Consider the following 57,671-nt stretch of genomic DNA (forward strand, 5'->3'; position numbering starts at 1 on the left):
GATCCTGTGCCAGCGATCCAGGGCGGGCAGGGCATTGAGGGAGTTGACGGTCGGGATGCCATTGGCGATAAGGGCCTGGCCTATCACGGTATCATCCGCCAGGACGGCCACTCCCTCACCGTCCGCGGAACCCTGATGCATGGTCTTACTCTGCACCATCGATATGACCGGACTGCTGACCAGGGTCTGGGCACCTTGCTGGACAGGGTTCACACACCCTCCTGCCAGAACAACGACCACAAGGGAGGAGATCAGCACCTGCCTGGCATAGGCGCGGCCGAACACCACCCCCCAGAGACCGGCCAGCATGAAGAAGACGACCAGGACGAGCATGACCAGATAGAGCATCCTGAGAGGGAAAGTGGACGAGAATCTGGCGCCGACCCCGATCAGGAGGGCCGCGACCAGGCAGACGACCATGGCAGCAGCCGGACGGCTGAGTAGCGGCCTTCTCTTCGGCGACCCTTGTCCAGCAACGGCGACCTCCCCCGCTTCTGAGGCGGCGGTTTCGTTTTGGCGTCGGACTCTGGCCAATCTCAAATCCGTGACCGACCGGAAGATGAGAATCAGTTCAATCATGCCGACGGCCAGCTTCATCCTGCCCGTGATCGCCCTGCTCATCAGGGTCAGTCGGCAGAGCCAGTCAGGCAGACCCCATATTCCATAGATGTAGATGAAGACATCCGCCGCCAGAAGAGCGGTCAGCAAGCCGTCCTTGGTCTTCCAGACCGCATATATGCCCAGGAGCAACCCAACCGGGAAAAGACTGAAGAAGAGGGCCTGCTCCGGGGCGTTCGGCTGCACATTCTGAGCCTCCAGTGGGGAGAATATGCTGGCGCCGTATCCCATGAGCGCGGAAAGGATGCCTCCCCCTGTGCTCAGCCGGTTACCCGGATAGACCGTGGAGCTCTCTGTACGGATGGCATCGCGTGCCTGGTAAAGGGCCCCAAGCACACAGGCAACAACCACGATGAAGGCGGTGACCAGGGGTGCCGCCTGAGTGATGAAGGACCTGCTGTCGGCATTCCCGGCGACCTTGGCAGCGCGCTGTCCAAGACAGTAATGGATGAGCACCCACAGACAGATGGCTGCGAATGCATAGATAAGCGGAATCTGCGAAGCCGGGTAGAGAACCATGATGAATCCCCCCAGGCAGTATGCGACCATGAATGCCACCAACCACCGCATTCGGGTGGAGGCCGTCACGAGGTACCTGGCGAAGAGGAGAACGGCACCCTGTCCGAAGATGAAGAGTTCGGCCATGCCATTGACGGCAAACCACCACTGAACGATGGGGGCAAAGCCCATGAGCAGTCCGTAAGCGGCCGAGAGCCAGCGGTCATCATGGGTGAACCACCGGCCGAATTCATAGGAGACCAGGAGAAGCAGCACCAGACGGGCGCTCCAGAAGAAGGCCAGCCCCATTTCGCTGCCCAGCAGCATGAACCCCCAGAGGAAAGGGCGGAAAATGGTGGCCAAGGCCCATGCCGGCTGGGCGTACACCATGGTCACATCCGTAGGCATCGCCCTTGGGAGGGGGGAGATGGCGGCATAACCGCTGTGGGCCTGAGAAAAGGCGAAGGGGGTGAACACATTCCACTCATCACTCCGGATGGATCGGGGGATGCCGAGGAGAGTACCACGGAAAGTCTCGCCACCCACATAGTTGGCAATATACGCCACTGAGGAACCGCTTATTTCACATACCGTGAGGACGGCAATCAGCACAAGGGCCAAGGGCCACCTGTACTTATGGGCCAGCCTCAGCAGACGCCTGCCGGGGAAGAGGAGCAGGGAGAGCACCAGCAGGCACAGCAGGAAGAGGATACACAGCCGGATCAAAAAGTGGGGGGTGAATTGGTTATAGAAAAGACCTGTCCCCACCGAAGTGCGTTCCGTCCTGACCACCTCATGAAACATCTCCAGATACAGGGCGGCCACCAGGGACGAAACAACCAGCCCCGCCACGAGGAAAAACCTGTCAAACCACTTCCCCGTTCGGTTTTCGGTCATCAAATGCTCCTACTACAACTCACGGCGGGCCGTTTCCGACCGCCTTTCGAATTGAATTCCTCTTCCAACAAGCACAATGGGTTTCCAATCTACCAAAGACCTTAAACCGGAACGGGCTTCGATGGGGGTCTTGTGCAAGGGTTCTCGTACCGTCCACAGGACCTGCACCGCTGATACACTGGTCTCTTTGTGGAGCAAATAAAAGAACGACTGGTGAGCAGGTACCGGTATTCCTGGATCCTGCTCAAAGAACTGGTAAAGACGGACTTCAAGCTGCGATACGAGGGGTCCTGGCTGGGCGTCGCATGGTCGGTCCTGAAGCCGCTCATGCTTTTTGCCGTCATGTACGTGGTTTTTGTACGCTTCCTGAAGTTCAGTGACGGAACCTCCACCTACCCCATCGTCCTGCTGTGCGGCATCAGCCTCTGGAACTTCTTCTCGGAGGCGACCACCATGGGTATGCAGTCGGTTGTCACCAAGGGAGACATCCTCCGCAAGATCAACTTCCCCAAGTACATCACCGTCGTGGCGGCAACCGTGGGTTCCCTGATCAGCCTGGCCATCAACATGGTCGTCGTCATCATCTTCGGTCTCTTTTCCCACGCACACTTCACCTGGCGCATCGTCTTCGTATTCCTGAACATCGGGGAACTCTATGTGCTGGCGCTTGGCGTATCCATGATCCTGGCCACCCTATACGTATGGTTCCGGGATATGCAACATATCTGGGAGGTGGTCCTGCAGGCCCTCTTCTATGCGGTGCCCATCATCTACCCCATCACCATGATCGAGCAGATGAGCCCGGAACACGGCAAGACCATCGCCAAGCTGATGCTGATGAACCCCGCCGCCCAGTCCATCATGGACGTGCGTCATAACCTGATCTCCCCGGAGAACGTGCCCACCGTCTGGACCATGGTCAACAGCTGGTATATCCAGATCATCCCGATTCTGATCACCGTGGTCATCTTCGGCATCGGCTTCTCGCTCTTCCGTCGGTACAACTACAAGTTTGCAGAGATTCTCTAACCATGACTCATCAAGATTCCGATATCGCCCTTCGTGTAGATCATGTCAGCAAGTCCTTCAGACTTCCGACCGAGCAGGCCAGCGGTCTGAAGCAGGCCGTTATCAACTGGACCCGTGGCATCAAGGGCTACCGCGACCAGGAAGTCCTCAAGGACATCAGCTTCACGGTGCACAAGGGCGACTTCCTGGGCATCGTCGGCAGAAACGGGAGCGGGAAGTCCACCCTGCTCAAGCTCATCTCCGGCATCTACACACCCAATTCGGGCAGCATCCAGGTACACGGCAAGCTGGTTCCCTTCATCGAGTTGGGCGTCGGGTTCAATCCCGAACTCACCGGACGGGAGAACGTCTTCCTCAATGGTGCCCTCCTGGGCTTCTCCGAAAAGGAAGTCGAGGCCATGTATGACGACATCGTCGAATTCGCCGAGCTTGAAGACTTCATGGACCAAAAGTTGAAGAACTACTCCAGCGGCATGCAGGTCCGGCTGGCCTTTTCGGTCGCCATCAAGGCCCAGGGCGACATCCTGGTCCTGGACGAGGTTCTGGCGGTCGGCGATGAAGCCTTCCAGACCAAGTGCAACAACTTCTTCAATGAAATCAAGAAGGACCGCAGCAAGACCGTCATCCTGGTTACCCATTCGATGGAGTCGGTCAAGAAATACTGCAACAAGGCGATTCTGATCCGTGACGGTCACATCATCGTCAACGGGGACAAGGACGAGGCCGCCAACCTCTACACCCAGGAGAATCTGGAAAGCCTGAACAGCAAGTCCGGCAAGCAGGGGAAGATCGGCACCAACGGACACCCCAAGGGTCTCAACGACACGGTCCCCCTGCTCAGGTGCGTACCACAATCCAAGGTCGTCTTGACCAGCCAGGAAACATTCGAGTTCGACGTGGAGTACGAATTCACCAAGCAGGAGCCCTTCTTCATGGCCCTGTCCATGCTCGACGCGAGGCGGGGCGGGATCCCCTACGATTCAGGTACCATGAAGATGGGCGTGGGAGGCCAGGGGCGACAGAAAATGCACTTCAGCCTCCCCCTGCATATGTTCAACAACGGGAACTACCAGATAACGGCCTCACTCCGCGTCAAGGACCCGGCCGATGAGGACCACACCAACATGGTGGCCTTCACCAACGAGGAGAATTCCTGCTCCTTCTCCATCCGCGAGGATGCCAAGGGCACCGATTACGCCCTGCTGAAATATGCGGCAGTCGACATGAAGCACGATGGACCCCATGGAATCTGACATTGAAGAGATCAAGCGCATACAAGACCTTGCTCTGAACGTATACAAGGAGTTCGTCAAGGCCTGCGACAGCCTGGGTCTGCGATACTACTCCTCGGGCGGCACCACAGTCGGTGCGTTGCTTTACCAGGGATTCATCCCCTGGGACGACGATCTGGACATCAACATGCCCCGGCCGGATTACGAACGATTCAAGCGTGAGGCGCCCGCCATCCTGCCCTCCTGGTTGGGAATCATGGATGGACTGGAGAGCGACCACGCCGATTACCATTTCATCAAGCTCCACGACAAGCGCACAACCTATGTTTCGAACATCCTCCTGCGCTTCCCCGAGTGCTATACCGGGGTCTTCATCGACATAGAACCGATCGACGGCGCCCCGGATGCCCTGGAGCAGCGCCGATCCTGGTACAAGACGGTCGAAAAGCTCTACTGCTACGACCTCGTACGGAAGTTCGGCAAGACCTATCTCTACCCCGACACCATAGCCTGGCTGTACCCCAATCGCATCCGTCGTGCCCTGGCCTATGCCTGGATCCAGATGCACCCGCTGAAGTATTACGCCAAGCAGTACGCATCCCGGCTGGCGACCATGCGTCAATCGCACGATTTCGATGATTCGACCTATGTCACCTTCCCCCGGTACGGCATGTACCGCAGCAGGAACTTCTGGAAGACGCTGAAATCAAGCTGGGATTCCTATACCACCGTGCCCTTCGAGGACACCACCATCCGGCTCCCCATCGGGTATGAGAACATCCTGACCAGCCAGTATGGCTTTGTTCCCAATGCGCAGACCCAGGTCAGGTATGAGGCCGAGGCCGATTCACACCATATCGCCAACGCCCTGGTGGATTTGGACAAGCCGTATTCCTACTATCAGCAACACCCCTGACCGGACCCACCTCAGTCAGCCCCGGAGCCTCCTGCGAAGACCGTCACGTAGCCGCCGGTAGGTTATCAGGGGGAACCATGCCGTCCGGTAGATGACCGACTGGACCGGCTCAGGTAGGGGCCTGACGGTGTACTTGGCCACGATCTGGAGCCCCCGATGCACCTTCCGCCTCAACACCCGCGAGTATCGACGCGACGACTTGATGCTCCGCCTGAGTGAATCACAGTTGGCCAGCAGGGTCTCACCGCTGCGGGCCGCCCCCATCGCCCGAATCAGGGAGTTGGTCGTGTACAGGAGGGAATCGACCTCCAACCTGGCGTATCGGTCATTGAGCACCCAGGCAGGGTAATACCCCTGGGATTGAGCCACGTAACCGTTGGCGCGTTCGATGGCGTGCGATATGGACCCGTCCACACCCATCTCGCCCTCGGCAAGGAAGTCCTCATACTGCCAGTTGGCCGCGAACAGCGGCTTCAGGGCAGCCACCCGGAACCAGTAGCAGGACCCGATGGCCGACATGGTGGCCTTGGACTCATCCATGGGAACGCTCAGGTGCAGTCGCCGTTCGAGCAGGTTCTTGGTGTTCTGGAAGTTGGGCCCCCAATCGGCGGGCAGGGTATGAGCGAAATAGAGGGCATGATACGGCGGCAGGGGTGAGAGCATGCCCAATCGCGGGTTCTGGTCAAAGAGGTTCAGGACGCGGCGGATGAAGGGGGTGCTGCCTAGGGTGTTCTCCATGAGTTTGTAGGCGAACCCCTGGGTTTCAGTGCCGTGATGTCCGGTTTCCTGGTTCTGGCTGGACTTCTTGTCGTGAGCGAAGCCCACGACCTCATACCGTCCGTCCAGGATGACCGACTTGGCTCCCACAAGGAGGGCGGATACATCACGACCGCGGTTCTGGACAGGAATGAAGTGCACCGATCGCCTGAAACCGCGGGACTTGAGATACTGATCGACCTTGTCGATCTTGTCGGTGGTGGTGGTGACGTAGATGTCGGTCTCCTCGGGAATCCTGCTGAGGTACCGGTAGGTCTCATCAAGCAGATCCAGGAAGTAGATATGGTAGATGAAGGCCGATTTCATCGTCGATCCGGTTACGGCGCCATTCGACTCATTGGCCAGGATGTAAGTCAGATGAAGCGCCTTGCGAATGTCCTCAATGTTGTAATTGGGGAGGATGGCATCCCAGATCTGATCAGTTGGGTAGGTGGTATGGTCGCGCAGGTAGTCATACAGATCCATGGCGGGCTGCCCTGCGGTCTGGTCGAAAATCGTGTCGTAGTCCACGAAGAAGGAACGCTTCTTGAAGATCGGGCACCGGTCGTCCCTGACCAGATTCACGGGAGAATACAGGAGGGGGTATGAGGAAACATCCTTATACTTCTCTTGGTCCACGTAGGCCGACCAGGAATACCCCAGCTCGGCGAAGTGGGCGGTGAAGGGAATCTCGTGCTTATGGGTCACATCGGCGTATGAACGCCACACCGGCAGGTTCTCCCAGTACTCCTGGAAGTCCCGGGTTTGGATGAAGGACTTCCGGTAGGCGTGCCAGTAAGCCTGAAGGTGGGTGGGGATGAACTCATTGTTGACGGTTTCGCTGCGGTAGGCGGTAATCCCCCAAAAGTCCACATCACGGGCATCCATCTCAGCGAACATTTCGGCGAAGGGATAGACGGGCCCCAGAACCGTGTCGTTCATGCAGATGACCTCGTCATATCGAGTCAGGGCATCCCAGCCCAAGCCCAGCATGACCTCCTTGTATGCGGCGGCGTCCAGACCAATGTTCTCCCGAACGATGATCCGGTCGGTGAACCTTTGAAAGAGCTCGCGTGAGGACTGGTCCATGCTCCCGTTGGCGACGACGATCAGATCCGTGACGTTACGCATCAGATCGGTCAGCAGGGTTTCAATGTAGGAGGACGCGTGGCCCTTGGGGTCGTAGAAGCAGAAGATGGCCAACCGCTTGGTGGCGGACTTGGTCAGCGCATGGGAAACCCCGACTGTGCCGCGCACCTGATCCACCAGATCGGATGCCTCTTGAATCGTCTCAGCATAGTACTCCCCGTAGAGGGCATCATTGAGGTTGGGCCAGGTACGACCATCCTCAATCTCCTGATAGAAGCCGAGCAATCTCCACAGCTCATCCTTGACGCCGATGGCCTTGCCGTCCTTCAGCACCTGCCTGGCCCTGTCTCTGATCAGACGTGCCAACTCACCACCGGCGATCTGGCTACCCCAGGTCTTGGCGAAGGCAATCGCGGCATCATGCTCGTCCTCGACGCTGACCCTCAGGACCATATCGGTGGAGATGTGCCTGGGGAAGTTGCGGCAAAGCCAGGTCCAGCATTCTTGCACGTCCCGGGAATCGGAACGCCGACAGTACTGTTCCATCTCACGGAGTGTGGTCGCAATCCCCTTGAGGCCGCGCTCGAAGTGGTCAAGTGTGATTTTCTCGGTACCGGTGACGCCCCTGCCCCAGTGGTACATATAGAGGGGTTCTGAATCAAAGTAGGCGTAGGTTTCGGCGGTATCGGCCAGGATGAAGAATTCGTAGGCATCTTCGATCCTGCCCAGATTCTCGTTCGTCGTCGCGTCGAAGGCCTCTTGGAGAACACCCGTTTTGACGGCCATGGAGATGATCGACCAGGAACCCCGCTGGCGGCTGCCATCATCCGAGAATACGGACTTGAGTATCTCCCCACCCCTGAGCATGCCATCCGTGCGCACGTTGAAGGTCGCTTCAACGGTCTTGGCCTCCTCGGCCAGCTTGGGGTTTTCGGGTAGGACGGACCGGGCGAAGCGAAGCATGTCAGGCTGTTGATCGTCAGGCAAAGAAGAAAGATGGTCCTCAAGGACGGCCAGGGTGTCTTCCTTCAGCTCGTCATCGCCATCAAGGAAGAGCGTCCAGGCCCCCTTGGCCAAGCCCGTTCCGGTTTTCCGGGCCAAGTGCGACCCTTCCCGTTCCGTCTTGTCGACGAGAACGAACCGCGAGTCGTCGGATATGATTCCCTCAATGACGTCCCTGGTGCCATCCGTGCTGGCATCATTGATTACTATGGCCTGGAAATCCGCGAAGGTCTGGGCCTGCAGGCTTCTCAGGCACTGACCAATATAGGGTTCGACATTGCAGGCGGCAATCACCACTGAAAACTTGGGCATGGTCTCCATCTCAGTCATCCGGCCGTGAAATCACCCTGTTTTCCGCAACCTGTATGAGATGCTGGCCGTAGGGTGACTTGGCATAACGTTTGGCGGACTCCAAAAGCTGGTCTCGGGAAATCCAACGGTTCTCAAAGGCAATCTCCTCCAAGGAGGAAATCGGCAGACCCTGGGCCCTTTCTACGGTCCGGACAAACTCACCTGCCTCATAGAGCGAGTCCATGGTACCCGTATCCAGCCAGGCGTATCCACGCCCCAGGGTCATCACATTCAGGAGGCCCATCTCCAGATACATCCTGTTCAGGTCGGTGATCTCCAACTCGCCGCGTGCCGACGGCCTGACCTGCTTGGCCAGCTCAGTGACCCGGCTGTCATAGAAGTACAGACCGGTCACGGCATAGTTGGAGGCAGGGTTCTCCGGCTTCTCCACGATGGAGACGGCCTTCTTCTGCTCATCGAATTCGACGACACCATACCGCTGGGGGTCATCGACATAGTAGCCGAAGACCACAGCACCATCGATGGTTCTGGATGCCTGTCTGAGGATATTCCCCAGACCGTTGCCGTAGAAGATGTTATCGCCCAGAACCAGGGCGCAGGGTTCACCATCGATGAAGTCCTCACCGAGGATGAAGGCCTGGGCCAGCCCGTCAGGACTGGGCTGCACAGTGTAGGAGAGGTTGATGCCGAACTGTTTCCCGGAGCCGAGCAGGCGCTTGAAGTTGGGCAGGTCCTGTGGTGTGGAGATAAGCAGGATGTCCTTGATGCCCGCCATCATCAAGACGCTGAGCGGGTAGTAGATCATCGGCTTGTCGTATACAGGTAGCAACTGTTTGGATGTGACGGTGGTGAGCGGATAAAGCCTGGTACCCGAACCACCTGCAAGAATGATGCCTTTCATCGACTGCTGCCTTCCTTTGCGAACTTCATACAGACACTAGGCACAATAGGGAACAGCCTAGTACCCGACCCTTGGCACCGGAAAGGGTCGGGATGTATCTCTGCCGTTCCCCCGCATTCAGTTATGCTCAGGACTTGACCTGGCCGATGTACCTCTGCATGGAGTCTTCCCAGTCGGGAACACGGAACCCGGTTTGCTTGATCTTGTCCAGTTTCAGGGCGCTGTGAACGGGCCGGGGGGCGATCGGGGCATCGGCACCGGCGTAGTACTCCTCGGTGGTCACCGGCCGCACCTTGTCATCATTTCCATTGGTCTGTCTGAAGACCTCCTTGGCGATATCGGCCCAGGAGCGGATCCTGCCGGACCCTGTCAGATTGTAGGCGCCATAGGGCGCCTGTCCATCCAGGAGGTGGAAGATGGCCTCGGCCATGTCATCGGTGAAAGTCAATCGACCATACTGGTCATTGACGACGGTGACCTGGTCCAGGGTGTCATCCGGGTCAGCCACCTTGTCGGACAACCGCATCATGGTCCTGACAAAGTTGTTCCCCTGACCGATCACCCAGCTTGAACGGATGATGTAGTGGCGCGGTACGGCGGCCACGGCTATGTCTCCGGCGGCCTTGGTCTGCCCGTAGACATTCAGTGGGGAGAAGTCCTCGTCCTCCCCGTGCTCCTCCCGGGTTCCGTCAAAGACGTAGTCACTGGACACATGGACCAGGGTGATCTGATGACGCTGGGCCACCTGGGCCAGCAGGGAGGGACCGAGGGCATTCGCCTTCCAGGCCACCTTCCTGCCCTCTGCGGTCTCAGCCTTGTCGACGGCAGTGTAGGCGCCGGCGTTGATGATGGTGCCGTACAGGTCCCAGTCGAAACGGTCGTAGGCCCATGAATCGGAGAAATCGAACCCGTCGATGTCGGTAAACTCGAATTCAGTCAGATTATGCTCAGTGACGTACCGCTGTATGGCTGAACCGAGCTGACCCCTGGATCCGGTGACCAGGGTGCGCTTGGGCTTCATCGGGCTGACATCCCTGAGCATGGGGTGGTTCATGTCGGCCTCGCTGCGTTCACTCTGCTCCAGCGGAATGGGCCAGTCGATGCCCAGGTCGGGGTCGGCGAGATTGACGAAGGTATAGGTCTTCTTCTGCTCCAGGGACCAGTGTGCGTTGACCAGGTATGTGTACACGGTGCCGTCCACAAGGGATTGGAAGCTGTTGCCCACACCCCTGGGCACATAGATGGCCTTGGAAGGATCCAAGCGGGTGGTGAACACCTGCCCAAAGGTCCGTCCGGGTCGCAGATCCACCCAGGCTCCGAAGATTTCACCGGCACCGATGGAAATGAACTTGTCCCAGGGCTCGGCATGAATCCCTCTGGTAACGCCCTTCTTGGCGTTGAAACTGATGTTGTTCTGCACAGGGCCGAAATCAGGCAGACCCAGGGAGGTCATCTTGGCTCGCTGCCAGTTTTCCTTGAACCACCCTCGGTTGTCGCCGTGCACCGGCAGGTCGAAAACCAGAAGACCGGGAATATTGGTGGTTTGCGCCTTCAGTTCCTTTTCGAATTCCATAGGCATATGTACGTCATTACCTTTCCTCGTGAATCAGAAAGCCAGGTAGGAGCATAGACCCCTCCCAGCATCCTGTTCTACCGCCCCGGGGGTTCAGTCTCACTGCCCCTGCTGGCTGTACCGGGCCTCAGTGGCGGCCTTGACAGGCTCCCACCACTGCCGATTACTGCGATACCAATCGATTGTTTCCCTCAGACCTGACTCGAAGTCCGTGTGGGCCGGAGTCCAACCCAGCTCCCTGCGGAGCTTGGAGGAGTCGATGGCATAGCGGCGATCATGGCCCGGCCGGTCCTTGACGTGGTCGAAATCGTTCTCGTCCTTGCCCATCACCCGCAGGATGTCGCGCAAGACCGTGATGTTGTCGCGCTCACCATCGGCACCGATCAGGTAGGTCTCACCCAACCTGCCCTGGGTGAGGATGGTCCATACGGCCGACGAGTGATCCTCGGTGTTGATCCAGTCCCTGACATTGAGTCCGTCACCGTACAGCTTGGGTCGGATACCCTCCAGGATATTGGTGATCTGACGGGGAATGAACTTCTCAACATGCTGATATGGACCATAATTGTTGGAGCAGTTCGAAATGGTCATCTTGAGACCAAAGGTCCTGAACCAGGCCCTGACCAGCATATCGGAGGAGGCCTTGGTCGAGGAGTAAGGGGAGGAGGGGTGGTAGGGGGTCTCCTCCGTGAACCTTGCAGGATCATCCAGGGCCAGGTCGCCGTATACCTCGTCGGTACTGACGTGATGGTAACGGATGTCGAACTTCCTGGCAGCCTGAATCAGGCGGAAGGTCCCGACCACATTGGTCTGGATAAAGGGTTCCGGATTCGCTATCGAGTTGTCGTTATGGGATTCCGCTGCATAGTGCACGATGGCGTCATGACCGGGAACCACCCGGTTCAACAGGTCCTCATCACAGATATTCCCGTGTATGAATTCCACCCGATCCCCTGGAAGCCCTGCGATGTTCTCGATGTTGCCGGCATAGGTCAAGGCGTCGATAACCGTGATGTGAACCTCGGGATGGTTCCTGACCACGTACCGCACGAAATTGGAGCCGATGAAACCACAGCCACCAGTGACGATAATGTTCTTCAAGGCAAGTTTCTCTGTCATATCACCCTATGCTACTGCAAGTCGGCGTCTTCACACCTGTAGGAGCGCAGAGCAAAATACCACCTGTCATGCACGACCTTGAACAGATTCAGCAGCGTGATGGTGATCGTCATGACCATCACACAGGAGAGAATCCGAACGATGATCTGGTGCCTGCTCTCGACCGTCCTAAATAGCTTCTCACCAGGCTCATGGTCGATTCTCGAGGAAAGAAAAACACCTGACCAGGAGAAGGACACCCAGCAGAAGCAGAGGATTGACCGGCATGAAGTAACGGCTCTGCGCACCGGCGATGTAAGAGGAACCGACCACGGTGAGCTGAAGGTGGAGCGCCGTCGAAATGAGTGCGAACATGATCGGATATTCGAGAATGAAAGTGGAGATCGCCCACCAGGACCCATCCTGCCCCTCACTCATACGCCGTTCCCAAAAAACAGCACAATCGACATTAAACCAAAATGATATTGTATTTTTGTATTCAAGCACAGATAAACTGCTTATATGAGCAATCAGAGTCTAAATGAAGTTTCAATAGCGGTACTTATACCTTGTTACAACGAAGAGGTAACTATAGGCAAAGTTGTCGCTGACTTTAAAACAGCACTTCCAATGGCCGACATCTACGTATATGACAATAACTCAAGCGATCAGACCGCGCGCATTGCTGCAGACGCTGGGGCTATCGTGAGGAGAGAACCTCGGCAAGGCAAAGGTAACGTCATTCGAGCAATGTTTCAGGATATCGATGCTGACGTATATGTCATGGCGGACGGAGATGATACCTACCCTGCCGATGTTGCCCCGGAAATGGTACGAAAAGTACTCGAAGGTAATGACATGGTTATCGGCGATCGTCTGAGCTCAACATACTTCGCGGAGAACAAACGTCCTTTCCACAATATTGGAAACCGAGTCGTCCGCGGGTCTATTAATTGTCTTTTTCATGCTCATGTAACGGACATAATGACCGGATACAGAGCCTTCTCTTTCTCATATATCAAGACTTATCCAATTCAGGCAGTAGGTTTCGAAGTAGAGACCGAGATGACCATTCACAGTCTGGATAAGAACCTTCGTCTATATGAGATGCCTGTTCAGTACCGTGACAGGCCAGAAGGATCTGTGAGCAAGCTTGATACGGTCGGAGACGGAATCAAAGTGCTTGCTACAATCTTCCGCATGATTCGTGAGTATAAGCCACTTCCCTTTTTTGGCGGCTTAGGGACTGTCACAGGATTGGTCGGATTAGGTTTCCTAATATCAGTCATGATTGACTTCTGGCATTCAGGACTAGTAGAGCGATTCCCCACACTGATTTGTTCAGTACTGCTGATACTTGCAGGTCTCCTATGCATAGCCACGGGCATCGTCCTTGATGTCATAGCCAAGAACGATCGTAAGTCCTACATAGAATCAAGCAACTTGTTTACATATCTGCACCGAATGGAAGATAGATGAGACCTTTTCGGGGAAGAATGTTATCGGACAGATTATCGATTATCTAGTTGAGCACCACCCCTTTTATTAGTACTCTTTTATCTGAAATTCCAACTTTGAGCTTCTGTGCCATTGCCTGTATAAAGCTGTATTTGATTTCCATTACTTACTTGACCGGAAGAGAGATCCAGCACCAAGTTCATATCCAAAGCCGATACCAGCTTGAAAGATCCACTACTTGATTTGATTGGAATCCACTTCTGGGCATATGTTCCATTTGATCGGTATTGCTGAATGCGAGCTGCTTTAGACCGGTCACCACCTTCTACATCCAGAACCTTGTCAGAACGCACATTTTTTATTGTCTTATAACCTTGCTTATCGCCGGCGACAACCCACTGCTGCGCAGAGGTACCATTACTCACATACAACTGAATTTTCACACCATTGTCTGTTGAACCACCAGGCACATCTAAACAATATGCCCCGTTAAGGCCCGTCCGTATGATATACCCACCGTCAGCGAGATCATTAGCATGCTGAGCAGCCAAGTAATCAATTTTCTGGCGATATGTCAGTTCTTCTCTAAGCTTCCATTGTTGAGCATGGGTACCATTCTGGTCATATACCTGTATCGGTTTCCCTGACCCCGTGTCCGCAGACGGTATATCCAGGGCTTTGTTGGAAATGCTATTAACGAAAGTGAATCGGCCCTGATCCGCATCTCTAATCAGCCAACGCTGTGCCTGAGTTCCATTAGCACGATATTGCTGAACACTCGTTCCTGCTTCAGTCCGACCTTCAGCGACTTCCAAGCGCTTACCGGAATTAACGTTAATGATCTCATACAGACCATTGCCTACGCTTTGAAAATAGAAAAGCTGGGCATCACTTCCATTCCAGTTATAGGTTTGAACACGAATACCATTGTTGACCGACCCCCCGGGAATATCCAGTACAAGACCGCTACGAATCTCTGACTCAATCCTATATCGCAGACTGGCATCTATATCCTTAGTCGAAGCTAACTGGAAACGTTGAAGCCCATTGCCTGTTGGACTATGCAGATTGATTCTGGTCCCATCAACTAAAGAACTATTGGTTATATTGAGAACCCAATTCCCGAGTGCAGATTGAAGATAATAAGCATCACCGGCATCACGAATAAACCAACGCTGTGCTGCGGAACCATTATAGTCATACTGCCAAACAGTAGCTTCTTGGCAGGCCTGACCGCTGGAAACATCCAAGACCTTGTTAGAATTCACATTCCTTATGACATAGCTACCGTCGCGTTGACTGACAAAATTGTATCGCTGAGCCTCGGAAGTGTTGTAAGTAAACAGCTGTAAAGGGACTTCTCGATTGGTGCTACCACCTGCGATGTCAAATCCGGACGAATCTTTCATCCACGAATTGATATAGTATTCCCCGTTGGGAATATTAACCTTAGGCAATTGTCTTACATCCAACAAGTCACTTTGATTGAGATTCCCACAGGCGTTAAAATCAACCTTACCTGTAATTCCGGGAATTATCCCATCATCCGCGTACTGCCAGCAGCGCTGGTTGGCGGGGAAGTCGAAGCCCGTACGTGAACCGTAACTGGCCACCCAGTGGGTCTTTGAACGGATGTTGCCGCTGTTCAGGGCCGAGTTCAGATAGAAGGTGTAGGAGTAGACCGAGAGCTTGTTGTAGCCTGCGGACTGGAGACGGTTGTACCAGGCGTTGACGATGCCGTCATACACGGTCGGGGAGGTCGGCGGCGCATGACCGGCCCAGACCCAGTTCTCCAGGTCGTAATAGACCGGGTAGGCCAGATCGCCGGGACTCACGCCTGCACGGCGTAGGAGGTCGACCGTGCCGTCGCCCTCGGCCCGGCCGGTATTGCCGTCGTAGGCGTAAGAGTAGAGGTAGATGCCGAAGGGGATGCCCAAACGCTTGCACTCTTTGATGTTGTACAGGGCCGTGTTGTCGTAGCCGTTCCCCCATCCGTATCCGATGCGGATGATGGCCCCCTCGACACCTGAATTGCGGGCGGCCGTCCAGTCGATTCGACCCTGCCACTGCGACACGTCGACGACACCCTTGGCCTGCTGGGCGAAGAGGGTGCCGTTGCCTTCAAAGAAGGCCCGGGTGCCCTGGTAGGTACCCCAGTGCGCCCCATATCCGTTGTTGCCCAAGGCCGTGGGCCTCGCCACGGCCCCGGACCTGCCCTGCGGGTAATAAACACCGTCGTGCACCGCCGTGGATTGAACCCTGTCGGCCTGCCCTTGGGCGGCGGCCGGTTTGGTTGACCTGGTCCGGGTGGACTGATCCAGCTGCTCCTTGACCTCCTTGACGGGAACCGGAATGAAGCTCCTTCCCCCGGTCTTGGCCAAGGGGTCGGCCGGTCGGTCCGGGGTGCCGACCACCGTCTCATCGGTCACGGGCTCACCGGTGGTGATGTCCTTGACTTCACCCTGGTCGGTGACGGCCACATTCTTGGCAACCACTGTAGCGTTTGCGGGGATGGAGTCATCAATGGACTCGGGGAGCATGTCCTGGGGGACGGCATCCCCTGTCTCGGATGTGGCGGCATAGGTCTGATTACCCGACTGGCCTTCCAGCCCAGCCGCCTGGGCCTGATGCACACCTGTGAACGGCACGAAGACCAAGAGGGCCACGGCGGTCCCGGCCGCGCAGACCCTGCCCAGGTGCCTTTTCCATTGCATCCCCGACTCTGACACCAGTCACACTCCTTGTTCCGGCGACCAATCGGTCCCCCTGAGGCGAGGCAACCCCACCATCGAGAACCTTCATAAGTCGCGTCTCATCAGGTTCTCAGACTACACGCGCTTACCCATAAAGCCCCGCCCCGGCAAGGAAGTGAACGAAAGATTCGCAAACCGTGCCACCCGTACCCATCCCCATGCAGAGGGGCGGCACCTTGGTGTAACCAGTCTTGTCTGCAGGAGCGCCAAGGGACACCAAGTATTCCCTGTGCAGACGGACCGGGGAAAGGCGGTGCCCTCTTACCTGCAGGCGAACCGGTAGAGGGCCCAATGCTCTCCGTCATAGGCGGGCGTGCCGAAGTCCTCCACCTTCTGCATGGCCCCCGAACGGACATAGCCGTCGATCAGTCCCTGCTTGTGGAAGGGGTCGTACTGGGCCTTGTAGGTGAACATCTGCAGGTCGGGCGCCTGGGGCCCCATGGTCAGGAAGTACTTCGGGGCCCTGCCGGCACCGCCGGGACCATGCCGGGTATAGCTGGGGTCCACCGGGCAGAGCATGGCCAGGAGGCGGTCCGAGTCGCCGGAGTCGAAGGAGAGCTCGACCTCTCCGAAGACCTTGCCGTTCTTGGTGTCCATGGGGTTGTAGACCGGATAGAGCATGTTGAGGCCATACAGGGTCATTCCATACATGGACCCGTTCATGGGGTCGGAGATGATCACCGCATCATCCTGGCCGACCCGATCCCTGATGGTGGTCAGCACCCTGAACTTGGCCCTGGTCAATTGCGCGTGCGGGTCGTCCCTGTCCAGGACGGCGTTGGTCTCGGCCTGTCGGGCCAGGTCCACCCTCAGGGGGTTGGACACGTTCCCCGCCACAACCAGGGCAAGGGAGAGCGCGGCGACCACGAGCACCCTCAAAGGCCGGTCCCGGACCAGGGCAGAGGACCATCTGGCGACCAGATTCGTTTCGACGGAATCATCCGATACCCCGACCGATTTGTCCGTCGGCTGGGCTCCCTCCGCACCCTTCCATCTCACCGGGTGCGGATCCAGAAGGCAACGGGCCCCAAAGACCAGCAGGGGAATGATCGCCAGGGGCAGCATGGCCAGGGGCCTGGTCTCCCCCCGATACCAGGCGGCGGTCAGAATATTGGCCAGCGGGCCGGAAACCGCAGCGCTGCACACATAAATCACTCCGACCAGGAGGAAGGAGAGGACCAGCGACAGCCCCTCCCGGAAGCGCCGACCACTCAGCAGGAGTGAGGCGGCCAGGGCCAGGCAAATGCACACCGCCATGATCAGACCGGCCGGCCCTGACAGGTTCCCGGTGAAGAGGACACCCAGGGCGCCAGGCAGGCTTCTGGTCGGTTGGAAGGTATGGAACCAGGTGGACAGGTGCAGGTAGTTCTTCCCGTGATCCCGGTACATGACATAGGCGGCGAAGAGGACCACGGCCAGGCAGCCGCATCCTGCCGCACAGGCAATGAACTTCCAGGAGAGCCTGAAGAGGATGAAGAAGACCATCAACACCACATAGGTGAAGGCGATCCGCGGGTGGGCCAGCAGGATCAGGATGACCAGCACCAGGTTGACCGGCACCCAGAAGACCAGACCCCTGCCCCCCCGATCCGGCTTCCCCCGGTCAGCGATCGCATCGATCAGCCTCAGCCCGGCATAAAGGCAGAAGGGCAGGAGGGAGGTGGCCAACCCATAGGCGAAGAGTGGCCCCGCGTCGAAGAACCAGAACGGGAAGGCGGCCGACGTAACCGAAAGGATCGGCACCAGGAGGCACATACCCGCAACCTGCGGCCTGGGCAGATCGGAGAAGAAGTAGGAGCACCAGAGCAGCATCCCCGCCGGGAAGACCAAACCCGAGGTGATGATCCAGACCAGGTTGAGGCCGGTGAAGACATTCACGGAGATGCCAAATAGACCGGCCACCTTGATGAGGCCACAGACCAGTAGGTGGAAGAGGGGCGGGTAGAAGGAATCGTTGGGGTTGAGGGTCAGGGCGACAGCAGGGCCGTCCCTGAGGAGCTTGCGGATGAAGTAGTAGTGGGAGGGGGCATCGATGGCCTGGATGGGAAGATTCCACATCTCCCAGGTCTTGGGAAACCAGGCGATGACCAGCCCAAGGGCCATGACCACCCCGACCAGGGAGGCCAGGGGGACCAACCAGGTGGATCTCGCGAAGCCGGGCCGGGCCGTGCTGGAGGGAGCGGCGTCAACAGGCAGGTCCGACCCGACCGACCTGGCCGAGTCTGCCGCGTCGACTGTCTGAGACGTCATATCCATCCTCCTGTAGGGCCGCAACTGCATATGAGACTACACGCAGGTCGCCACCCTGCTCACCCTCCGCCCGGACGGGACCGCGCCTGCAATCCGGGGGGATACGATTACCGAAGAATGACAAACCACACCTGAAAGGTTCATGGGCATGTCGAACTTCATTGCGGTAATCTCCCTGATCGGCGACTGGCTGCTCTTTTCCTTCCCGCTCTATCAGGGACTGATGGAACTCAAGGAGTTCAAGGCACTCCTGGAGGAGTTCGAGCAGGTCAGCAAGCGGTGGAGGCCGGTATCTCCGTGGTGGTGGCTGATTCCGCCCCTCAAGGTCCACAAGGAGCGGATGCGCGGCAACAATATCCTCCGTGAGGCGGCCGATACCAAACGCGAGCGCCGCCAGGCCGTCAACTTCCTGGATAAGGCCACGGCCTGGTACTTCGTGGCCCTGGCCGGCTGGCTGAAGATGATTACCTCCACCTACGAGCTCCTGGAGCAGTACGAGGTCGAAAGCGTCTGGATCCTGGCCGGCCTGGTGGTCATCCTGACCGCTGGCGGCATCTTCAACGCCGATTACCGGATCGATTCCAAGCGGGTGGCCAAGAAGGAGGCGGAGCTCGATTCCGGCCCGGAACGGGTGGAGGCCTAGGAGGCCCCAACCCTACCCACCCGGCAGACCCTGCCTCTTGAAAGGAAGGCTCAGACCCGACCTGTGCCAGGTAAACCGACCTGGATCAAGGCCGCCTGAGCGAACTCCAACCTCAAATCGTCACCCCCATCCCTGGCAGCCTGATCCGGACGTTCCCCGGAACCGGCCACCAACCGCAGGATGACCGGCTCCTCCTCCCCTCTCTTGCTGACCACCTGGAGCAGGCTCCCCGGCCCGATTCCGTGGTCACTCAGATACCTGAGCATCCCGGAGTCCTCGTCGCTGACCCGTTGGACCCGGACGGTCCGGCCCGTCTCCACCTGGGAGAGGGGTTTGGTCTTGGGGATGTCGGGGATGGTCCCCGCCTCGGTCGGTATGGCATCGCCGTGGGGATCCTGGGTGGGGTGACCCAGGTACCGGTCGATCTTCTCAATCATCTTGTCGGAGACTGCATGCTCCAGGGCATCGGCCTCCTCGTGCACCTCGTCCCAGCTGTAATCAAGCACCTCCACCAGGAAGGTCTCCAGGAGGCGGTGGCGGCGGACCATGGTGACGGCCGAACGCCTTCCGGCCGGGGTCAGCCCCACCTTCCTGTATGGCTTGTGTTCCACCAGACCGGCATCGACCAGGCGGGAGAGCGCACCGGAGACGGTCGACTGCTTCATCCCCGTCCGCTCCGCCACGGCCGTGGGCTGGACCGGGCCATCATCCCACTCCTGCAGGTCCCAAATGACCTTCAGATAGTCCTGGGCATTGGCGGAAAGCTGCGTGACATCCATGTTGCATAGTGTATAGCAAGGTGATTCGCGGCTTCCGCTCCGGTTCCCAGGTGGAATTGTCTCCACTCCCGGGAACGCATGGGTGGGCGATACCGACCCGGACGACGCGGTCGACCCACCACGATGTCAGCAGGGTCACAGGTTGGTCACCTCCAGAGGATGGAAATATTCATGTGGCACCATTAAACTTCTAAGGGTCGAAGTTTTACGACGATCGTTGAACAGGCCACACCCAAGGAAGGCGCCATGCTGAAAACAGAGGCAAGACAGGCAGTGGAATCCCTGCCCCATAGCCGCACCGGGCAGGCCGACCATGATCGGGGCCACTCCATCATCGAGACCGCCAACGGACGCTCCTTGGAGGAAATCAACGCCACGGTGGCGGTGCCCAAGTCCGGCGCCTCATTCTGGAGGAACCTGGCCGCCTTCTCGGGCCCCGGGGCCCTGGTGGCCGTGGGCTACATGGACCCCGGCAACTGGATCACATCCATAGGCGGCGGAGCCCAATACGGCTACCTCCTCATGAGTGTCATCCTGATCTCCAGCCTGATCGCCATGATGCTCCAGTATATGTCGGCCAAGCTGGGCATCGTGACGGGCCTGGACCTGGCCCAGGCCACCCGCCTGCACACCGGGCGCAAGCTCAGCTTCATCCTCTGGATCTGCACCGAGCTGGCCGTCATGGCCACCGACATCGCCGAGGTGATCGGCGGGGCCATAGCCCTGAAACTCCTCTTCGGCATCCCCCTGGTCCTGGGTGTGGCCCTGACCGTCCTGGACGTCCTGATCCTCCTCCTGCTGACCAGGATCGGATTCCGGCGGATCGAGGCCATCGTGGCCACCCTGATCCTGGTCATCATGGCGGTCTTCCTTTACGAGGTCTTCCTGGCCAGGCCGGACCTGCCGGCGGTCTTCCGCGGCTTCATTCCCGACAAGGCCATCCTGGGCAACGGCCAGCTGACCATGGCTCTAGGCATTGTGGGTGCCACGGTCATGCCTCACAACCTTTACCTGCACTCATCCATCGTCCAGACCCGTGCCTTCGACCGTAGCGACGACCGTCAGGTTGCCAACGCGGTCCGGTTCGCCACCTGGGATTCCAACATCCAGCTGTCCGCCGCCTTCGTGGTCAACTGCCTACTGCTGATGCTGGGTGCGGCCATGTTCTTCGGACACGGCGAAGGGCTGGACACTTTCACCGCTCTCTACAAGGCACTTGGCGACAAGACCATCGCCGGGCCGGTGGCATCCGGCCTCCTCTCCACCCTCTTCGCTGTAGCCCTGCTGGCCTCAGGTCAGAACTCGACTATCACCGGCACCCTGACCGGGCAGATCGTCATGGAGGGCTTCATCCGCATGAGGATCCCTCTCTGGCTGCGCAGGCTGGTCACCCGTGTGATCTCCATCATCCCCGTGCTGATCTGCACCATCGCCTTCGGCGGCAAGGAGTCCGCCCTGGATAGCTTGCTGGTCTACTCCCAGGTCTTCCTGTGCGTGGCCCTGCCCATATCCATGATTCCCCTGGTCTGGTTCACCTCCTCCAAGAAGATCATGGGCAAGTACGCCAACCCTCGATGGATGGCCTTCCTCGCCTGGATCATCGTGGCTGTCCTGACCGGGCTCAACATCCAGTTGGTCATCCAGGATGTGGGAGAACTCATACAGATGCTCTGACAGGAGTGCTTCGACATGAGCCGCCGCCATTTGGCGCAGCCGACGGCTTTCCTGCAGGTGACTGCCACAGGCTCATCTCTCTTTGGCGGCCCATAGGCATCTTGCTTGATTGGTGACATATCCGACTCTCATCCAGCGCGCATATCCAACAGTTCCATCCTCTCTCAGATACGGTAGAAGCAGCGGGGCTTTATGAGGAGTCCTGCTATCAGCGATTGAGCGGTTAACCAGGAGCAGGGCCGTAGACCTGGCCCGCATGGGACTGTCGATCGCAAGCATCATGGAAGTAAGAGGAATCGAGCAGATATGAACGACAAACTCACCACCAGCGAAGGGCAGCCCTGGGCAGACAACAACCATAGCCAGACGGCGGGCACCCGCGGACCCATCCTCATGCAGGACTACCAGCTTTTTGAAAAGCTCGCCCACTTCAACCGCGAACGCATACCGGAGCGCGTGGTCCACGCCAAGGGGGCCGGAGCCAAGGGAACCTTTACCCTGACCAAGGACATGAGCGCTTACACCAAGGCAGACCTATTTAATGGAGCTGGCAAGACCACGCCCATCCTCCTGCGCTTCTCCCAGGTGGCCGGCGAATCGGGCTACCCCGACACCCTGAGGGACGTGCGCGGCTTCGCTCTGCGCTTCTACACTCAGGAAGGCAATTACGACATTGTAGGCAACAACACTCCGGTCTTCTTCGTCAATGATCCCCTGAAGTTCCCTGACTTCATCCACTCGCAGAAGCGCGATCCGGCCACCCACCTGCGCAGCCAGGAGATGCAGTGGGACTTCTGGTCCCACTCCCCTGAGTCCGTCCACCAGGTCACCTATCTGATGGGAGACAGGGGCAACCCGGCCAGCTACCGGAACATGAACGGCTACGGGAGCCACACTTTCAAGTGGGTCAATACGAAAGGCGAGCAGTTCTGGGTCAAGTACCACTTCCTGAGCGAGCAGGGTGTGAAGAACATGACCGATGAGACCGCAGCCAAGATCGCCTCTGAGGACACAGACTTCCTCCTGCATGACCTCTACGATGCCATCGACCAGGGCGACTACCCCAAGTGGAAGGTCTGCGTGCAGATCCTTCCCTATCAGGAGGGCCTGGACTATAAGGACGATATCTTCGACGTGACCAAGGTGGTCTCCAAGAAGGACTATCCGCGCATTGAAATAGGCGAGTTCGTGCTGGACACCAACCCGACCAACTACTTTGATGATGTGGAGGAGGCGGCCTTCTCCCCCGCCAACTTCGTTCCCGGCATCGAGCCATCGCCCGACAAGCTGCTGCAGGGCCGCCTGTTCGGATACAAGGATGCCGAGCGTTACCGTCTGGGCGCCAACTACGAACAGCTACCCGTCAACCGACCCGTCAACCAGGTCCATAACTACGCGCGCGACGGCTTCATGGCCCAGGGCCAGGACGGTTCAGTCAACTATGAGCCCAACAGCAAGGGCGGCCCTGTGGAGGACCATGATGCCCGTATGCATGGCGATGCCGTCCAGGGACAGACCGAATACTCCCGCCCCTACGACACGGACTACTATTCCGCCGCCGGCCGTCTCTACAGGCTGATGAGCCCGGAAGAGAAGGACCGCCTGATCCAGACCATCAAGAACACCCTGGGCTCCATCGATGACCCGGAAATCCGGGTTCTAGAGACCAAGCAGTTCTACCAGGCCGACCCCGACTACGGCAGGCGTGTGGCCGAAGCCCTTGGCCTGTCCTTGGACCAGATCGAGTAGATTCCACCAATCCCGGCTCATCCCGACTCCTTTATCAGCGCAAAGTCTGGCAACAACTACTGAGATTCAAAAGTGTCAGATATATCACATTCTGTGTATGAGAGCCAATGCCTGATGAAGGAGTCAGCGTGAGCACAGGATACCCAGAACAAAAAGAAACCAGTGGATCCAAATATGTCATATTCGTCGTATTGATAGCAGCCATCGGCGGTTCGCTTTTCGGATACGACCAAGGCGTCATATCCGGTGCCATCAGCTTTTTCTCTGTACATTTCAAACTGTCCCAGGCCCAGGTGGGATTTGTGTCGGCTGTGCTGGCTCTGGGAGCCATGGCCGGGTGCCTGGTCGCCGGCTGGATGAGCGACCATGCAGGACGTAAACCCGTCATGATCGTTGCAGGCCTCCTCTTCACACTCTCCAGCCTGACCATGGCCCTCTCGCCCACGGTGACGATACTGATCATCGGTCGCATCCTGTCCGGCATAGCCATCGGCATGGCCTCGACCATCGTCCCGCTCTATATTTCCGAGGTCGCGCCAGCCAGAATCCGCGGGACCCTGGTCAGCGCCAACCAGCTGGCCTTCGCCATCGGCATGACAGTGGTCTACATAGTCAACGCCACCATAGCCAATCTGAACCCGCCTGACTGGAACATCGCCTGGGGCTGGCGGTTCATGTTTGGCTCGGGCATGATTCCCGCCATTATCTTTTTCATCCTGACGCCTCTCATTCCCGAGAGCCCGCGCTACCTGATCGAAAAAGGCCGCACCGACACGGCCATGAAGGTTCTGACCCGCATGAACGGCGCCAGGTCCGCCAAGGACGAGGTCGGTCTGATCAGCAAGACGGTCCAGACCGAGCAAAAGGGCCTCATCAGCGAGCTCTTCAAGCCGGGCATCCGCTTCGCCCTGCTCATCGCCCTCTTGGCAGCCGCCTTCCAGCAGCTCACCGGCACCATCGCAGTCGGGTATTACGCTCCCATCATCTTCCAGAAGACCGGCATCGGCGCCAATGCATCCCTGATCGAGACCATCGGCATCGGCGTGGTCAAGATCATCTTCGTGGCCATCTTCATGGTCTACATTGACAGGCTGGGCCGCAAGAAGCTGCTGACCTGGGGCGCAGTGGCCATGGCCGGCGCCCTCTTGGCCCTGGCACTCCTCTTCTCCATCGGCAAGTTCAACACGCTCATGAACATCCTGATCGTAATAGGAATCCTCGCCCATACCGCCTTCTACGAGCTCTCCTGGGGCGGCGAGGCCTGGGTCATCATGTCCGAGGTGTTCCCGACCCGCATTCGCGGCCGCGCACAGTCCCTCTGCTCCCTGACCATGTTCCTGGCCTCCTTCTTCGTTGGGCAGGGCTTCCCGATCATGCTCAACGGCATCGGAGCCACATGGACATTCATCATCTTCGCAATCTTCTGCCTTGTCATGGCATGGTTCGCCAGGAACGTCCTGCCCGAGACCAACGGCAAGACCCTGAAGGAAATCCAGGCCGAATTCCAGAAGTAAACCCCATCAGACATGGGAAGAAAGGGAATAAGACAAGACATGATGCTGTCTGAGGATTACTTCAAAGACAAGATCATCAACTGCTTCGGAGATTCGACGACCTGGGGCGACAACGGTCTGGATTCAGGAGGTCAAAGCATCTCCTGGACCCAGACCCTCCAGCGGCTCATACCTTTCAAGGAGGTGCGGAACTACGGTATCTGCGGGTCGCGCATCGCCGTCTGCGAAGACAGGGACGATTCCTTCATCGAACGGTTCGAGCAGATGGATACCGAGGCAGACGATGTCGTGATCTTCGGTGGAGTCAACGACTTCCAACACGATATACCGCTGGGTGAGGAAAACAGTACGGACAGCCATACATTCTCCGGCGCCTTGAACGTCATGCTGACTGGTCTGCTGAAGATGTATCCCACGCAAAACCTGGTCGTCATCACGGCCACGCAGAACAACTTCGTCCACCCGACCAAGAACTACCCCAACACCCGTCAGCGCAACGCCTGCAACCTTATGCAGGAGGACTATATGCAGAGGATGAAGGAGATATGCGCCAGCTACTGCATCCCGGTCATTGACCTGTTTGTGCAGAGCGGCATCAGCCCTTTCATCAAGGGGCATGAACGCTTCATGCCTGACGGCCTGCATTACAGCCAGGAAGGGTATCAACGGCTCGGGCGCCGGATTACCGGCCTGCTGCTGCCGTATCTACTGTGAGCATCATTCACTGGAGCACAGGACGATCAGACTCCTATGTCTCCACACGCCGGGAGCAGCCATATCGGCCGTCCATGCTATAGTTTTCAGTTGTGCCGTTACGGAAGTCATATGGCTCTCAGCGGCACTTGGAGGATTCGCCTAGTGGTCTATGGCGCACGCTTGGAAAGCGTGTTGGGTTCACGCCCTCACGAGTTCGAATCTCGTATCCTCCGCCAATAGGTCTTGAAAAACAGCCCAAGACTTTTTTAGTATCCAGAATATCGATCTTGTAGCTCTGACTGCCGGATTCCGCGGCCTCAGCGTCGCTTAAGACACTTAAGCTGACTGCCATCGAAGCTATGCACCAATATCATGAGGCGCTAGGCCGAACCACGAAAGTCTTGAAGAATGTCGCGGACTGGCCTACTGGACACTCTTCCCAAGAGCGAGCTGCACAAGGAAGAAATTCACAATACCTTTATTTTGGATGAGTCTGCCAACGGTCTGCATGAACCCGACATCCTGCAGCAGATTGCCCTCTTGCGCAAACTCATCGTCAAGAAAGGCCTTACTATCATTGCCATAGAATATAACCTACGCTTCATCGGTCAGGCTGACTGGGTGATCGATATGGGCCCAGGAGCCGGAACTGCGGGCGGCAAGATGTTGTTCGAAGGAGCTCCACTTGCATTGATGCGCCGCAATGACACTCTACTGCCTGAGCCATGAATTCCTATTTCAGCCTCATCAAGGCTGCTGAAATCCCATCCGCAGGCGACAGTATTCGATTTAACAATCTTGCAGACGGCGCTTCTGCTTGCCATGCTGGTCGAAATTGGCATCATCCAACCAGTTCTCCAACCGCTCTTTCACTGCCGGCCATTCACTATCCGTCATGGAAAACCAATCCGTATCCCGAGTCCGGCCTTTGTAGACCATGTCATTCCTGAACCGGCCTTCAGGCTTGAATCCCAGCCTCAGCGCCGCAGCTCGTGAAGGCTCATTGAGGCTGTCGCACTTCCACTCGTACCTTCGATAGCCCAAGTCCTCGAAGACATGCCGAGCCATCAGATACTGGGCTTCGGTTGCCTGTCTGCTTCTCTGCAGCTCCCTGGTATAAATGACATGGCCCATTTCCACACTTCCCATGTCCGCCCGAATCCGCATCAAGGCATACATCCCCAACAGATCCGACGAGTCATCAGGTTTCGTCAAACTTCGTAAGCCCGGATACTCCCCGCCTGCAGATGGACCGGCGCCAGGATCAGGTGCCGACGGCTTGCGAAGTATCGCAAAAAAGAGAGGGCCCCGGCTTGCCATCATGGATTCGAACCCTGCATCGAATGCAGCTCTATCAGGATAAAGGTCCTGCCTGCTATAGGTCATGATGGATTCGTCGCAATCCGGACCAAAAATCCGTTCATAGAAGGCATCGCTTTGGTCTGCGCTCAAGGGCACCGCCAGAACGATCCTGCCTATCAACTCGACGGACTCCGGCATCATGGCCCCCGCAAATGAGACCGCATCACCAATAGGCTGCCCGAACTCATTGATCCGCATTGCCACTCCCTCCCTTAGGACGATGCTGGCCCAGCCTTACAAGGAAGAGATGGGCCACAATAAAGGCACCTGTCATAACCTCGCACAATCCTGGCACTCAGGATACCAATCAGACACGCTAAAGGCCGTATGGAACCGCCCCAAGTGGCCACCTTCAATCCACCTTGCTGCCCGCCTCGCCGATGTGCACAGCCACAGGAATCGGAGGACCAGCCCGTCTGCGAGAATTAGATTGGCGCAGAAGAGGAATGATTGTCGAGCTTCAACCAGAATGATTTCTGCACACCGTCAACTTCGACCAAGGGAGTGATCACCATGTCCAAGGCTTTGATTGTCGTGGATGTTCAACCGACCTTCTGCGAAGGAGGTGAGCTGGGAGTCGAGGGAGGCAATGCCACGGCTGGCAAAATCGCCGACTATGTCCACGGCCATGCCGGGGACTACGTCTACATGGCCACCACCCAGGATTGGCACATCGAACCCGGATCTCATTGGTCCGATTGCCCGGATTTTGTAGACACCTGGCCTAGACACGGCGTAGCGGGCTCGCCCGGCGCGGAGCTTCATCCCAGAATTCGTGAGCTGGGTATCGCCCACCACTTCAAAAAGGGCCAGTATTCAGCCGCCTACTCCGGATTCGAAGGCATCGAAGACAACACCGATCGCATCCAGAGCAGGGAGGAGTTCGCTGCGGCCAAATCATCTGGAGTCACCTTGGCCGATGCCCTGGCGCAAGCTGGCATCGACCAAGTGGATGTAGTAGGCATCGCCGAATCTCACTGCGTCAAGGATACAGCCCTTGACGCCGCAAAACTGGGCTACCAGGTCACGGTCTTCGAGGATCTGACTGTCCCGGTCAGCGAGGATCAGGGTGTCAAAGCCCGGAAGGCCATGGCTCAATCAGGCATCCGTCTGCTTTCCTCCAGCGGCGACTAAAGGCATTGGCAGAGGAATTCACCAGGGCTGGATGGTAGGGCCTACGGTGAATTCCGATACATTGGTATCCTCAGGCTGATCGATGGCAAAGGCCACCACCTGGGCCACCCGTTCGGGATCAATCTGGTAGCTGTCGTAGGTCTTGTTCATATCAGCCAGAGTCTGCTTATCTGTGATGGTATCCAGCAACTCGGTTCGAATGGCCGCCGGGTAAATGGTAGAGGTACGAATATGAGTCCCCTCTTGGGCAGACTCCATCCTGAGCACCTCCATCAGATCACGCAGACCCCACTTAGTCGCTCCGTAGACCGCTCCACCGGGATAAGCTTTCAGGCCCGCCACCGAAGAGGTGGCGATGAACTGTCCGTGACGCTGCCCGGTAAACTCCGGCAAGGCCGCTGCGATGCCGTACAAAGCACCTTTGAGGTTGACGTCAATAGTCCGATCCCACTCGTCCACATGCAGGGCCGACAGGGGCGAGTTGGGCATGAGCCCGGCGTTGAGGAATACCACGTCCACTCCACCAAACTGCTTCTTGGCGAAAGCCACGAAGTCCTCATTGGCCTGCCGATCCGTCACATCCAGAGCCATAGAGGCAGCCTGACCACCAGCCTGAACGATGTCGTCGACGATTTTATCCAGCCGATCCTTGCGGCGAGCGCCCAGCACCAACTTGGCCCCTCGCTGCGCCAAAAGCCTCACCGTGGCCTCCCCGATGCCTGACGAAGCTCCTGTGATCAGCACTGTCTTATCTGCAACAGTCATAACCGTCCCACCTTTCCTTGATCCTTAATTGGCCTGATGGTACAACTTCGAGTCGCTGGAAGTGCAAGCGTGTGCTGCAACCACATTAAAAGCCAAAGCTCAATGCGCGGTGAAAGTCCAAGCCATCGCATAAAGCAACAGCGACAATGACACAAAACTCTGCAATCCGCATGGCGATGAGCAATTCAGATCGAATGCTGGACCAGAGTTCACATTTTCATTTCCCATAGTGGACATTCAGAGCAGCCGAGCCGCAGATCAATGGGAGCATACAAACCAAGCAGCAGTTGGCTAGTCCCGATTCCGCAAGAGGAAGGCCCCAGTCATGTCGACGACACCGACACAGCCCTCATCACGAAAACAGGCTGTTTATCCGTACCTGATCGTGCTGTCGGGCATCGTCTTCACAGCCATCCCGGTATCGCTGGTCTGCAGTTGCGCGGGCATCTTCTTCACTCCTGTCAGCAGCTACTTCCGTGTTCCCAAGGCCGCATTCACTGGGTATTTCAGCATCTTCAGCATCACCATGGTCATCTTCCTGCCGGTGGCCGGATGGCTGATGCACCGCTACGATCTGCGCATCGTCCTGACGGCAAGCACCATCCTGGCCGGTCTGGGCTGCCTGGGTATGTCCCGATCATCCGCCATGTGGCAGTTCTATCTATGCGGAATGGTTCTGGGAATCGGCATGCCGCCCATCCTCTATTTGTCAGTGCCCGCACTCATCAACGCCTGGTTCCGCAAACGGGTTGGATTCTTCATCGGTCTGTGCATGGCTTTCACCGGCATAGGCGGGGTAATCTTCAACCAGATAGGCACCATGATCATCAGATCCGCCCCTGATGGATGGCGGCGGGGATATTTGGTCTTTGCCGTTCTCATTCTGGTGGTCACCCTGCCCTTCACCATTTTCGTCATTCGCGGCACGCCCGAACAGATGGGTTTGCATCCTTACGGCGCCGCCGACCAGGAGTCCAGGGACGTTGAAGCGGCCAACAATAGCGCAGACGCCGGGGACAAAGATAAAAAGAGTCCAGAGCCTGCCGCGTCGACCGTGGGCATGACTGCTTCCCAGGCCTTGCGCTCCCCTGCCTTCTGGGCGCTGGCGCTCTTCTGCGGTCTGATCACCATGAATCAGACCATCTATCAGTTCCTGCCCTCCTATGCGGCATCCCTGCCATCCATGGCGGCCTACACGGGACTGATTGCCTCCTCCTGTATGGCTGGCCAAGCTATCGGCAAGGTCATACTAGGCATGGTCAACGACGGCAGCATCGTGCACGGGCTCTGCCTGGGCATCGGCGGCGGCATTCTTGGCGTCTGCCTCATGGTCGCTTTCCCCGGATTGCCTGCGTTACTGCTGCTAGGAGCCTTTGCCTTCGGCCTGGTCTACGCTTGCACTACGGTGCAGACGCCCATTCTGGTTACAGCGGTGTTCGGCTCGCGTGACTACACCAACATCTATGCACGTATTCAGATGGTGGGCTCCCTGGCCTCGGCCTTCGCCGCTCTCTTCTGGGGCGCCATCGCTGACCAGCCCCACGGCTACATCATTATGTTCGGTCTAAGCATCCTGATTATGGTTGCGGCCTTGTTCCTGGGCATTATTCCTTTGAAGGGTACGCACAAGTCGGCTACTCAAACCAGTTGATCGAACCTTGCCGCAATTGGCCCTACAACTATTTCGCCACCCTGCCTCTTTCTCAGCAGACGGGTGGTGAATCCATATCCTCTCCCCCAGTCATAGACCTTGGCCTTTGAACACTTATTAGAAGTCACCAAGTTGTATCCTGGACCTGGCTCCCAAAGGCGGAAAGGCAATTGAGCACTCATGACCACACTGCAGACCAACCGAACAAAGATAACGAGCGTAGCAGGCGGAGCTGTTCTCGAAAAAGGGCTGATCCTATGTGCTCAACGTGGACCAGGTCGCACCCTCGAAGGTTGTTGGGAGTTTCCTGGAGGAAAAATCAAGCCTGGCGAATCACCCTCGGAGGCCCTGCGTCGTGAGATTTTCGAGGAACTTGATTGCGCGGTCCAAGTATTGGAACCAGTTTGCACGACTATGTACACCTATCCGTTCGGCCGCATTGCCCTTTGCGTTCAACTTTGCCGCCTTACTAAAGGACAACCGCAACGCAGTGAACACCGAGCTCTTCGCTGGCTGGCTCCAGAAGATCTTTCAACCTTGAACTGGGCTCCTGCCGACAGACCGGCAGCAGCCATCCTTACAGCTATGGACCAGTGCTTTGGTAATCCCCACTATGAACATCAATGAACGCTCGAACAGCCAATCTGCCAAGCCAACCAAGCTAAGGAAATCGAACCTTGCAAGGAAACTGAGAAAAACATGGATTCTAAGTTGAATACGGAGATCCGTCTGCGAATAGATCCTGATTCGACATCGATATTAGAAGGCGTGGTTACAGGCCTTATCGGCGACAACCCGACTTTGGAGTTATCTGCTGGAGTCCAGGACTTCACACCCCGGCTGATCACCAACCAGCCTGATGACAATATGGAAGACGCGCTTTGCCAAGAACTCCAAGAAAGCGAGACCTTCGACATCTCAGTCGCCTTTGTATCCGCCGAGACCCTGCTTTCCCTTTTCCAAGAGTTTAAAAACCAAAAAGCCAGACCTGGCAGCCGACCTGGGCGGATCATCACCTCGACTAAGAACTATTTCAATCCTCCAAGAGCCTTCTGGGAGCTGCTCAGGCTCAAGAACGTTACCGGAGCCGACGTGAGAGTCTGGCAAGGCGAGCAGGAATCAGAGTCAGAGGATTCAAGCACTCAAGTTATACCGGAAGGTCAACCCTTCCACCCCAAAGGCTATATTTTCGCCAAGCACCTAAAAAACGGCAAACCTTACTATGATCTCTACATTGGCAGCTCCAATCTCACTCAACAGGCCCTGACGAATCAGCGTGAGTGGAACCTGCGCCTATCCTCCCTGGACCGGGGAGCGCTGATCGACCAAATCAACCATGAGATTAATCGACAAGTTGCTGAATCTCAGCCTCTAACAGAAGACTGGATCAGGCAATATGAAGAGGATTTTCGTCGTTACGCCCCACCCAGAAAACAAGTCGAGACCGCACGTCAACACAGACACATACGCCCCAATTCCATGCAACGGGAGGCTCTGAAGAACCTGAAAGAGCTACGAGCGCGGGGCGAACATCGGGCCATCATCATCTCAGCCACAGGAACAGGTAAAACCTTCCTGTCGGCCCTGGACGTCAAGCAGGCGGATCCCGCCAGGATGCTCTACCTTGCTCAGCAGGAGCAGATATTGACGAAGGCACAGTCTTCCTATCAGGAAATTCTGGGTTACCCCAAGGAGGAGACCGGCCTATTTACCGGTAGGGACAAGAAGAAGGACAGCCGCTACCTGTTCGCGACGGTGCAGACCATGAGTCGTCCGGATATTCTGAAAGAGTTCCCAGCCGATGCCTTTGACTACATCCTTATCGATGAGGTCCATCATGCCGGAGCTAAAAGTTATCAAGCAATCCTCGACCACTTCTCCGCGGCAGACTTCATTCTAGGTATGACGGCTACTCCTGAGCGAACCGACGGTTTCAACATCTTCGAACTCTTCGGATACAACGTAGCCTACGAGATACGACTGCAGAAGGCATTGGACGAGGGTATGCTCTGCCCATTCCACTATTACGGAGTGACCGAATACCTGGGTTCTGGCCCCGCTAGCGGCAATGATCGGCCCAGCATTACCGTCGATGATGATACCAACAGCCGAGACCGCGGCCAGTTGACATACGAAATAGGACAGCTAACCGCTCCAGGCAGGGTCAGATATATTATCGATGTCCTGCAACAGTACAGCCCCTACCACCAGCAGATCACCGGCCTCGTCTTCTGCAGTAGACGTGAAGAAGCTCAACAACTGTCAGAGCTGTTCAACCGTGAGTTCAATCAGCAGGCCGAACGAAATTATTGTACTCAGGCTGTGACCGGGGATACCCCGGTTTCGCAACGCGATAAAGCTATCCAGGACTTGGAAAACGGCGACCTGGACTACATCTTCACTGTTGACCTGTTCAACGAAGGCATCGATATTCCGGCGCTCAACCAAATAGTCATGCTCCGCAATACCCAGTCCAGCATTGTCTTCACTCAGCAGCTGGGAAGAGGACTACGGCTTTACGATCATAAAGAGAGCGTCGTTGTCATAGACTTCATCGGCAACTACACCAACAACTATCTAATCCCCGTGGCACTATACGGAAATACGGGCGATCGCGACATGGCCCGTCGCAACTTGCAACGCCACACCATAGGCCTATCATCCATCAGCTTCGACCCCATCGCACGGACACGTATCCTGCGATCTCTGGACACAGCAGATTGGTCGGCAATGAAAAAGTTGACCGAAGCATATCGCCAGCTAAGGTTCCAGCTAGGACGCATCCCTATGCTCACTGACGTCCATGCTCACGATCCATCGCTCACGCGTACCATGGCCACCAAATTAGGTGATTATCACTCTTTCGTACGTTCTCGCGAGCGCAACCTGGGCGCGGATGGCACTCCGCCTGACCCCGTCAGCCCAACCGAAACGGGCATTCTTAAAATGGCCACCGAAGTCATGCTACCTGGTTTAAGGCCTCAGGAGTTGATCATCCTCGAGCAACTGTGGCAACTTTCCAGAAGCGAACCTACAAACACAGCGACCGACATTGGAAGGCTCAAAGCTACCCTGACTGAACGGTTCCCGCAGTCCTATCGGGATCCCACCCAGATGGCATCGGCTCTGCGCGTGCTGGATGGCAGTTACTTCACACCGACCCAGGCCCGCCGGTTCGGCGGCCTTCCGCTAATCAGCCGTATGGAGAACGGATCCACCCGACTCAACTCGACCTTCGCCGGGCTGATTGAGGAGCACAGCACCTTCCGTAACTTTTTCGTGGATACCCTGAAAACTGGTCTGCTCAACTGCCAGGATGCCATCGGGAATGTTCCTGCCCAGGAACTGCAGTCTGAGCACGGATTCCTTAGGGGAAGGCAATACACTATGGCCGAAGTCGTGCGCCTGCTGGGCTGGAATCACGAGGTCAACGGCCAGAGCATCGGCGGATACATGGTGGATCGGACTACAGGCACCATGCCCATCTTCATCAAGTACGCCAACAGCCAGTACCAGGACCAGTTCCTGAGCGACCAAACTTTACGCTGGTTCAGCAAGAACCATAGAAGACCTGAATCCAGGGAATTCCAGTGGATGCGTCAGGGTCTGGAGCGGCCAGGCTGGCAGGAAACTCACTTCATTCCGCTTTTCGTCATGCGCCGACAAGAGGCGGCAGACCGTCGCTACTATTATTTGGGTCATGTCACCGCGGTAGGGCCATCACGAGCCACAGAAAAACCAGGGCCAGACGGCAAGGGCCGAGTGCCTGTTACCATCACCGATCTCAGTCTTGACCGACCTGTGGATCATCAACTCTATCGCCACCTGCTCGATATCTAAGCGCAGCCCAGTCAGCATAAGAGGCGCACTGTTTCAGTGGAAAATATATTGTGGCTCCTGCAGAACTGTTGGCCGCTCATATACAACTTCAGAGAAATAAAGGAGCCAGAAGCATCCATACGTAGGTCATCAGTAAGGGCATGCCATCCCATAAGATGGAATATGACAGCACATCTCTATAAAGGAGTGGATATGACTGATCGTCTACAAGGTAAGGTAGCCATCATCACCGGAGGAACCGGCGGCATGGGCGTGGGCGTCGCCGAATGCTTCGTCCGCGAGGGAGCCAAGGTGGCCCTTACCGACATCAAGGAGAGCGATGCCTCCCGCAGCTTCATGCAGGAGCACCCCGGGCAGGTCATCTTCCACACCCTGGACGTGACGGACGAGGACCAGTGGGTCTCCACCATCGACACCGTTGAAAAGGAGCTGGGCCAGCTGACCACCGTGGTCAACAATGCTGGTATAGGCGGCAGCGGTGCCACCATGGACGAGGAGAGCTACGAGGACTGGAAAAAGGTTATCGCCATTAACCTGAACGGAACCTTCCTGGGCACCAAGCATGGCATGAGGGTGATGAAGGGCCGCGGCGGCTCCATCATCAACATCTCCTCCATTGAGGGCTTTGTGGGCCTGAGCCGGGCCGGAGCCTACAACGCCAGCAAGGGCGGAACCAGGTTGCTGACCAAGTCCGCTGCTCTGGATTCTGCCAACAACAACTACGGTGTTCGCATCAACTCGGTCCATCCCGGATTCATCAAGACCCCTCTGATCAGCCAGAGCCTTGAAGACAGGATGAGCAAGCTGACACCTCTGGGCCACATCGGCGAGCCCCAGGACATCGGCGAGATCTGCGTCTACCTGGCCAGCGACGAATCCAAGTTCGCGCTGGGTGCCGAATTCGTTGTGGACGGTGGATTCATCGCACAATAAGGAATTGCAGTAAGAGATTACCGGAACCCCTCCTTCCGCCTGTCCACTTCATAGTGATGCAAGTGTCTAGGCTGAAGGAGGGGTTCACTTATGCCCCGACGAGGGGGTGTCATGCGATTGTGGCATCAGGGTCTGATTCGACTGCTTCCCAGACAGCAGCTGCTGGGTCAGCATCGGGAGATCACCGCTCTGCGTGGACTGGGCTGGGGACGGCGGCATGCCACCATTGACTATGTCTTTCTTCATTCCCCATACAAGCTCTTTCAATTTCATCTACTAGTCATGGCAACGATGCGCGAGCGCGGCTACCATCCTGATCCTGCCTGGTATGACCCGCTCTACCGCGGCAGGCACTGCCCGCCATACAAGGATTTAACTGCAGTGCCGTTGACGGACCCCATCTACCCCGAGCATGATGCAGCCTATCTGCAGGAGTGCTTGGAGAATCTGGCAGGAAAAGGCATCCATCTGACCATCTGACAGTCACCCTCTAGACGGCATAGGATCACTTATGGCAACGCTGTACGATCATGCTTGGGACTATGTTGCAGATATTCAGGGGAGTGTCCATGCCCATCATCGACGTTATTAATCTCGTCATTAACTCCATTACAGCCATAGCCACAGTTGTAGCTATTCCTGCAACCATCGTGTACTCCGCTCGGCAGATGAAGATGACCTTTGCAAGGGACGACGAACGGCGCAACTATGACCTCTACCAGACCTTGCTCAAACAAGCTTCACGAGTTGATGTTTGGGAGTCCAAGACTGCTCGGAACGACAATCAGAAGCAAGGGGCAGACGAATACCTGATCATCACCAACCACAGCGAAGGCACCATTCGCCAGGTCTCAATCCTGGTCCATTGGGATTTGTTGAAGCAGACCCGTTTACAAGCCATCAACCTCCAGCACAACGAAGCCGACTATTACCGGGTGCCTGGATTCGGCCATCATCACGCCTGGCGCACACTACCAACGGCTGACTGGGTTATATCCATGGATCCTAGCAGACGATTTGTCTGGAGCCTGCCTACCATCTGCCCTAAAGACATCTTCCAATCCCCCCGCTTTTTAGACAAAGGCGACCCTCAGGGTCGGTGTCGACTGGCTGCTGTGGCCATAAAATTCACAGACGTGTACGGCAATATCTGGGAACGGCTGTTTGAATCCGAGTATCTGCCCAAAGACCGTACTGCCGGTCTCCATCTCTTGTATTCGCCCGACAATCGGTTGGCAGAGTTTTGCCAACCAAAGGGTGTTATTCCCGAGTGAGCCTGGACACCGTGGGCACCATGAGGGTAACCGCCGCCAGCAAGAGCGCCAAGGGCAACAGAGCAGGCCTGACACCGGTATGGTCGGCCAGAAACCCGATAGCCGGGGGAATGATCCAAGAGACCCCGTAGTAGGCAGTGGAGATGACCGAAGCACGCTGGGCTGCCACAGCTGGATCCTTGGTTGCCAGCGTGGTGACGATAGGTACACCCAGAGCAGCTCCGACGCCCCAAATTCCAGTGCCCACAAGGCTCAACACGAAAGAGGGAGCAAGAGCATAGACCAAGATGCCCAGAGCCGAGACCAGGAGGGTCAGGATCAGCGAGCGCATGTTCCCCAGTCGTTCGATCAGATGCGTACCCAGCAACCTTGAGACGATCATGGCTGCAGCGAAGATCGTGGGAGCAAGACCGGCTTGGGACTCGGGGACGCCGAAGGCATCGACCAGGCCGATCCCGGTCCAATCATTGACAGCACCCTCGCTGGCCTCCAGGGCCACATTAATCAAAGCAAGCATAAGAACAAGGACGTCGCCCCAAGCCGCCAACTGCTTGCCGAAAGCGGACGATTGCCCTGAACCCGCCTGCTGATCCGAACGTTGGTCGTCAGCACCGCCCTTGTAATCCCCTAGAGGCTGAGCCGGGCAGAGCAGAACGCAGGCGATCACCAGAGCCAGGCTAACTAGCGCATTGACTGCTAGGTGCGCACCTATGGCCACACCCAGATGAGACAGGAGCGAGCCCAGTCCCAGGGCAAGAAACATGCCCAAACTATATGAGGCATGAAAACGCGGCATTATGGACCGAGAGGAGAAGCGCTCCACTGCACCCGCCTCGACCGTGTTGACCGTTCCCCAGAGGCTGATCCCCGCCGAATTGAAGAGCAGTCCCAAAACCACCCCGGGCACTGAGCGGAGAGTGACAGCCAGTGCCGCGATTACCATGCCCAGACACCAGGTGGAGGCTGCCAGCAGCATGGCCCGGCGCACGCCCAGCCGATCAGTCAATACACCCGAGATCAGCATGCCGACCAGAGCGCCGCAGCCTCCCAGAATGGTCATCAGAGCCAGGCCCGAAGGCTGCAGACCGAGGCTGGCCTTGACTGTTGGCAGTCGAGAAATCCAAGCCGAAGTACCGATGCCCATGATAATGAAGAACCCGTAGACAGCTGACCGCTCTCGCATTCCGTGACCTGGAAAATCGGCAGGCGAGAGCTCATGATGATCCCGTTCACTCATGCAGACCTCCCTGTTCTGTCCATAGTTGACCCTTTACTCCGGAGGCGCATATCAATAGCGGAATTATAATCAATGACTTTGTATACTATTCTGTAAAGCTAGTATCGAATGACTCGAGAACCATCGTAGACAGTCGACCGGATGATCTGAAGGGGATGCCCCGGCCCGACGCCCAAGTCGGTCGTCGGCGCTCAAAAGGAGAAACGTGGCAAAGGGTAATTTGAGCGGAAAAGTCCTGGCCGGCCTGTTGGCTATGGCCACGTTAATACCCACTATGGCCTTAGCCGATGGTGGACAGACAGCTGATGCCCAGACCACCACCTCCACATCAACATCTGCAACGACACAAGCACAGCAGACATCGTCCACGTCGACCCAAACCTCGACTCCACAGTTAGACGCTGCCACGTCTGGAGCGACCCAAACCACTCAGAAATCGACCACCCCGAACCAGGCCGCGCCCATACAACCCAGCAGAAGGCCGACCGCCAAATCGGCAATCAAGGACATGCTGGACACCGACGACGCCGTGGTCACCACACTGTCCCAAGCATCCCGCTCCACTGGCACGGCTCCTTTCGACAACGACAACAACCCCGGCGACGACCACGATGCAGACAATGACATAGTGCGCACTTTCGATAAGGTGTCCTACACCTACTCTTTCGCCGTAAATACCCGCAACGAGACAACCAGCTATCGCCGAGGCCGAATTGGCTTCCAATTCAGACTGAACCAACCTGAGGATCAGGTCACCTTTGATGTGGATTCCATGGGCTGGGTGGACACTACGCCGGAATACCAGCCAAAGCAAACTACAGAGACCATCGACGGTCATCCGACACAGGTGCTTACCGTTTACAGGCTACTCACCGCCCCACAGAATTTGCCTACCGTTATTCCGGGATCCTCCAGCGTCACTCTGGTCCTCCGGGTCCGAAGCATGCCCAATGGCAGCAAATTCGCCCCCGAGGTCCAAGCCTGGGGCGCTCCGAATACCACCACCAAGACCGATCCTGCTTCAGCCACATCCGATCAGGTCACCGTGTCGGCCAAGCTTAATCTGAACCTGCGAATCACTGGCGGAACCAATGAAGGCTCCGGCAACCAAACATTCGACTTCAACACCCCAGCCGCCAGCAATTACCCCAACCATGAGCTAGGTAAGCGCAAGGGGATCATCAGCAAGTTCAACTGGGCCGTTGACATGCGTTGGCCCGATCGGACCAAGGGCCTCAAGGGTCTGGATGTTCCCACTGGCCCCATTACCTTTTCCCTGTCACTGAGCAATTTGTGGCAGACCGCTGGCGGAGATGCCTACCCGAAGATAGCGGATCTGCAACCCTACTTCTGGGACATCGGCACCATCGACGGCGACTTCAACAACAGCGGACGCAACACCGGCGATCAGGGCTGGAGACCCACCCTCAGCAACTATGGCTATGCCCGATCCACGGGTGGCACGGCTGGGAAGGACCAAGTCCAAGGCAATGGTCAATACACCGTGGCTGAACAGCGCAACAGCCAGGGCCTCAGGCTGGACCTGACTTTGAAGGACTATAAAACCAACGACCCCTTCCCCTACCTGGGACACACCTATGCACCAGACGCCAAGTGCACGCCTGCCCTGGCCTCGACTGACTGCACGCGACAGGAAGTGGCCGAAATCTCCACTGGTTACCTATATGTCTTCAACCCCTCCACTGTCGACGGCAAGGACGTGGCCAACTACTATGGACAGACCGGTCTCAGCTTGCAGAGCAAGGTCGACGACGGCAACCTGAGTGCGAAATCGCTATCAAACCAGTCTTTACCCTCTGCCACCGGCCCCACGGACACGTCAAACCAAACCGACCAATCCGATGACATGTGGCACAACGTCATCTTCGTGCTAGGCTCCAGCACAATAAAGGCAGGCATCAGCAACATCATTCAATACAGTTGCATGACGGCTCCTAACTATTTTGATGACGGCGTGGACTGCGGGTGGTGGACTGCTCCTGACAATCTACGGGGGACCGACTCAGCAGTCGCAGGGACCAAAGTGCGGGTAACGGCCGGTTTTAACTTCAAAACCAGCAAGGCTGATCTGCCTCTGCTGGGAATGTCCTTGGTCAAGATCGACCCAAAGGTAGTTGGACTGCCAAACTCCGACGGTCTGGATCTTCCCTGGGGCAACGGCATCTGGCAGAACGGCAAATACAATGATCCAACGAGCGATAAAAACCCGTTGCTGGATCTGGTCATGTACGCCACCAAACCCGACGGAAAGGACTGGAAAAACGACACTGAGCAAGCCAATGCCGACATAGAGGATCTGAACTTTTATAGCACGCAGGAGGATGCAAAGAAGCATGGCACGGTTGTAGGCATGCTGCTGGGCGGGCGCACCGCCGCGCCCTCCAGGTTTGCCGAAGAGAATTCCCGATTCGGCTTCGGCGGATTTGTGATCAACGTCCTCCCCGATGCCAAAGTAAGTTCAGTAGCCCAGCTGACATCAGTTTCGCGCACTTTCACCCGCAGCCAATTAGCAGCTATGGCCGGGTTAAGCCCCGAGAACTCCAGCGATCAGGAATGGGAGGAGTGGGCCAAGAAACAGAACCCCTACGATCTGGCCAAAATCAAATCTCCCGTCTTAGCCACGTCAGTCGGAGGCTATACCAAAGCCAACTATGACCAAATAAACGGTTACCTGGGCGGAGACACCGGCGGCAATGAACACGGGGACAGCCTCTATGTAGCCGGCGAAACCAACACCATCTCCAACGCCGTGGCACAAACAAGCACCAATTCCAAACCCAAAGAATACTTTGACATAGACAGCGATCAACGGTTCGTTGACTGGCGGCTAACCATCAACACCGGCACTTCAGCTTCCCAAGCCAACAAGGGCGCCAAAACCGAACTCTACATCACCGACAAACTGCCAGCAAAGCTCCACTACATCCCCGGAAGCGCCCGATTGGGTGGCACATATACGGAAGCCACGCCTGAAATGGGCCACATAGAGGGCGGAACCGCCTGTGAGCCATCAGTGAGCACGGACCCCGGAACCGGAATCACCACTCTGTCCTGGACACTGACCAACATCCCTGTGGATGGCAACAACCGCGTCATCCACTTCTCCACCTCCCTGGGTGACCTGACTGACCCCAGCAAAGACATCGGCTCCAACGAAGACCTGACGACCTCTGCCACAGTTCAGTCAAAACAGAATATGTCCCAGCCCAACACATACTTGAAGACTGCCGATTCCTTCACCATCCACGCTTGGCGGACCAACACAACCACCCTTTCCACCTCGGCCGTACAGGACACTAATGAAGTCGGTGCACCAATCGGCTTCACCAACATGCTGAGCAGCACCTCAGGCAGTGGCAAGCAGCATCACTATGCCATCGACATCATGCCGTACAAACAGACAAGCGGTAAACCCGACTTCCACGGGGAACCTACTTTTGCCGATATGAACGTAAAAGCTTCGGCGGGGGCTAGTCTGATCGGAATCACCATCCGCTACACCACAGATTCTCGATGGCAGGTCAATGACACGAGTTCCATACAATCCCAGGAATACCTCTCTTGGGACGAGGCTGACTTCAACACAACAAGTGGCGAAGTGAAAATGCCTGCAAACGTGGTGGCCTGGGCCTTCATCATCGATGGGCAGCCCAACCAATTCCGCTATGACATTACTTTCCATATAAATCCCGGAAACAACTCCTCCGGCGACCTCTATCGGAATCGCTGGGGCAATGCACTGAACCAAATGCCGGCTCAGGCCATGGTTGTTCAACGTTCCATCAGTGGCATCGTATGGTACGACGTCGATGGGGACGGCACCCGCTCTTCGGACGATATTCTGCTTAAAGATGTCAAAGTTACCCTGCTCAACGATACTGACGACAAGCCCGCCAAGTCGGTCGTCACCCCACATGATGATCTGAGCACAAAATCTGATTCCCAGGGCAAGTACGAACTGACCAATATACCGGCAGGGCAATTCCACCTGCGGTTCGACCCCGCTCCGAATACGAACTGGACCCACCTGTCTACGACAATCCAAAAGGCCAGCGGAGCCAGCCCGAGCGAAAACTCCTCAGCCAGCGACATACTGGAGAACGGAACCATGAAAGGCGCCGTCATCAAGGATATTAAGTTCCAGAAAGCCGAGGATATGGTGGACGCAGCCAGCCAATCCCTGGATTTCAACAACTGTGGCCTGACAGGAACAATGGACACCAATGAGGTGTCTGCCGGAGTCAAAGTACAGATCCAAGGCAGGAACTGGCTCAACTCAGACTCCTTCACACTGGCTATCGAGCCCCTGGATAGCGCACCGTCCGCAGCGTTGCCCAGCCAAATCACCATAGACGCCGACAACAAAAATGCCCAGGTGCCCGTCAACGTGTCTGCTCTGCCCGACGATGACAGCTACGAGTATCGTATACACCAGGAAACCGGCTCCATTCCTGGCCTGACGTATGATCAGAGCACTGCAATCCTGACCATCACTTTGACAACCGATGCAGCTCAGTTACAACGTACCGCCAAGGCGCAGTGGACTGACAGCAAGGGCAAGAAGATAGACACGGCGGCCTTCACCAACACCTACCAGGCCAAGCCGGCCAAGCCCGTCATCACCGCCACCAAGCACCTGCAGGGCCGGGACCTGAAAGCCGGGGAGTTCACCTTCCACCTGTACGACGGGGAGACCGGCCATGAAGCGGGCTCGGCATTCAACGACGCCCAGGGCAGGATCGCCTTCAACGACCTGACCCTGGACCAGCCCGGCGACTACCACTACACCATCCGCGAGGACCAGGGCAGCCTGCCCGGCATCACCTACGACCGGCACGCGGCCACGGTCGACGTCCACGTCACCGACGACCTCAACGGCCAGCTCCAAGCCACCGTCACCAGCAAGGACACCACCTTCACCAACACCTACCAGGCCAAGCCGGCCAAGCCAGACAACTCCGGAGGACATGACAAGCCGAATCCACCGGTAGAACCGAGCAAACCGGGCCAAACCAGCGATAGTCAAAAACCGGTGCCAGAAAACCAATCTTCTGATGACCAAGCAAAGCCATCTGCAGATTCCCAAGCCCTAGCCGCCTCAGGCTCAGACATGGTCATGCCTGTAGCGCTGGCTATCGGCGCTGCCGTCCTCGGCCTGGCACTGATGTGCCTGTTTCGGCATCGCAGGGATCAGGATGCTGACTTGGGCTGATAGTTCCCCGCATACGAGCACAGCTGGACCTATTCTTCGTTAGTGACAGGCACCCATGGCGAACCTCACGGTTCCCTGCACCTATCTGCAGGCGAAATTTGGTATTCTTGCAAGTGGAAGGAATCTTGCATCCAGAGGTGACCGTCGACGATGGATGGTCACCTGAACGGTCATGGCCCTGCATGGTCATGATGTCGATTGTCACACGTGCAGGCCGTCAGACAGAAAGGTCAGTCATGGCAGACGATACAGTCATTGTTGTTGATACTTCCATGTTCGAAAAAGATGCCGCCGCGAAGACCGCCAAGGCCAACGATGTCGCCCGCAAGTACGGCATCAGCGACGAGGCCCTCAAGAAGGTCGAGGATTACAAGAATCAGCTGAGCTATCACCAGGCATGGGATCTGCCATTCCTGGGCTACGTGGACGAGGACGGCTACGGATATGCCTATGTACCCAACAAGGCTGTCGCCGCCGATGGATGGGATGCCCATAAGGCTTTCCTGGACCTGCCTGATGATGTCCAGACGGCCTTCGCCATCCGCATGCTCTTCACTCACCGCGACGTCGACCGCCATGGTGCCGAGATGTTCCTTCACCATGGCCGCGGGCTGACGGTCCGCTTCCAGGAACCCACCTCAACCAGCTACTGACCTTGAGCTGACCGACTCACTCGGCCCTCGGTCCTGTCCTCCTGACGGAACCGAGGGCTTTTCCATGCCGACGATCAAGGCAGAAGCCCCATCCAGACAGGCGCCAGCACACCTATGCAGGCTCCGATGATCGGCCCGGCAAAGGGTATCCAAGCGTAGCTCCAGTCCGCATCCTTCTTGCCGGACATGGGCAGAAGGCAGTATGCCAATCGAGCGGAAAAGTCACGTGCCGGATTCATGGCCGCACCAGAAACCCCGCCGAGGGCCATGACCAGAACCGTGATGACCAGGGCCACGCCCAAGGGCCCAACCTGGGTAGGCGTCCCCCCATTGAGGAAAACCCAGGTAACCAGAATGGCCGTGCCGATAGCCTCCGATGTCAGATTCCAGAAATTCGAACGTATAGCAGGCTTGGTGCAGAAAACCATGAGTTTGGTATCTGTATCGGTCGGAAGTTCGAAATGCTTGCGAGTACCCAGGTAGCCCAGGCAGGTGCCAAAGAAAGCACCCAGGAACTGGGCGGAAATGAAGATGGCCACATTGGCTAAGGTGACCGGAATGCCGCCCTTGCCCATGGCCAGGCCGTTCAAGGTCGCCTGTGGATCAATCCAGTGACCGACTACCCTGGCCAAAGTCACGGCCGGGTTGAGATGGCCGCCCGTTTTCCACCCTGCATATACGCCTACATAGACAGCAAGGCCCCAGCCCAACGAAGCGTTGATCCAGTCGGCTCGATAGGCCCCTGTCTTGGGAAGCGATCTGCTGGCTGCGACCATGAAAGCGATGGCCATCATAAGTGCTGTGCCCAAAAACTCTGAGCAGAACATCTGCATGCCGTTGATCATGCTCTCTCCTCCAGCTTCCCGTCATCAAAGGAGCTGAAGATGGCCAGGCTCCCATAACCCGATAATCGACCGCTGCGAAACCACCAAGTCCGAGGTGAAGCAACCGTCAATCTGCTCATACACATAGTCTTTCGATTTGACTACTGCATCAAGAATAACCGGAACCGTAACCCAAGGGCCTCGCCATCGATGATGACACCGCATTCAAGGCCGCTGACTATTAGGTTCAAGTAGATTTTCACATCAAGATGCGATCAAAATCAGCCCAGAAGGGCCAGGAGGTCTTTTCTGCTCAGCCTGGCCACGCTGGCTGCACCGGTAGAGGCGGCAGAATCGACAAAGCGCGATGCCAAGTCGCTCTTACTGTGCTGCAGGTTGAGGATACGCTCCTCGATGGTGTCCTTGGCTACGATCTGGTAGACGTTGACGTCCTGGGTCTGACCGATCCGGTGGGCGCGGTCGTTGGCCTGCTCCTGGGCTGCGGCATTCCACCAGGGGTCCGCATGGACCACCACGCAGGCTCCGGTCAGGTTGAGCCCAGTGTTGCCGGCCTTCAGGGAGATCAGAAAGACCGGCGTGGCATCCCTATTGAACTGTTCCACCAGCTCCAGCCGCCGCTTCTTGGAGGTGGCGCCAGTGATCAGATCGTAGGGCACGTCCAGCCGACGGAGCCGTTGGGCTATCAGGTCCAGGTAGGAGGTGAACTGGGAGAAGATCAGCATCTTCCGTCCGGCATCCTGACAGGAGACCACCAGATCCTCGATGGCATCCAACTTGGCCGAATCGCCGCGCCGGTCCCGACCTTGATCCTGGTAGACCAGACGCGGATCGCAGCAGACCTCCCGCAGCCTGGTCAGCTGGGCCAGGACCTGGATTTTGCCGACCTCGTACTCCTGATCCCTTTCCTTGTTGAGGGTAGCCCTCAGCTCCTGCTCAAGGGCTGCATAGAGCTTGCGCTGCCGACCCTGCAGGGGCACGCTGATCACGTTTTCGATCTTCTCGGGCAGATCCGTCAGCACCTGGGACTTGAGCCGGCGCAGAATGAAGGGTCCCACCAGGGCCTGGAGCCGGGACTGGGCATCCTGGTCGCCGCTGAGTATGGGCATTTCGAAGCGGTCCCGGAACCGAGAGTATGGACCCAGCATCCCCGGCATCAGAAAGTCGAAGATGCTCCAAAGCTCAGACAGCCGGTTCTCGATGGGTGTGCCCGTCAGAGCGAACCGGTGTAGGCTGTCCAGAGCACGTACGGCACGGGCGGCCTTGGTGGCGTGGTTCTTGATGTACTGGGCCTCATCCAAAACCAGGGCATACCAGGGCAGACTCCGATACCGGTCCAGGTCCCGCCTGAGCAGATCGTATGAGGTAATCAGCAGATCGTAGGACCCGGCCTGATCCAGCAGAGCCTGACGTTGGCTGCGCCCTCCCGCCAGGACCGCTACCCGCAGATCCGGCGTAAAGCGGCGGCACTCGGCCTCCCAGTTGTAGACCAAGGAGGCCGGGCAGACAATCAACGAGGGTCCCCTATCCCTGGCCTGATCCCGACGGGATAGCAGGTAGGCCAGCATCTGTATGGTCTTGCCCAGACCCATCTCGTCGGCCAGAATGCCGCCGAAGCCGCGGTCGCTCAGGGTGCATAGCCAACGCAGCCCTTCTGCCTGATAGGGTCTGAGCTGCCCGCGCAGCCCGTCGGGAACCTTGAACACCTGAGGATCAGGCTTGCGCTCCTTCAGATAGTCACGGAAACTGGAATCGCGATCCTGCTCGGGCATCAAAGCATCCAGGTAGCCCAGCTGGAAGTCAGGCACCCGGACCGGCCCCTTGGCCAGATCAGCAGGGTCAATGCCCAGGTCTTCAGCCAGGGTGTCCACAGCATCCGTATTCAGATCAGCCAACTCGACGAAGGCCCCGTTGCGCAGCCGATGGAAGCGGCGACGACGGCGATGGTCAGCCAGGATGGCAGCAGCCTCCTCGGGCCGTACCTCATCGGCGATGGGCGAGATCTCGACCAGACCGGAGCGCACCCTGACACCCACGCGGATCTGCGGATGAGAGACGACGCTCAGTCCGTCGAAGGCCGGGGTGGAGAAAACCCGCCCCAGCCCCTTGAGCACGGGCAGACCCCGGGTCAGCAGGGTGTGGATGGCCTCCTCGTTCTCCTCGGGGATGCGGGCCAGCCCCTCCTCCATCAGAGGAAAGTAGCGGCGAACCGTCTGCCGGGCCAAAGACTCGCTCTCCCGATCCCTGCCGGGTTCATCCTCCGAGGCGGGATCAGCACCGACTGGCAATAGACGATCCCCGTAGCGAGCCTTGAGATCGCAACTGACTCCCTGCCGATCCCTGTCCAGGTAAAGCTCGATCCTGCAGGGCGGCCGCCGCCGGGCATCCAGCTCCTCGGGCAGACTGGCGGAGAGCCCAGATCCTTCATGGGAACCCTGATTCAGGTCAGGCAGGACGGTCCGGGCGAACAGATCCAGGTCGTCGGCGTCCAGATGCAGATCCCGATCCTCGCCAGGGCGGCAGAGGGTCTCCAGCAGGTCCCGATGACGCATGAAATGCGCGCTGCAGCGGTGGATGACCGGTCCCGGATCCAGCCCTATGCCGGGCTGTGAGGGGCGCACGATAACGAAAGAATGTGCTTGGCCTACAACGAAGCGTTCCACGGCCAGGGCATGGGTGATCCGGTAGCCATCCGCCTCCTTGCTGACCGCGATGCCAGGGTCCGGATCTCCGCCAACTACCGGGGCAGGCATGGTCTGCAGGAAGGAATCCTCGGGAGGCGTGTAGTCCAGGGTGAGTCCAGAGTCCACGAACAGGTCGAGGATCTGCGCCACCTCGTCGTCGCTGAGCCGGATCCCCGACAATCCTGCACGGGTAAGACGGCGGCGCATGCCCCCCTCCTGCTCAGCCAGACTACGGCGGATAGCACCGGCCCTTTCCAGAATGGTCAGCAGAGCCTGGGCCCGGTCATCAAAAGTGTCACGAGAATGGATGAAGGCCAACCGCCGTCCGTAAGACATGAATTCGCCCTGGTCCACAGCGCGCAGCAGGGCCGACAGATCCTTGACCAGGTAGGCGACCCCGTGGGAGGACAGAGTGATGTGCAGACGGACCAGCCAGCCTCCGCGCTCGCTGGTCAGGTCGGGAATCAGCCCGACCGAGCCGATGGGCAGGTGACGGCCACCAACCGGCCCGTTCTCCTGCTTGAGCAGGCTCAGCTGGCGGTCACGAAAGGCCTGCCGCCGCCGACCCTCCTGCCGGTGCATATAGGCTGCCAAAGGTCCCGAAGTTGACCGGGCGGAACCGGTCCGACCCTGATCGCCGGCCCAGTCATCCGATCCTGCAAAGGACTGGCTGGACTCGTTGTAGGCCATGATCAGGGCGACCACATGCTTGCAGGCAGGACCCTGACGCCCAAAGGCCCGGCAGGTGCAGGAGGAGTCGATGACCCGATGGGCCTGCTCATCCAGCCGAGCCTGGACCATGCAGTCACCGTCTGGCTGATAGGTGGCGGGCACACGTCCCTTGAGAACGGTCAAAGCTCCCAGGTGCCGTAGGCGCAGGTCCGTAAAGCGGCAGTCATCCAGCAGTTGATGGGCGCGGAAGTAGGCCTTGCCGCCCAATCGACGCAGAGCGGCGTCAGAGATGGTATCCGGGTCGCCAAAGGTCCGCCCCTCCTCGTCGTCGCCCGGATCATAGAAACCATGGCCTCCTGAACCAACGGCTCTTGACCCGTAGACCGTTGCATGCCAATCCACACGCACCCTCCTTATGGTCTCTGACGACCATTCCCGAGCATAACCTTTTCCACCCCGATGCGGCACGCCTTCGGCGAAGCGAGTAGACATGCCGACTTACGAAAAGATGACCACCTCCCTAAGATGGCGTGCTGTTTGTCTGAAGAAGGAGATCATTATCGTGCACAACACGTCCACCCCTGCCTCTGTTCACCGGTCACGACCGGCCGTCCCCCATCCCTGGCCAGCCATCGCCGCGCTGATGATCGGGGCCTTCGTGGGCATGCTGAGCGAGACCTCGCTCAATATCGCCCTGCCCAACCTGATGGAGAGCTTCCAGATCCCCGCCTCAACCGTGCAGTGGCTGGTCACGGGGTACATGCTGGTCATCGGCATCGTCCTGCCCTTCTCCAGCCTGATCTCCAAGTGGTTCACCACCAGGCAGACCGTGATCTTCGGCCTGGTCGCCTTCCTGGCGGGCTCGGTGGTCTCGGCCATGGCCCCCACCTTCCCCATCCTGCTGACGGGACGGCTGATCCAGGGCATCGGCACTGGCCTGATCCTGCCGCTCATGTTCACCGTGGCCATGCTGATCTTCCCGCCTGCCCGTCTGGGCACGGTCATGGGCATGTGCGCCCTGGTCATCATGTTCGCCCCGGCAATCGGCCCGACCCTGACCGGGATCATCCTGGGCAAGCTGACCTGGCACTGGATCTTCTGGTTCTTCACCCCCTTCCTGGTGGTGGCTCTGATCTTCGCCGTCTGCTTCCTGAAGAACGTAGGAACCATCACCCACCAGCGTCCCGACCTGACCTCTATTCTGGAGTCCATTGTCGGCTTCGGCGGACTAGTGGCAGGAGTCAGCCTGGCCAGCCGTTATGGATGGCTCTCCCCGGTCACCCTGATCATTCTGGTTGTGGCCCTGGCTGCACTGGTCCTCTATATTCGTCGCCAGCTGGGCCTGGAGCACCCGGTGCTCAACCTGCGCATCTTCTCCATCCCGGCCTTCCGCTACGGTGCCACCCTGGTCATGCTGGACTTCGCAGTCATCCTCTCCTCCATGTATCTGCTGCCCCAGTTCCTGCAGCGGGGACTGCTCCTGCCCGTAGCCATGACCGGCATACTCATGCTGCCCGGCGGCGCCATCAACGCCCTGGTCTCAGCCTTCGCCGGCCGGCTCTATGACGGCTTCGGAGCCCGAATGCCCGTCCGCTGCGGATTCCTTGTCGCCCTGCTTGGCACGGTCATCCTCCTTTTCACCGGCCCGCACACCCCTGTGGCCTTGGTGGTGGCTGCCCACATCATTTTGATGATCGGCTGCCCTCTGGCCATGTCGCCAGCCCAGACCTACGCGCTCAACTCTCTGAGCGGCCCGCAGTCCGGCGACGGAAGCACCATCATCAACACCATGCAGCAGATCGTAGGAGCCGTGGCCACAGCCATCACCACCTCCCTGCTGGCCATGGGCGAGGGGCAGGCAACCGGTGTTGATAAAGCCCAAGCCTTCACCAGGGGCACCCACTACGGACTGGTCTTCACCTTAGTGCTGATTCTGGCTGCTCTGGTCGTGTCCCTGAAGGTGCGCAACTTCTCCCACGCTGACCAACAGGAGGCCGAGCGAGACATTCAGCAAGCTCCAAGTTCGCACCGCTAGCTTGGGAGCGTCCCTGGCTAGACTGGAGGACGGTGACCGGACTTTAGGCCCGCCATTGTGGGCCGCCCGGTCATCCCTGGAACGCTATCAGGAAGGGTGTCATGTTCGTTCTCAAGAACGCCTGGTTCACCATCAGGCGGCATGCGGCGCGGAGCCTGGTCATGGTTCTGGCCTGCCTGGTCGTGATGGCTCTGGCCACGACGGCGGCCACCGTGCTCCAGGCTGACACCAAGGCACGTACCACAGACTACGAATCCCAACAGGTGGATGCCGTCATCAGCCCGCGCAGGGGAACCAAGGTCTCCCCCCTGGGCTGGAACGAGTATTCCAAGTATGCACAGCGCCTGCAGATGGACGGCATGCAGTACAAGGCCTACTTCCATGAGACCGCGAACATCAGCCCGGAGGGGCTGCCTCAGTCAGGCACCTACTCCCTGGTGGGCGTCTCCGACAAGGAGGCCGAGCCCACCCTGCCTCACGGCCCCTTCGTGCTGGACCAGGGCAAGGGGCTGGACTACGCCTCGCAGAATGCCTCCGGTACCCAGACCGTACTGATCTCCAAGCAGATGGCGCAGGCCAACAGGCTCAAGGTGGGCGACACTCTGGCCATCAAGGATCCCCGCCAGCAGGATCAGCAGGTCAAGCTGACCGTCTCGGGCATCTATCACTACCGCAAAACCGCCGGCCAGGCAGCCAACCGGGCCATCTACACGGCCTACCCCACCTTTGCCATGCTGGGGCTGGATACAGCCAGCAAGCCGGGAGACCCGGGCCACGAACTGCTCGTGGCCTTCGTCCTGGACTCGCCGAGCACCTACCAGAAGTTCATCAAGGAGATGCGCAAGGACGGGCTCAAGGCTTCGCAGTACGACATCGACTCTCCCAGCCTGAAGGACTACCAGCGGCGGATGGAGCCGGTCCACCAGGCTGCCGGCCAGGCGCGAACCACCATCATCCTGGTCTGCTTGCTGGGCGGGCTGATTCTGCTGGGCTGCCTCTTCCTCATGCTGCGCGGCCGCGCCAACGAAATCGGCATGGCCATCACCATCGGAGTCCACAAGGCCCGGCTGGGCTGGCAGTTCGCCCTGGAGACCCTCTTGCTCGCCCTGACCGGACTGGCCCTTGGCCTGGTTCTAGGTGCCGTGATCAGCCGACCGCTGGGCCGGGCGCTCTTCCGGCTGGGGAGCCTGGCCAGCATGCCTCATGCTGGTCTGATCTGGAAGATGATCCTTATCGGCTTGGCCGTCTGCCTGGCCCTCGCTCTGGCAGCAGCCGCCAGGGTAGCGGCCTTCAGAACCGCCCAGCTATACACCAACGACCTGGAGGACGAGGCATGAGTGAAAAGACATCGGACCAGCAGCCTAACGAAGAGTCCCAGGAAAAGGCTGCAACCATGACCGCCGACCAGGCAAAGACTGGTCAGAAGCAAACTGCTCAAGCGTCGGCCGATGCTGAGCACGAAACCAGCGAGAATGCCAGCGCCGAACCCCTGCCCGAATCCGGGGAAGGGGCAGCTACTCAGACCAACAAGAAGTCCGAGGAGGAGGATTCTTCGGAAGAAGATGTCTCGCTGGCTGCCTTCAAGGTGGTCATCGAGCATGAAGATGCCGAAGATCTCGACGGCGGACAGGAGGAGGACCCGCTGCTGGAGACCGACGACCAACGGGTGCTGGTTCCCGGCGGCTACCCGGTGCTTTCCCTGAAACACGTGGAATACACGCGCAAGATCCAAGGTCGCCCCGAACAGATCCTGGACGATGTCAATCTGGCATTCCAACGTCGCCGCATCTACTCGGTGGAGACCACCTCCCCTTCCGTACGGGCCGCTCTGATGGCCCTGATGACCGGCCTGCGCGCCCCCACCCAGGGCAGCGTGCTCTTCCGGGGCACAGATCTGCGCCAGTTGCTGGCCTCCGACTATCGCGGCCACCAGATCGGGGCCATCTTCGGCACCGATGCCCTGAGGCATGACCTGACCGCCGTGCAGAATCTTGTCTACACCATGGATGCCAGCGGGCGCACCTTCCTAGGCCCCAAGGACAATCTGGCCCGTCACCTGCTGGATGAGGTGGGCTTCCCGGAGCGTCTGCAGGACAAGCTGACCGCTGATCTGGGCCCCTTGGACTTCCGCCTGGCATCCGTGGCCCGTGCCCTGTGCTGCGAATGCGACGTGCTCATCGCCGACGAACCCACCGAGGGGCTGGAACCGGGCGACTGGGACACCCTGCTGGCCACACTGAAGCGGGTCTCCCGCCGTCATGACTGCACCGTGATCATCCTGACCTCAGGCGGTTCGGACACCGTAGACGAGGGCACCTACGACGACCGGTTCATCGTCGATTGAACCCCGACCTTCCGGGCCGGGGACGGACAGCACTACACTAATCTTTGTGAAACTGTTCGATTGATTTATTTTCCGAGTTACTTGGGAATAACCCAGTTCCCAAAGATTGCGCTGTGATCAGCACAATCGACATAACATCCGAATCGGAGGGCTTACTTGAACGCTATCCCAACAGCTGAGCCCAGAACCGAATCCGACAGTCACAGCCGACCCAGCGCTAAAGGGTTTGGTTTATCCGGACCATTGACTTGCCATGTCATCTCACACAGCGAGTGGATCGCTCAGACCGTAATTGAGCAACTTTCAAAGGTCAGCCATTGGCATCTGGATTGGCAGAACGGGCTGTCACCGACATCCGGCATAAAGGCGGGCGATGCCCTCTGGATTGACCCAGGACTGTTGATTGCCCAGAATGCCTGGCTGAAATCGTTGGGACATCCTCAGCTCAAGATGCTGTCCCCTCCGGCCAATTGGCTGACCTTCCTGGACAGGAACCTACTGGGAAGGACGGTGTTAGTTGCCAAAGTTGAAGACATCCGCAGCTGGTCGGAGCTACCCAGAGAATTAGGTGTCAGACCATGGTCTCAAGTGGCTGGTGGTCGCGTACCGACTTTCTCAGCCGCACGTCGCAATTTGGTACAACTACAGGAGGGTCTAAAACAGGCACCCCGAGATTCATTAATACAAATCAGTAGTCACCTGGAAGCAATCGACCAAGAATGGCGCGTGGTTATCTTGGATGGTCGAGCCGTGGCCTCAAGTGGATATTGTCGACACAAGGGTCCTGATAGTCGCGATATCATCACCGTCTTTGATGGGGCTCATTTTAGCGAGAACATGCGCGCCCCGGCTGAAGAAGCAGCTATCTTTGCCGCCCGACAGGGGGGCATTGACGCAGTATGCCTGGATATAGCCTTTCTTGCTTCCGCCACGTCGGAAGCCGGTCGCAAGTCGGTGCACCCGTTAGTCCTTGAAGCCAACCCAGCATGGTGTTGCTCACCATATAACTATGGCCTTGACGGCACTGAAGGCTTCATGGCTGCCATCCAAGCTGGACGTATTCCTGAATCAGGAATAGCCTACAATCTAGAGACCAATACTGTTAAAGGATGCGAAAATAAATCAGTTGCGCTGAATAAGTTGCAACATTACGGGCAGACCATTCCCAAGTCACAGACCCTCTGCCAAAGCAACCGGATGACCCCTTACCACCCTGATTCCTGGATGGTCAGTCAATTTCACTTCCGCTACCGTACATACTGGGGACACAAGTGATTCCTCATCAGCACTTAGTTGTGTCTCTTGAGCAAGTACCTGGGTGAAAGGGTGGTCTTTACGCCCAGCACCATGCATCCCACCACACCTGCCAAAGGCCCTATCGAGCTCCTTGAGATAGTCAAATTGCGCGAAGCCAAAGGTCGAGTCAATTGATAGACACTCGTCCTGATTTCCGTTAGCAGTTCATCACTGTTGTCGACCAGTAGGCCCGAGATCACCACCTTATGCGGATTGAGCACATTGCAGACATAAGCAATCGCTTGACCGATAGATCGGCCAGCATTGATGACCAGCTCTTGAGCCAAGGCATCGCCAGAGCGGAGGCGTTGAATCAGTTCTTCCACATCATCGACTCTGCTCTTGGGACGACGTTCATTATAGGCTGCGATAATGGCAGGGACGGAAGCGGTGGTCTCCAAGCATCCTGTCATGCCGCACCTGCACCTCCTCCTGTTCTTAGGATCAAATGAGGTATGGCCCAGTTCACCGGCAGAGCCATCAAACCCATGCAATATGTGATCTCCAGTATCGATAATGCCCGCACCAATGCCAGTAGCAACCTTAACCGCTATCACAGGTCTCTGCTTCACCGAAAGAACGGAAGCCTCACCAAGTGCCCTAGCATTAACATCGTTTTCGACCGTAACCGGGCATCCCAGCAGCTCTTCCATAGCCTTATGGGCATCGAACATGTCCCACCCAGACATGATAGGTGGTCTGAAAAGCCTATCCGCCTCCTTATCGATCCGACCTGGCAAGTCGAGAACACAGTGGCGAAAAGGCCTGTTTCCAGCAAATCGCATAGCCAGATCTCGAAGAATTTGACACACCTTTGTCAGGAACTCGCTCGGAGGCTCCGCCTCAAGGTCCATGTGTGCAGTATGATAACCGAGCAGCCTGAAGTTCATGTCAGCTATAGCGAAGATGGAATGTTTAGCTCCCACATCGGCTATTGCCAAAACGCCTATTTCTGGAGAAATAGCAATTTTGTGTGCAGGCCTGCCACTTGACGATTCTATGACTCCGTCCGCCGTGATGATCCGTTTGCGCAACAAGTAGTTCAGCCTGGAAGTGATAGTCGACCGAGATAAACCTGTAACTCTGCCCAAGGCCGCCTTGCTCTGTGCTCTTCCTGAGGCTATCAACTCACAAAGCACTGATAAGGTCAAATCTCTATCTGCCATAGGAAGCGACATTCCAGGCATAATGGTGACCGGTGGCAGCCCATCGATTTCATCACCGGAGCAGACCGCTTCCTCTTGTTTTAGTAAGTTCCATACTTCTGTCATAGTTATGCTCTTTTTTTACATATATACGTCGTTGTGTGCATTTATTTAGTATTTTACACTGAAAAAGTTCATTGAAAACACGGCCGTTAACACAGATCTGAATGAACAGAAAGGCAGACGATGAAACGCAAACTACCTCATTTTGCAGTCTCATTGATGTGCATGGATCTGGCGCACCCGGCTGACCAGATCTATCAACTCAACAAGCATGCATACTCTTTCCACTATGACCTGATGGATGGCCATTTTGCCCCCAACCTGGCCTTGAGCCCGGATTGGATCAGGGCAATTACTCCCTATAGCAAAGTCCGCAATGACATTCACCTTATGTCGGATGAACCCGAACGATGGCTGGAACCGCTGGCACAGGCGGGCGCCGACATCATCTCCCCTCATGCAGAAACTATCGGCAACAATGCGTTCCGGATCATGAACCAAATAAAAGAGCTGGGCTGCAAAACCGGGTTAGTTATCAACCCAATGACGCCCTTCGACCAAGTCAAGCTCCTTCTGGACAGAGTAGACCTACTGACTTTCATGACCGTGGACACAGGTTTCGCCGGGCAACCTTTCATCAACGAAGTACTGGGAAAAATCCATCAGGCCTATGACTTCCGAAACAAGGAGGGCCTGCAATATGAAATCCAAATAGATGGGCACTGCTGTCCAAGCACCTTCGCCAGAATCGCAAACAGCGGAGCGGATACCCTGATCCTAGGCAATGCTGGATTGTTCAGCCTTGACCACGACTTAGACCGCGCTTGGCAACTTATGGAAGAATCCTACCAAGCAGCTGTGGAGTCTGCGGAATCGGCAGGCATCAATGAATGAACCTGAGGCGCTGATTCTCGGCATAGATTGCGGAGGCACCCATCTGCGTATGGGGCTGGTCAATTCCGAATATCAGGTGATCGCCGCGAGGGTATACAAAACCCAGGAGACTCTGAAAGGCATAGACCCTGTTGCGGAATTAGCCAACTGCATTCGACATTACCTGCACAGAAACCTTCCTGAAGGAAGCAAACTTGAAGCCATAGCGGCCGGCTTTCCATCCATGGTGGCAGCCGACAGACAGACTATAATCGACACAACATTTATCCCATCCTTGCAAAACATCAATGTTTGCAAAGGCTTGAGCGAGTTCAACGTTCCTGTCTTTGTCGATAGAGACGTGAACATGCTCCTGCGATATGACGCCAAGAGGCTCGAACTTGACCCGTCCAACGCCTGGCTAGGGTGCTACATCGGCACGGGATTAGGTTGTGCGCTGGCAGTAGATGGAAAAATTCTGGCCGGAAGACATGGCGTGGCAGGAGAACTTGGGCACATCCCCGCTCGGACAGGTCTTCATTGTGGATGCGGCAACGACGGCTGCATTGAGACAAAAACAGCCGGCAATACGCTGACAGGTATTATTTCAGCCGAATACGGCCCAGACGAACCCATAGACCAAGCGTTTGCGCGCCACGGCTCTGAACCTTTCATGCGGGAATGGCTGGATTACCTAGCCCAAGCTATTGCCACCGCCATCAACCTGCTTGACCCTACAGCAGTAGTGATTGGCGGCGGAGTTCCTCAAATGACGGATTTCCCCAAAGATGACCTCATGGATCGGATTCTTCGTATGACGCGAAAACCCGTTCCAGCCGATGACCTCACCCTCCTTTACCCACCGGTCAAGGCTGATGACGGCATCATTGGCGCCGCTATCTATGCCAGACAGCATCGATGAACAAAAGTGGCCGTCCCCATGTGAAACCGCGGTCAAAGCAGCTGCAGCAAGGGATGCCATAAGACATTCTCTATAGGAAATTAATTGAAGGAGTCAATGATGACAAAGAAAGTATTAATCGATACTGATCCAGGTGTCGGCATACCAGGCACTGATGCAGACGACCCGATCGCTTTGCTCTTCGCCTTGGCAGACCCCAGACTGGAACTCCTTGCGGTGACCAGTACCTTTGGTAATTGCCCACCTTGGTTGACTGCCCGCGGCGCCAGGAAAGTACTCGATACCGCCGGCAGAGCGGACATTCCCGTGGCCCAGGGCATCCCTCTGCCTTTAAAAGGAAGACTGGCGGATGAGCTGATCACCGCTTACCAGGGAGAACGAGGGAAAGTAGGAAAAATCGACTTGCCTGAGTTGCCTGGAACATCGTCAGCTGTGCAGTACCCTACAGCACCCGTTCAAATCATCAAAACAGTCGAGGAACATCCGGGTGAGGTTTCCATCATCGCACTAGGTCCACAGACCAACTTGGCTACAGCTTTGCTCATGCGTCCTGATATCGCCAAGGATATTCCCGAAATAATATTCATGGGCGGCGCCTTGGGCATCAATGCCACCTATGGTCGCGGCAATATAACTCCTGTAGCAGAGTGCAACATGTATTTCGACCCGCTCGCAGCCAACATCGTCATGAATTCCGGCATACCCCTGCGCATGATCAGCCTGGACGTAACAAACCCTGAAACAGGAACCATTCTCCGTTCAGAGTCCATCAGGGAAATCAACCCTGCAGCTTCACCGGTTAACAAGCTCTTCCATGACATCTGCGCTACCTATCTCGAGAATCCCATGTTCGACTGGGGCGACGGCTGCATCCTCTATGACCCGCTTGCGGTTGCATCCGCGGCTGATTCTTCGCTGGGCACCTTTAAGGAAATGACGATCGTGGTAGAGACCGACGGCAGATACTCAACGGGACAAACCATTGCATTAAGCGAAGGCAAACCCAACGTCAAGGTCATGATTGATGTTGACGGCACTCGAGCCGTGGATGGAATCGTGCGTCAGATCGAATCCATCTGAACCATCTGCTCAAATTGGTCATCTGTTTTCCATATATAAGGAGATATTTATGACATCGGCAACTCAAGCACCGGTGAAACGCTCCAAGCAATCCACCGGCACAGTCATGCTTATAGCCGCTATTACATCCATAGGAGGTTTTCTCTTTGGCTTCGACAACGGCAGCATTTCCGGATCAATCGGTTTCATCTCCACC

At 57.2% G+C, this 57,671-nt stretch carries 42 protein-coding genes and 1 tRNA gene (2 of these 43 running past the window's edge); 29 read left to right on the plus strand and 14 right to left on the minus strand.

Features of this window, described 5'->3' with window-relative positions:
- A protein-coding gene (locus J3T93_RS04895; protein WP_267430755.1) for a DUF7657 domain-containing protein crosses the window boundary here: on the minus strand, nt 1–2,013 show its 5' portion. Its footprint begins 273 nt before the window's first position; only the first 2,013 of its 2,286 coding nucleotides appear in the window; it begins with the start codon at nt 2,011–2,013; its stop codon lies beyond the left edge, outside the window.
- A 189-nt stretch (nt 2,014–2,202) separates the two neighbouring features.
- On the opposite strand from J3T93_RS04895, the gene J3T93_RS04900 reads away from it, so the two are divergent.
- The 3 genes from J3T93_RS04900 to J3T93_RS04910 are packed head-to-tail and all read left to right on the plus strand — an operon-like array spanning nt 2,203 to nt 5,190.
- Nucleotides 2,203–3,042, plus strand: a complete 840-nt coding sequence (locus J3T93_RS04900) for an ABC transporter permease (RefSeq protein WP_267430756.1) — start codon at nt 2,203–2,205, stop codon at nt 3,040–3,042.
- A gap of 2 nt (nt 3,043–3,044) precedes the next feature.
- Nucleotides 3,045–4,295 (plus strand): ABC transporter ATP-binding protein, encoded by a 1,251-nt coding sequence (locus J3T93_RS04905; RefSeq protein ID WP_267430757.1) that lies wholly within the window; start codon nt 3,045–3,047, stop codon nt 4,293–4,295.
- Nucleotides 4,285–5,190 (plus strand): LicD family protein, encoded by a 906-nt coding sequence (locus J3T93_RS04910; protein WP_267430758.1) that lies wholly within the window; start codon nt 4,285–4,287, stop codon nt 5,188–5,190. The genes J3T93_RS04905 and J3T93_RS04910 overlap by 11 nt, the downstream gene beginning before the upstream one ends.
- A gap of 15 nt (nt 5,191–5,205) precedes the next feature.
- Here J3T93_RS04910 and J3T93_RS04915 read toward each other — a convergent pair whose 3' ends face one another.
- The 4 genes from J3T93_RS04915 to rfbB all read right to left on the minus strand — a co-directional run bounded on the left by J3T93_RS04915 (nt 5,206) and on the right by rfbB (nt 11,942).
- Nucleotides 5,206–8,367 carry a rhamnan synthesis F family protein gene (locus J3T93_RS04915; RefSeq protein WP_267430759.1) on the minus strand — a complete coding sequence of 1,054 codons (3,162 nt, stop codon included), beginning with the start codon at nt 8,365–8,367 and terminating at the stop codon, nt 5,206–5,208.
- Nucleotides 8,360–9,250 carry a glucose-1-phosphate thymidylyltransferase RfbA gene (rfbA, locus tag J3T93_RS04920; protein WP_267430760.1) on the minus strand — a complete coding sequence of 297 codons (891 nt, stop codon included), beginning with the start codon at nt 9,248–9,250 and terminating at the stop codon, nt 8,360–8,362. The genes J3T93_RS04915 and rfbA overlap by 8 nt, the downstream gene beginning before the upstream one ends.
- A gap of 127 nt (nt 9,251–9,377) precedes the next feature.
- Nucleotides 9,378–10,829, minus strand: coding sequence for a bifunctional dTDP-4-dehydrorhamnose 3,5-epimerase family protein/NAD(P)-dependent oxidoreductase (locus J3T93_RS04925; RefSeq protein WP_267430762.1), 1,452 nt, complete (start codon nt 10,827–10,829; stop codon nt 9,378–9,380).
- A gap of 93 nt (nt 10,830–10,922) precedes the next feature.
- Nucleotides 10,923–11,942 (minus strand): dTDP-glucose 4,6-dehydratase, encoded by a 1,020-nt coding sequence (gene rfbB, locus J3T93_RS04930; RefSeq protein ID WP_267430763.1) that lies wholly within the window; start codon nt 11,940–11,942, stop codon nt 10,923–10,925.
- A 111-nt stretch (nt 11,943–12,053) separates the two neighbouring features.
- Between rfbB and J3T93_RS04935 the strand changes: the two genes are divergently transcribed.
- Nucleotides 12,054–12,404: a hypothetical protein gene (locus J3T93_RS04935; protein WP_267430764.1), complete on the plus strand. Its 351-nt coding sequence runs from the start codon at nt 12,054–12,056 to the stop codon at nt 12,402–12,404.
- Nucleotides 12,405–12,443: 39 nt separating this feature from the next.
- Nucleotides 12,444–13,400: a glycosyltransferase family 2 protein gene (locus tag J3T93_RS04940; protein ID WP_267430765.1), complete on the plus strand. Its 957-nt coding sequence runs from the start codon at nt 12,444–12,446 to the stop codon at nt 13,398–13,400.
- 77 nt (nt 13,401–13,477) lie between these two features.
- Here the strand turns inward: J3T93_RS04940 and J3T93_RS04945 are convergent, their stop codons facing one another.
- Both J3T93_RS04945 and J3T93_RS04950 read right to left on the minus strand, forming a co-directional pair.
- Nucleotides 13,478–16,108 (minus strand): RICIN domain-containing protein, encoded by a 2,631-nt coding sequence (locus J3T93_RS04945; RefSeq protein WP_267430766.1) that lies wholly within the window; start codon nt 16,106–16,108, stop codon nt 13,478–13,480.
- 285 nt (nt 16,109–16,393) lie between these two features.
- Nucleotides 16,394–18,382, minus strand: coding sequence for a DUF6541 family protein (locus tag J3T93_RS04950; RefSeq protein ID WP_267430767.1), 1,989 nt, complete (start codon nt 18,380–18,382; stop codon nt 16,394–16,396).
- A gap of 148 nt (nt 18,383–18,530) precedes the next feature.
- Here J3T93_RS04950 and J3T93_RS04955 point away from each other — a divergent pair, with 148 nt between their 5' ends.
- The gene (locus tag J3T93_RS04955) at nt 18,531–19,025 is read left to right on the plus strand and encodes a hypothetical protein (protein ID WP_267430769.1); all 495 of its coding nucleotides are present in this window, start codon (nt 18,531–18,533) and stop codon (nt 19,023–19,025) included.
- 50 nt (nt 19,026–19,075) lie between these two features.
- Here J3T93_RS04955 and J3T93_RS04960 read toward each other — a convergent pair whose 3' ends face one another.
- Nucleotides 19,076–19,804 (minus strand): metal-dependent transcriptional regulator, encoded by a 729-nt coding sequence (locus J3T93_RS04960; RefSeq protein WP_267430770.1) that lies wholly within the window; start codon nt 19,802–19,804, stop codon nt 19,076–19,078.
- 246 nt (nt 19,805–20,050) lie between these two features.
- Between J3T93_RS04960 and J3T93_RS04965 the strand changes: the two genes are divergently transcribed.
- From J3T93_RS04965 to J3T93_RS04990, 6 genes are all read left to right on the plus strand, one after another.
- Nucleotides 20,051–21,478, plus strand: coding sequence for an Nramp family divalent metal transporter (locus J3T93_RS04965; RefSeq protein ID WP_267430771.1), 1,428 nt, complete (start codon nt 20,051–20,053; stop codon nt 21,476–21,478).
- A gap of 306 nt (nt 21,479–21,784) precedes the next feature.
- Nucleotides 21,785–23,227 carry a catalase gene (locus tag J3T93_RS04970; RefSeq protein WP_267430773.1) on the plus strand — a complete coding sequence of 481 codons (1,443 nt, stop codon included), beginning with the start codon at nt 21,785–21,787 and terminating at the stop codon, nt 23,225–23,227.
- Between the two features lie 128 nt (nt 23,228–23,355).
- Nucleotides 23,356–24,741: a sugar porter family MFS transporter gene (locus tag J3T93_RS04975; RefSeq protein ID WP_267430775.1), complete on the plus strand. Its 1,386-nt coding sequence runs from the start codon at nt 23,356–23,358 to the stop codon at nt 24,739–24,741.
- 39 nt (nt 24,742–24,780) lie between these two features.
- Nucleotides 24,781–25,455: an SGNH/GDSL hydrolase family protein gene (locus tag J3T93_RS04980; RefSeq protein WP_220236799.1), complete on the plus strand. Its 675-nt coding sequence runs from the start codon at nt 24,781–24,783 to the stop codon at nt 25,453–25,455.
- A 130-nt stretch (nt 25,456–25,585) separates the two neighbouring features.
- Nucleotides 25,586–25,673: transfer RNA gene (locus J3T93_RS04985), tRNA-Ser, on the plus strand.
- Nucleotides 25,674–25,845: 172 nt separating this feature from the next.
- Entirely contained in the window at nt 25,846–26,166 is a 321-nt protein-coding gene (locus J3T93_RS04990) for a hypothetical protein (protein WP_267430776.1), read from the plus strand.
- A 60-nt stretch (nt 26,167–26,226) separates the two neighbouring features.
- Here the strand turns inward: J3T93_RS04990 and J3T93_RS04995 are convergent, their stop codons facing one another.
- Nucleotides 26,227–26,997: a GNAT family N-acetyltransferase gene (locus J3T93_RS04995; protein ID WP_267430777.1), complete on the minus strand. Its 771-nt coding sequence runs from the start codon at nt 26,995–26,997 to the stop codon at nt 26,227–26,229.
- A 315-nt stretch (nt 26,998–27,312) separates the two neighbouring features.
- Between J3T93_RS04995 and J3T93_RS05000 the strand changes: the two genes are divergently transcribed.
- On the plus strand, nt 27,313–27,933 hold the full coding sequence (locus tag J3T93_RS05000) for an isochorismatase family protein (protein WP_267430779.1): 621 nt from the start codon (nt 27,313–27,315) through the stop codon (nt 27,931–27,933).
- 18 nt (nt 27,934–27,951) lie between these two features.
- Here the strand turns inward: J3T93_RS05000 and J3T93_RS05005 are convergent, their stop codons facing one another.
- A complete protein-coding gene (locus tag J3T93_RS05005; protein ID WP_267430781.1) occupies nt 27,952–28,698 on the minus strand; it encodes an SDR family oxidoreductase in 747 nt (248 codons plus the stop codon).
- Between the two features lie 325 nt (nt 28,699–29,023).
- On the opposite strand from J3T93_RS05005, the gene J3T93_RS05010 reads away from it, so the two are divergent.
- The 6 genes from J3T93_RS05010 to J3T93_RS05035 all read left to right on the plus strand — a co-directional run bounded on the left by J3T93_RS05010 (nt 29,024) and on the right by J3T93_RS05035 (nt 36,396).
- Entirely contained in the window at nt 29,024–30,349 is a 1,326-nt protein-coding gene (locus tag J3T93_RS05010; protein WP_267430783.1) for an MFS transporter, read from the plus strand.
- Between the two features lie 180 nt (nt 30,350–30,529).
- On the plus strand, nt 30,530–30,976 hold the full coding sequence (locus J3T93_RS05015; RefSeq protein ID WP_267430784.1) for a (deoxy)nucleoside triphosphate pyrophosphohydrolase: 447 nt from the start codon (nt 30,530–30,532) through the stop codon (nt 30,974–30,976).
- Nucleotides 30,977–31,048: 72 nt separating this feature from the next.
- Entirely contained in the window at nt 31,049–34,189 is a 3,141-nt protein-coding gene (locus tag J3T93_RS05020) for a DUF3427 domain-containing protein (RefSeq protein ID WP_267430785.1), read from the plus strand.
- Nucleotides 34,190–34,381: 192 nt separating this feature from the next.
- On the plus strand, nt 34,382–35,122 hold the full coding sequence (locus J3T93_RS05025; protein WP_267430787.1) for an SDR family oxidoreductase: 741 nt from the start codon (nt 34,382–34,384) through the stop codon (nt 35,120–35,122).
- 111 nt (nt 35,123–35,233) lie between these two features.
- Entirely contained in the window at nt 35,234–35,602 is a 369-nt protein-coding gene (locus J3T93_RS05030; RefSeq protein ID WP_267430789.1) for a TIGR02328 family protein, read from the plus strand.
- Between the two features lie 89 nt (nt 35,603–35,691).
- Entirely contained in the window at nt 35,692–36,396 is a 705-nt protein-coding gene (locus J3T93_RS05035) for a hypothetical protein (protein WP_267430790.1), read from the plus strand.
- Here the strand turns inward: J3T93_RS05035 and J3T93_RS05040 are convergent.
- Nucleotides 36,383–37,633 carry an MFS transporter gene (locus J3T93_RS05040; protein ID WP_267430792.1) on the minus strand — a complete coding sequence of 417 codons (1,251 nt, stop codon included), beginning with the start codon at nt 37,631–37,633 and terminating at the stop codon, nt 36,383–36,385. The genes J3T93_RS05035 and J3T93_RS05040 overlap by 14 nt on opposite strands.
- Nucleotides 37,634–37,838: 205 nt before the next feature.
- Between J3T93_RS05040 and J3T93_RS05045 the strand changes: the two genes are divergently transcribed.
- Together J3T93_RS05045 and J3T93_RS05050 are read left to right on the plus strand one after the other, a co-directional pair.
- The gene (locus tag J3T93_RS05045) at nt 37,839–42,866 is read left to right on the plus strand and encodes a Spy0128 family protein (RefSeq protein WP_267430794.1); all 5,028 of its coding nucleotides are present in this window, start codon (nt 37,839–37,841) and stop codon (nt 42,864–42,866) included.
- A gap of 236 nt (nt 42,867–43,102) precedes the next feature.
- Entirely contained in the window at nt 43,103–43,519 is a 417-nt protein-coding gene (locus tag J3T93_RS05050) for a glycerophosphodiester phosphodiesterase (protein ID WP_267400445.1), read from the plus strand.
- Between the two features lie 74 nt (nt 43,520–43,593).
- Here J3T93_RS05050 and J3T93_RS05055 read toward each other — a convergent pair whose 3' ends face one another.
- Together J3T93_RS05055 and J3T93_RS05060 are read right to left on the minus strand one after the other, a co-directional pair.
- Entirely contained in the window at nt 43,594–44,364 is a 771-nt protein-coding gene (locus J3T93_RS05055; RefSeq protein WP_267400443.1) for an MIP/aquaporin family protein, read from the minus strand.
- Between the two features lie 260 nt (nt 44,365–44,624).
- Nucleotides 44,625–48,119: an SNF2-related protein gene (locus tag J3T93_RS05060; RefSeq protein WP_267430796.1), complete on the minus strand. Its 3,495-nt coding sequence runs from the start codon at nt 48,117–48,119 to the stop codon at nt 44,625–44,627.
- Nucleotides 48,120–48,207: 88 nt separating this feature from the next.
- Here J3T93_RS05060 and J3T93_RS05065 point away from each other — a divergent pair, with 88 nt between their 5' ends.
- The 4 genes from J3T93_RS05065 (at nt 48,208) to J3T93_RS05080 (ending at nt 53,371) form a co-directional block, all read left to right on the plus strand.
- Nucleotides 48,208–49,752, plus strand: a complete 1,545-nt coding sequence (locus J3T93_RS05065) for a DHA2 family efflux MFS transporter permease subunit (protein WP_267430798.1) — start codon at nt 48,208–48,210, stop codon at nt 49,750–49,752.
- Nucleotides 49,753–49,853: 101 nt separating this feature from the next.
- A complete protein-coding gene (locus J3T93_RS05070) occupies nt 49,854–51,089 on the plus strand; it encodes an FtsX-like permease family protein (protein WP_267430799.1) in 1,236 nt (411 codons plus the stop codon).
- Entirely contained in the window at nt 51,086–52,096 is a 1,011-nt protein-coding gene (locus tag J3T93_RS05075; RefSeq protein WP_267430800.1) for an ATP-binding cassette domain-containing protein, read from the plus strand. The genes J3T93_RS05070 and J3T93_RS05075 overlap by 4 nt, the downstream gene beginning before the upstream one ends.
- Before the next feature lie 156 nt (nt 52,097–52,252).
- Complete coding sequence (locus J3T93_RS05080) at nt 52,253–53,371, plus strand: hypothetical protein (protein WP_267430801.1); 1,119 nt, start codon at nt 52,253–52,255, stop codon at nt 53,369–53,371.
- Between the two features lie 14 nt (nt 53,372–53,385).
- On the opposite strand, the gene J3T93_RS05085 is transcribed toward J3T93_RS05080, so the two are convergent.
- Nucleotides 53,386–54,663: an ROK family protein gene (locus tag J3T93_RS05085; protein ID WP_267430802.1), complete on the minus strand. Its 1,278-nt coding sequence runs from the start codon at nt 54,661–54,663 to the stop codon at nt 53,386–53,388.
- A 120-nt stretch (nt 54,664–54,783) separates the two neighbouring features.
- Between J3T93_RS05085 and alsE the strand changes: the two genes are divergently transcribed.
- The 4 genes from alsE to J3T93_RS05105 form a co-directional block, all read left to right on the plus strand.
- Complete coding sequence (gene alsE, locus J3T93_RS05090) at nt 54,784–55,494, plus strand: D-allulose 6-phosphate 3-epimerase (RefSeq protein ID WP_267430803.1); 711 nt, start codon at nt 54,784–54,786, stop codon at nt 55,492–55,494.
- The gene (alsK, locus tag J3T93_RS05095) at nt 55,487–56,395 is read left to right on the plus strand and encodes an allose kinase (protein WP_267430804.1); all 909 of its coding nucleotides are present in this window, start codon (nt 55,487–55,489) and stop codon (nt 56,393–56,395) included. The genes alsE and alsK overlap by 8 nt, the downstream gene beginning before the upstream one ends.
- A 96-nt stretch (nt 56,396–56,491) precedes the next feature.
- Nucleotides 56,492–57,475, plus strand: coding sequence for a nucleoside hydrolase (locus J3T93_RS05100; RefSeq protein ID WP_267430805.1), 984 nt, complete (start codon nt 56,492–56,494; stop codon nt 57,473–57,475).
- A 49-nt stretch (nt 57,476–57,524) separates the two neighbouring features.
- Nucleotides 57,525–57,671 carry the beginning of a sugar porter family MFS transporter gene (locus J3T93_RS05105; RefSeq protein WP_267430806.1) on the plus strand. It continues 1,242 nt past the right edge of the window, so only the first 147 of its 1,389 coding nucleotides appear in the window; it begins with the start codon at nt 57,525–57,527; the stop codon falls past the right edge of the window.

This window comes from Bifidobacterium sp. B4111 (assembly GCF_026537235.1).
Classification (GTDB): Bacteria; Actinomycetota; Actinomycetes; order Actinomycetales; family Bifidobacteriaceae; genus Bombiscardovia.

Coding starts and splice junctions, on each gene's coding strand:
- J3T93_RS04935 (WP_267430764.1), top strand. CDS start 12,054: ATGACCATCACACAGGAGAGAATCCGAACGATGATCTGGTGCCTGCTC.
- J3T93_RS04980 (WP_220236799.1), top strand. CDS start 24,781: ATGATGCTGTCTGAGGATTACTTCAAAGACAAGATCATCAACTGCTTC.
- J3T93_RS05010 (WP_267430783.1), top strand. CDS start 29,024: ATGTCGACGACACCGACACAGCCCTCATCACGAAAACAGGCTGTTTAT.
- J3T93_RS04905 (WP_267430757.1), top strand. CDS start 3,045: ATGACTCATCAAGATTCCGATATCGCCCTTCGTGTAGATCATGTCAGC.
- J3T93_RS05070 (WP_267430799.1), top strand. CDS start 49,854: ATGTTCGTTCTCAAGAACGCCTGGTTCACCATCAGGCGGCATGCGGCG.
- J3T93_RS04940 (WP_267430765.1), top strand. CDS start 12,444: ATGAGCAATCAGAGTCTAAATGAAGTTTCAATAGCGGTACTTATACCT.
- J3T93_RS04990 (WP_267430776.1), top strand. CDS start 25,846: ATGTCGCGGACTGGCCTACTGGACACTCTTCCCAAGAGCGAGCTGCAC.
- rfbB (WP_267430763.1), bottom strand. CDS start 11,942: ATGACAGAGAAACTTGCCTTGAAGAACATTATCGTCACTGGTGGCTGT.
- J3T93_RS05065 (WP_267430798.1), top strand. CDS start 48,208: ATGCCGACTTACGAAAAGATGACCACCTCCCTAAGATGGCGTGCTGTT.
- J3T93_RS05075 (WP_267430800.1), top strand. CDS start 51,086: ATGAGTGAAAAGACATCGGACCAGCAGCCTAACGAAGAGTCCCAGGAA.
- alsE (WP_267430803.1), top strand. CDS start 54,784: ATGAAACGCAAACTACCTCATTTTGCAGTCTCATTGATGTGCATGGAT.
- J3T93_RS04965 (WP_267430771.1), top strand. CDS start 20,051: ATGCTGAAAACAGAGGCAAGACAGGCAGTGGAATCCCTGCCCCATAGC.
- J3T93_RS05005 (WP_267430781.1), bottom strand. CDS start 28,698: ATGACTGTTGCAGATAAGACAGTGCTGATCACAGGAGCTTCGTCAGGC.
- J3T93_RS05085 (WP_267430802.1), bottom strand. CDS start 54,663: ATGACAGAAGTATGGAACTTACTAAAACAAGAGGAAGCGGTCTGCTCC.
- J3T93_RS05100 (WP_267430805.1), top strand. CDS start 56,492: ATGATGACAAAGAAAGTATTAATCGATACTGATCCAGGTGTCGGCATA.
- J3T93_RS04970 (WP_267430773.1), top strand. CDS start 21,785: ATGAACGACAAACTCACCACCAGCGAAGGGCAGCCCTGGGCAGACAAC.
- J3T93_RS04960 (WP_267430770.1), bottom strand. CDS start 19,804: ATGGATGTCACGCAGCTTTCCGCCAATGCCCAGGACTATCTGAAGGTC.
- J3T93_RS05025 (WP_267430787.1), top strand. CDS start 34,382: ATGACTGATCGTCTACAAGGTAAGGTAGCCATCATCACCGGAGGAACC.
- J3T93_RS04955 (WP_267430769.1), top strand. CDS start 18,531: ATGTCGAACTTCATTGCGGTAATCTCCCTGATCGGCGACTGGCTGCTC.
- J3T93_RS05040 (WP_267430792.1), bottom strand. CDS start 37,633: ATGAGTGAACGGGATCATCATGAGCTCTCGCCTGCCGATTTTCCAGGT.
- J3T93_RS04910 (WP_267430758.1), top strand. CDS start 4,285: ATGGAATCTGACATTGAAGAGATCAAGCGCATACAAGACCTTGCTCTG.
- J3T93_RS05000 (WP_267430779.1), top strand. CDS start 27,313: ATGTCCAAGGCTTTGATTGTCGTGGATGTTCAACCGACCTTCTGCGAA.
- J3T93_RS05055 (WP_267400443.1), bottom strand. CDS start 44,364: ATGATCAACGGCATGCAGATGTTCTGCTCAGAGTTTTTGGGCACAGCA.
- J3T93_RS05020 (WP_267430785.1), top strand. CDS start 31,049: ATGGATTCTAAGTTGAATACGGAGATCCGTCTGCGAATAGATCCTGAT.
- J3T93_RS04995 (WP_267430777.1), bottom strand. CDS start 26,997: ATGCGGATCAATGAGTTCGGGCAGCCTATTGGTGATGCGGTCTCATTT.
- J3T93_RS05030 (WP_267430789.1), top strand. CDS start 35,234: ATGCGATTGTGGCATCAGGGTCTGATTCGACTGCTTCCCAGACAGCAG.
- J3T93_RS05035 (WP_267430790.1), top strand. CDS start 35,692: ATGCCCATCATCGACGTTATTAATCTCGTCATTAACTCCATTACAGCC.
- J3T93_RS05015 (WP_267430784.1), top strand. CDS start 30,530: ATGACCACACTGCAGACCAACCGAACAAAGATAACGAGCGTAGCAGGC.
- J3T93_RS04915 (WP_267430759.1), bottom strand. CDS start 8,367: ATGACTGAGATGGAGACCATGCCCAAGTTTTCAGTGGTGATTGCCGCC.
- rfbA (WP_267430760.1), bottom strand. CDS start 9,250: ATGAAAGGCATCATTCTTGCAGGTGGTTCGGGTACCAGGCTTTATCCG.
- alsK (WP_267430804.1), top strand. CDS start 55,487: ATGAATGAACCTGAGGCGCTGATTCTCGGCATAGATTGCGGAGGCACC.
- J3T93_RS04925 (WP_267430762.1), bottom strand. CDS start 10,829: ATGCCTATGGAATTCGAAAAGGAACTGAAGGCGCAAACCACCAATATT.
- J3T93_RS04950 (WP_267430767.1), bottom strand. CDS start 18,382: ATGACGTCTCAGACAGTCGACGCGGCAGACTCGGCCAGGTCGGTCGGG.
- J3T93_RS05050 (WP_267400445.1), top strand. CDS start 43,103: ATGGCAGACGATACAGTCATTGTTGTTGATACTTCCATGTTCGAAAAA.